55 protein-coding genes and 1 tRNA gene (2 of these 56 running past the window's edge) are annotated in these 57,671 nt (G+C 37.1%); 18 read left to right on the top strand and 38 right to left on the bottom strand.

The window, feature by feature from the left end; translation table 11 throughout:
- Positions 1-519, bottom strand: the beginning of a protein-coding gene (locus ACE3RB_RS03630; protein ID WP_374462942.1) for an LTA synthase family protein. It extends 1,410 nt beyond the left edge of the window; 519 of the gene's 1,929 nt are visible here — the first part of the coding sequence; the start codon lies at positions 517-519; its stop codon lies off the left edge, out of view.
- A gap of 89 nt (positions 520-608) precedes the next feature.
- On the opposite strand from ACE3RB_RS03630, the gene ACE3RB_RS03625 reads away from it, so the two are divergent.
- From ACE3RB_RS03625 to ACE3RB_RS03605, 5 genes are all read left to right on the top strand, one after another.
- Positions 609-1,322, top strand: a complete 714-nt coding sequence (locus ACE3RB_RS03625) for a phosphatidylcholine/phosphatidylserine synthase (protein WP_374462941.1) — start codon at positions 609-611, stop codon at positions 1,320-1,322.
- Positions 1,323-1,363: 41 nt separating this feature from the next.
- On the top strand, positions 1,364-2,128 hold the full coding sequence (locus tag ACE3RB_RS03620; RefSeq protein ID WP_374462940.1) for an exonuclease domain-containing protein: 765 nt from the start codon (positions 1,364-1,366) through the stop codon (positions 2,126-2,128).
- A gap of 2 nt (positions 2,129-2,130) precedes the next feature.
- The gene (locus ACE3RB_RS03615) at positions 2,131-2,529 is read left to right on the top strand and encodes a DUF2007 domain-containing protein (RefSeq protein WP_374462939.1); all 399 of its coding nucleotides are present in this window, start codon (positions 2,131-2,133) and stop codon (positions 2,527-2,529) included.
- A gap of 89 nt (positions 2,530-2,618) precedes the next feature.
- A complete protein-coding gene (locus ACE3RB_RS03610; protein WP_374462938.1) occupies positions 2,619-3,224 on the top strand; it encodes a fumarylacetoacetate hydrolase family protein in 606 nt (201 codons plus the stop codon).
- 59 nt (positions 3,225-3,283) lie between these two features.
- Complete coding sequence (locus tag ACE3RB_RS03605; protein WP_332385014.1) at positions 3,284-3,721, top strand: universal stress protein; 438 nt, start codon at positions 3,284-3,286, stop codon at positions 3,719-3,721.
- Positions 3,722-3,805: 84 nt separating this feature from the next.
- Here the strand turns inward: ACE3RB_RS03605 and ACE3RB_RS03600 are convergent, their stop codons facing one another.
- Complete coding sequence (locus tag ACE3RB_RS03600; RefSeq protein WP_002976854.1) at positions 3,806-4,039, bottom strand: hypothetical protein; 234 nt, start codon at positions 4,037-4,039, stop codon at positions 3,806-3,808.
- Between the two features lie 42 nt (positions 4,040-4,081).
- Between ACE3RB_RS03600 and ACE3RB_RS03595 the strand changes: the two genes are divergently transcribed.
- Entirely contained in the window at positions 4,082-4,990 is a 909-nt protein-coding gene (locus tag ACE3RB_RS03595) for a DUF6427 family protein (RefSeq protein ID WP_374462937.1), read from the top strand.
- Positions 4,991-4,996: 6 nt separating this feature from the next.
- A complete protein-coding gene (locus tag ACE3RB_RS03590) occupies positions 4,997-5,581 on the top strand; it encodes a DUF3109 family protein (protein WP_374462936.1) in 585 nt (194 codons plus the stop codon).
- 73 nt (positions 5,582-5,654) lie between these two features.
- On the opposite strand, the gene ACE3RB_RS03585 is transcribed toward ACE3RB_RS03590, so the two are convergent.
- The 13 genes from ACE3RB_RS03585 to ACE3RB_RS03525 form a co-directional block, all read right to left on the bottom strand.
- Positions 5,655-8,513 (bottom strand): M16 family metallopeptidase, encoded by a 2,859-nt coding sequence (locus ACE3RB_RS03585; protein WP_374462935.1) that lies wholly within the window; start codon positions 8,511-8,513, stop codon positions 5,655-5,657.
- 153 nt (positions 8,514-8,666) lie between these two features.
- On the bottom strand, positions 8,667-9,353 hold the full coding sequence (locus ACE3RB_RS03580) for a hypothetical protein (RefSeq protein WP_374462934.1): 687 nt from the start codon (positions 9,351-9,353) through the stop codon (positions 8,667-8,669).
- Positions 9,354-9,533: 180 nt separating this feature from the next.
- The gene (locus ACE3RB_RS03575; RefSeq protein ID WP_002976846.1) at positions 9,534-10,868 is read right to left on the bottom strand and encodes a trigger factor; all 1,335 of its coding nucleotides are present in this window, start codon (positions 10,866-10,868) and stop codon (positions 9,534-9,536) included.
- A 138-nt stretch (positions 10,869-11,006) separates the two neighbouring features.
- Positions 11,007-11,594, bottom strand: a complete 588-nt coding sequence (locus tag ACE3RB_RS03570) for a hypothetical protein (RefSeq protein WP_374462933.1) — start codon at positions 11,592-11,594, stop codon at positions 11,007-11,009.
- 19 nt (positions 11,595-11,613) lie between these two features.
- Complete coding sequence (locus tag ACE3RB_RS03565) at positions 11,614-14,007, bottom strand: TonB-dependent receptor (RefSeq protein ID WP_374462932.1); 2,394 nt, start codon at positions 14,005-14,007, stop codon at positions 11,614-11,616.
- A 248-nt stretch (positions 14,008-14,255) separates the two neighbouring features.
- The gene (locus ACE3RB_RS03560) at positions 14,256-14,609 is read right to left on the bottom strand and encodes a hypothetical protein (protein ID WP_374462931.1); all 354 of its coding nucleotides are present in this window, start codon (positions 14,607-14,609) and stop codon (positions 14,256-14,258) included.
- 158 nt (positions 14,610-14,767) lie between these two features.
- Positions 14,768-16,693, bottom strand: a complete 1,926-nt coding sequence (locus tag ACE3RB_RS03555; protein ID WP_374462930.1) for an ABC-F family ATP-binding cassette domain-containing protein — start codon at positions 16,691-16,693, stop codon at positions 14,768-14,770.
- 188 nt (positions 16,694-16,881) lie between these two features.
- Positions 16,882-18,225, bottom strand: coding sequence for a DUF2235 domain-containing protein (locus ACE3RB_RS03550; protein WP_374462929.1), 1,344 nt, complete (start codon positions 18,223-18,225; stop codon positions 16,882-16,884).
- Between the two features lie 148 nt (positions 18,226-18,373).
- Positions 18,374-19,051 carry a response regulator gene (locus ACE3RB_RS03545; RefSeq protein ID WP_374462928.1) on the bottom strand — a complete coding sequence of 226 codons (678 nt, stop codon included), beginning with the start codon at positions 19,049-19,051 and terminating at the stop codon, positions 18,374-18,376.
- Complete coding sequence (locus ACE3RB_RS03540) at positions 19,020-19,706, bottom strand: sensor histidine kinase (RefSeq protein WP_374462927.1); 687 nt, start codon at positions 19,704-19,706, stop codon at positions 19,020-19,022. Before ACE3RB_RS03540 ends, ACE3RB_RS03545 begins: the two co-directional genes overlap by 32 nt.
- 95 nt (positions 19,707-19,801) lie before the next feature.
- Positions 19,802-20,425: a hypothetical protein gene (locus tag ACE3RB_RS03535; protein WP_374462926.1), complete on the bottom strand. Its 624-nt coding sequence runs from the start codon at positions 20,423-20,425 to the stop codon at positions 19,802-19,804.
- Positions 20,426-20,440: 15 nt separating this feature from the next.
- A complete protein-coding gene (locus ACE3RB_RS03530) occupies positions 20,441-21,220 on the bottom strand; it encodes a hypothetical protein (RefSeq protein WP_374462925.1) in 780 nt (259 codons plus the stop codon).
- Between the two features lie 62 nt (positions 21,221-21,282).
- Positions 21,283-21,903, bottom strand: a complete 621-nt coding sequence (locus ACE3RB_RS03525; protein ID WP_374462924.1) for a DUF5715 family protein — start codon at positions 21,901-21,903, stop codon at positions 21,283-21,285.
- Positions 21,904-22,123: 220 nt separating this feature from the next.
- Between ACE3RB_RS03525 and aqpZ the strand changes: the two genes are divergently transcribed.
- Positions 22,124-22,840, top strand: a complete 717-nt coding sequence (gene aqpZ / locus ACE3RB_RS03520) for an aquaporin Z (protein ID WP_374462948.1) — start codon at positions 22,124-22,126, stop codon at positions 22,838-22,840.
- 48 nt (positions 22,841-22,888) lie between these two features.
- On the opposite strand, the gene ACE3RB_RS03515 is transcribed toward aqpZ, so the two are convergent.
- From ACE3RB_RS03515 to aceB, 9 genes are all read right to left on the bottom strand, one after another.
- Complete coding sequence (locus ACE3RB_RS03515) at positions 22,889-23,434, bottom strand: hypothetical protein (RefSeq protein WP_374462923.1); 546 nt, start codon at positions 23,432-23,434, stop codon at positions 22,889-22,891.
- A 171-nt stretch (positions 23,435-23,605) separates the two neighbouring features.
- Positions 23,606-24,598 (bottom strand): acyl transferase, encoded by a 993-nt coding sequence (locus tag ACE3RB_RS03510; protein ID WP_374462922.1) that lies wholly within the window; start codon positions 24,596-24,598, stop codon positions 23,606-23,608.
- Between the two features lie 193 nt (positions 24,599-24,791).
- Positions 24,792-25,562: a UDP-2,3-diacylglucosamine diphosphatase gene (locus ACE3RB_RS03505; protein ID WP_002976818.1), complete on the bottom strand. Its 771-nt coding sequence runs from the start codon at positions 25,560-25,562 to the stop codon at positions 24,792-24,794.
- A gap of 21 nt (positions 25,563-25,583) precedes the next feature.
- Positions 25,584-26,030, bottom strand: a complete 447-nt coding sequence (locus tag ACE3RB_RS03500; protein WP_002976816.1) for a 6-carboxytetrahydropterin synthase — start codon at positions 26,028-26,030, stop codon at positions 25,584-25,586.
- A 71-nt stretch (positions 26,031-26,101) separates the two neighbouring features.
- Positions 26,102-27,544 carry a serine hydrolase gene (locus ACE3RB_RS03495; RefSeq protein WP_374462921.1) on the bottom strand — a complete coding sequence of 481 codons (1,443 nt, stop codon included), beginning with the start codon at positions 27,542-27,544 and terminating at the stop codon, positions 26,102-26,104.
- 140 nt (positions 27,545-27,684) lie between these two features.
- Positions 27,685-28,071: an acyl-CoA thioesterase gene (locus tag ACE3RB_RS03490; RefSeq protein ID WP_374462920.1), complete on the bottom strand. Its 387-nt coding sequence runs from the start codon at positions 28,069-28,071 to the stop codon at positions 27,685-27,687.
- Positions 28,072-28,197: 126 nt separating this feature from the next.
- Positions 28,198-28,770 (bottom strand): OmpH family outer membrane protein, encoded by a 573-nt coding sequence (locus ACE3RB_RS03485; RefSeq protein WP_374462919.1) that lies wholly within the window; start codon positions 28,768-28,770, stop codon positions 28,198-28,200.
- Positions 28,771-28,883: 113 nt separating this feature from the next.
- Entirely contained in the window at positions 28,884-30,167 is a 1,284-nt protein-coding gene (gene aceA, locus ACE3RB_RS03480; RefSeq protein WP_374462947.1) for an isocitrate lyase, read from the bottom strand.
- Between the two features lie 93 nt (positions 30,168-30,260).
- Entirely contained in the window at positions 30,261-31,835 is a 1,575-nt protein-coding gene (aceB, locus tag ACE3RB_RS03475) for a malate synthase A (protein ID WP_374462918.1), read from the bottom strand.
- Between the two features lie 126 nt (positions 31,836-31,961).
- On the opposite strand from aceB, the gene ACE3RB_RS03470 reads away from it, so the two are divergent.
- From ACE3RB_RS03470 to ACE3RB_RS03460, 3 genes are all read left to right on the top strand, one after another.
- Entirely contained in the window at positions 31,962-33,440 is a 1,479-nt protein-coding gene (locus ACE3RB_RS03470; RefSeq protein WP_374462917.1) for a helix-turn-helix domain-containing protein, read from the top strand.
- A gap of 244 nt (positions 33,441-33,684) precedes the next feature.
- The gene (locus ACE3RB_RS03465; RefSeq protein WP_374462916.1) at positions 33,685-34,338 is read left to right on the top strand and encodes a ComF family protein; all 654 of its coding nucleotides are present in this window, start codon (positions 33,685-33,687) and stop codon (positions 34,336-34,338) included.
- Between the two features lie 133 nt (positions 34,339-34,471).
- Entirely contained in the window at positions 34,472-35,158 is a 687-nt protein-coding gene (locus ACE3RB_RS03460; RefSeq protein ID WP_374462915.1) for an alpha/beta fold hydrolase, read from the top strand.
- A 2-nt stretch (positions 35,159-35,160) separates the two neighbouring features.
- Here ACE3RB_RS03460 and upp read toward each other — a convergent pair whose 3' ends face one another.
- On the bottom strand, positions 35,161-35,811 hold the full coding sequence (gene upp / locus ACE3RB_RS03455; RefSeq protein ID WP_374462914.1) for a uracil phosphoribosyltransferase: 651 nt from the start codon (positions 35,809-35,811) through the stop codon (positions 35,161-35,163).
- A gap of 149 nt (positions 35,812-35,960) precedes the next feature.
- Entirely contained in the window at positions 35,961-37,271 is a 1,311-nt protein-coding gene (gene der, locus ACE3RB_RS03450; RefSeq protein WP_374462913.1) for a ribosome biogenesis GTPase Der, read from the bottom strand.
- Between the two features lie 376 nt (positions 37,272-37,647).
- Between der and ACE3RB_RS03445 the strand changes: the two genes are divergently transcribed.
- A tRNA-Gln gene (locus ACE3RB_RS03445) sits at positions 37,648-37,718 on the top strand.
- A gap of 684 nt (positions 37,719-38,402) precedes the next feature.
- Here ACE3RB_RS03445 and ACE3RB_RS03440 read toward each other — a convergent pair.
- The 9 genes from ACE3RB_RS03440 to katG all read right to left on the bottom strand — a co-directional run bounded on the left by ACE3RB_RS03440 (position 38,403) and on the right by katG (position 50,129).
- Positions 38,403-38,561, bottom strand: a complete 159-nt coding sequence (locus tag ACE3RB_RS03440; protein ID WP_374462912.1) for a hypothetical protein — start codon at positions 38,559-38,561, stop codon at positions 38,403-38,405.
- A 256-nt stretch (positions 38,562-38,817) separates the two neighbouring features.
- Positions 38,818-39,243, bottom strand: a complete 426-nt coding sequence (locus ACE3RB_RS03435; protein WP_374462911.1) for a hypothetical protein — start codon at positions 39,241-39,243, stop codon at positions 38,818-38,820.
- Position 39,244: 1 nt separating this feature from the next.
- Positions 39,245-41,500, bottom strand: coding sequence for an RHS repeat-associated core domain-containing protein (locus ACE3RB_RS03430; RefSeq protein ID WP_374462910.1), 2,256 nt, complete (start codon positions 41,498-41,500; stop codon positions 39,245-39,247).
- Between the two features lie 103 nt (positions 41,501-41,603).
- Positions 41,604-42,860, bottom strand: a complete 1,257-nt coding sequence (locus ACE3RB_RS03425; protein WP_374462909.1) for a DUF6443 domain-containing protein — start codon at positions 42,858-42,860, stop codon at positions 41,604-41,606.
- A 5-nt stretch (positions 42,861-42,865) separates the two neighbouring features.
- Positions 42,866-45,748 (bottom strand): hypothetical protein, encoded by a 2,883-nt coding sequence (locus ACE3RB_RS03420; RefSeq protein ID WP_374462908.1) that lies wholly within the window; start codon positions 45,746-45,748, stop codon positions 42,866-42,868.
- Between the two features lie 10 nt (positions 45,749-45,758).
- A complete protein-coding gene (locus ACE3RB_RS03415) occupies positions 45,759-46,316 on the bottom strand; it encodes a T9SS type A sorting domain-containing protein (RefSeq protein ID WP_374462906.1) in 558 nt (185 codons plus the stop codon).
- 216 nt (positions 46,317-46,532) lie between these two features.
- Positions 46,533-46,835, bottom strand: a complete 303-nt coding sequence (locus ACE3RB_RS03410) for a hypothetical protein (protein WP_374462905.1) — start codon at positions 46,833-46,835, stop codon at positions 46,533-46,535.
- Positions 46,836-47,089: 254 nt separating this feature from the next.
- Positions 47,090-47,308, bottom strand: coding sequence for a hypothetical protein (locus ACE3RB_RS03405; RefSeq protein WP_374462904.1), 219 nt, complete (start codon positions 47,306-47,308; stop codon positions 47,090-47,092).
- 541 nt (positions 47,309-47,849) lie between these two features.
- Positions 47,850-50,129, bottom strand: coding sequence for a catalase/peroxidase HPI (gene katG, locus ACE3RB_RS03400; RefSeq protein WP_374462903.1), 2,280 nt, complete (start codon positions 50,127-50,129; stop codon positions 47,850-47,852).
- Positions 50,130-50,559: 430 nt separating this feature from the next.
- Between katG and ACE3RB_RS03395 the strand changes: the two genes are divergently transcribed.
- Together ACE3RB_RS03395 and ACE3RB_RS03390 are read left to right on the top strand one after the other, a co-directional pair.
- Positions 50,560-51,027 (top strand): heme-binding domain-containing protein, encoded by a 468-nt coding sequence (locus ACE3RB_RS03395; protein ID WP_374462902.1) that lies wholly within the window; start codon positions 50,560-50,562, stop codon positions 51,025-51,027.
- Positions 51,028-51,031: 4 nt separating this feature from the next.
- Positions 51,032-51,442 carry a thiol-disulfide oxidoreductase DCC family protein gene (locus ACE3RB_RS03390; protein ID WP_374462901.1) on the top strand — a complete coding sequence of 137 codons (411 nt, stop codon included), beginning with the start codon at positions 51,032-51,034 and terminating at the stop codon, positions 51,440-51,442.
- A 152-nt stretch (positions 51,443-51,594) separates the two neighbouring features.
- Here the strand turns inward: ACE3RB_RS03390 and ACE3RB_RS03385 are convergent, their stop codons facing one another.
- Positions 51,595-53,034, bottom strand: coding sequence for an alpha-amylase (locus ACE3RB_RS03385; protein WP_131435757.1), 1,440 nt, complete (start codon positions 53,032-53,034; stop codon positions 51,595-51,597).
- A 187-nt stretch (positions 53,035-53,221) separates the two neighbouring features.
- Between ACE3RB_RS03385 and ACE3RB_RS03380 the strand changes: the two genes are divergently transcribed.
- On the top strand, positions 53,222-53,887 hold the full coding sequence (locus ACE3RB_RS03380; protein WP_002976781.1) for a DUF4290 domain-containing protein: 666 nt from the start codon (positions 53,222-53,224) through the stop codon (positions 53,885-53,887).
- Complete coding sequence (gene murA, locus ACE3RB_RS03375; RefSeq protein WP_374462900.1) at positions 53,887-55,194, top strand: UDP-N-acetylglucosamine 1-carboxyvinyltransferase; 1,308 nt, start codon at positions 53,887-53,889, stop codon at positions 55,192-55,194. The genes ACE3RB_RS03380 and murA overlap by 1 nt, the downstream gene beginning before the upstream one ends.
- Before the next feature lie 471 nt (positions 55,195-55,665).
- Here murA and ACE3RB_RS03370 read toward each other — a convergent pair whose 3' ends face one another.
- The gene (locus ACE3RB_RS03370) at positions 55,666-55,977 is read right to left on the bottom strand and encodes a hypothetical protein (protein WP_002976779.1); all 312 of its coding nucleotides are present in this window, start codon (positions 55,975-55,977) and stop codon (positions 55,666-55,668) included.
- A gap of 160 nt (positions 55,978-56,137) precedes the next feature.
- Positions 56,138-56,812: a YiiX/YebB-like N1pC/P60 family cysteine hydrolase gene (locus ACE3RB_RS03365; RefSeq protein ID WP_374462899.1), complete on the bottom strand. Its 675-nt coding sequence runs from the start codon at positions 56,810-56,812 to the stop codon at positions 56,138-56,140.
- Between the two features lie 101 nt (positions 56,813-56,913).
- On the opposite strand from ACE3RB_RS03365, the gene ACE3RB_RS03360 reads away from it, so the two are divergent.
- Both ACE3RB_RS03360 and ACE3RB_RS03355 read left to right on the top strand, forming a co-directional pair.
- Positions 56,914-57,618, top strand: coding sequence for a response regulator transcription factor (locus tag ACE3RB_RS03360; RefSeq protein ID WP_374462898.1), 705 nt, complete (start codon positions 56,914-56,916; stop codon positions 57,616-57,618).
- 27 nt (positions 57,619-57,645) lie between these two features.
- Positions 57,646-57,671 carry the 5' end (the start) of an ATP-binding protein gene (locus tag ACE3RB_RS03355; RefSeq protein WP_374462897.1) on the top strand. The gene runs 1,336 nt beyond the window's last position, so the window shows 26 of its 1,362 coding nt (coding positions 1-26); the start codon lies at positions 57,646-57,648; its stop codon lies beyond the right edge, outside the window.

The raw sequence follows: 57,671 nt of genomic DNA, 5'->3' as shown, positions 1-57,671 counted from the left end.
AGGTTTTGTCTCTTCCACTTTTATTCTTTTATAAAGGAAAACCCACAGGATCATCAGAATGACATACCAGATCAGCACGAAAGGATGTTGTCCGATAGAAATCATCAGTACCTTAGAAACATTGGATTCGTGCTCAGCTACCTGAAATACGGCTGAAGTAAGCCTTGCCTGTGAAAATTTATAGTAAATAAAATCCCCGAAATTCATCGCGTAGGCAATCCCGTTGGTAATGAAATACAGCCAGAAAAGAATTTTCTGAAAAATTTTCTTTGTGTTGATCACCAAAGGCAGTAAACTAAGGAGTATAAATAAAGCATTGACATACAGAATCGCTGTGGTATCAAAAGCCGTCCCGTGGTACGCCAGCTTTATATATTCTGAAACAGAGTCAACCTTAATCAGATCTTTATTAAAATACCAGAATAAAAGTCTGGCGATCTGGTAAAAAACGTAGGCCAGAAAAATCCGGTAAACCAATACCAGAACTTCCTGTTTTCTAAATCCTTTTAAAAATTTCATGGGGCAAATTTACATCAAAATCACTTTAATGCCTTTTTTAGTTCATATTATTTTGAGTTAGAATTTTTAAAAACTGTAATTTTGTGCTTATGGATTTTATAAAGAATAATCTGGCCAATGCTTTAACCCTGGCTAATTTATTTGCAGGCTGTATAGGTGCAATACATCTAATATTAGGAGATTATCAGACAATGGCAATCTGCCTTATTCTCTCCTCGGTTTTTGATTTTTTTGACGGCTTTGTAGCCAGAGCTTTAAAATCGAACTCCAATCTTGGTCTTCAGCTTGATTCCCTTGCGGATATGGTAAGCTTTGGAGTAGTTCCGGGACTTACGATGTATAAAGCGCTTGAACCGTTTGGTGCAGAGCTTCTCGGAATTCATTTTCCATTTGAGATCAAATACATCGGGATCATCGTTACTGTATTTTCCTGCCTGAGACTTGCCATCTTCAATCTTGATGAAGAGCAGCGCTATTATTTCAAAGGATTGAACACACCTACCAATACGGTTTTACTTTTTGGTCTTTATTATGCCTTTAAAGAAACCGGGAATTTCAGCTTTTTGTTTGAAAATGAACTGCTGTTGGTTCTGCTTACCCTTCTTACTTCATGGCTTCTGATCAGCCCGATCAAAATGATGGCAATGAAGTTCAAATCCAGACAATTAAAAGACAACTATCCTAAAGTAGTATTACTTGTAGGAGGAATTGCCATTCTTGCCCTATTTCAGGTAGTAGGAATTCCAATGCTTGTCATTTATTATATATTGGTGTCTCTTATTTTTCAGAGACAGTTAAAATAGCTTATTAAAATAAAACACATTTCAAATTATTAATCACCCACATGAATTTAAAACTCCATAAACCGCTTTGTATTTTTGACCTGGAAACTACAGGAACCAACATCGGGAAAGACAGAATTGTTGAGATCTGTATCCTAAAAGTAAACCCGGATGCTTCCAGGGAAAGCAAAACATGGAGCGTCAATCCGGAAATGCCGATTCCTAAAGAATGTAGCGAAATCCATGGTATCTATGACGAAGATGTAAAAGACGCTCCTACTTTCAGGGATATTGCCGCTAAAATTATGGAAATGATTTCTGGAAGCGACCTTGGAGGCTTCAATTCCAACAGGTTTGATGTTCCGCTTCTGGCTGAAGAGCTTTTAAGAGTAGGAATGGATTTTGATCTGAGTAAATTCAGACTGGTAGATGCACAGACTATTTTCCATAAAAAGGAACCCAGAAACTTAGGCGCAGCTTATCAGTTTTACTGTGGAAAAACATTAGAAAACGCACACTCTGCCGAAGCCGATGTAATGGCAACGTTTGAAGTTCTGGATGCTCAGGTCGGAAAATATGATGATATTCCGAATGAAATAGCGCCGTTAAGTGAATTCACATTCCATAACAAAAATGCAGATCTTGCCGGATTTATCGGATATAATGAGAAAATGGAAGAGATTTTCAACTTCGGGAAATATAAAGGCCAGGGAGTAAAAGCAGTATTCCAAAAAGATTTAGGATATTTCGGATGGCTTCAGAATGCTGATTTCCCCCTGTATACCAAGAAGATTTTTACAAAAATACAACTGTCAAGCAGGTTTTAAAAATGTCTGATCTGGTTCGTTTTAAATTTTATGAAACTGCCCTTGAAGCTAACAGGGACAAACAGATACTGGCTGAAAACGGTGTTAACAGCTTTATTGCCAATGAGCAGCTCATTCAGTCAGACTGGCTTTTGTCACAGGCGGTAGGCGGTATACAGCTTCAGGTATTTGAGGAAGATGTGGAAAAAGCCCGGCAAATTCTTCAGGATTATAAAGACAATGAACAATATTCTCTGGAAGTGGAACACACCATTGAAGATCCTGAGTTTGATTTTGTATGCCCGAAATGTGGCTCCAATCATATCTACAGGGATGACAGTGCTACCAGCTTCTTCGGAATTTCTTTTCTGACAAGTCACAAATTCAAATGTTATTATTGCGGAAATGAGTTTACCCACTAATTTATTCAGGAATCAATAGGCTTAAACCATCTAAAAAAGATTGCTTCGTCCCTCGCAATGACGAGATCAAAAAATAAAATAAAAGAATTATGAAAATAATCTGCATAGGAAGAAACTACAGTGAGCATGCGAAAGAATTAGGAAACGAAATTCCTGAAAATCCGGTTATTTTTATGAAACCGGATACAGCTGTTCTAAAGGGAAATGATTTCTACATCCCTGAATTCTCCAATGATATTCACTACGAGCTTGAAGTGGTATTAAAAATTTCAAAAGGGGGAAAATATATCCAGAAAGAAACCGCACACAAACATTATGAGGAAATTGGCCTTGGAATAGATTTCACGGCAAGAGATCTTCAGAGCGAGCTGAAATCAAAAGGGCTTCCATGGGAACTTGCCAAAGGTTTTGATGGTTCTGCTGTGGTAAGCAGCTTCTTTAAAAAAGAGAATTTCAGTCTGGAGAACCTTCAGTTTTCATTATTAAAAAACAAAGAGAAAGTACAGGATGGCAATACAAAAGATATGATGTTCAACTTTGACGACATTATTGCTTTTGCGTCCCAATACTTTACGTTAAGAGTAGGAGACCTTATTTTCACAGGAACTCCGAAAGGGGTTGGAAAGGTAGAGGAAAATGATATCCTGGAAGCTTATCTTGGAGAAGAAAAAATCCTTGATATCCGAATATTATAAGTATTTAACATCATAATCTGGCAAATTTTTCATATCTTTAGATAACAAAATTAGAGGTTATGATAAATATTGTATTACCCGTAGATTTTGGGGACAAGACAGACCAACTGGTAGACGGTGCCATAAAATTTGCAAAACAGCTTAACGGCAAAATTTACCTGATCCACGTAGCGCCATCAGATATCGGCTTTGCCATTGGTGATATGGGATTTCAATATTTTCCGGAAGTGGAAGCCAACGAGATCAGAGAAGAGCTGGTACAGCTTAATAAGATTGAGCAAAGGATCCTTGCCCATGATATCGATTGTGAACACCTTTTAAAACAGGGAATTGCCAAAGATATTATTCTGGAATATGCCAAGTCCAAAAATGCAGATTATATTGTGATGGGATCACATGGCAGAAGCGGAATATATGATGTATTCGTCGGAAGCTTAACCAAAGGAATTACAAAAAGCTCAAGTATTCCTGTTCTGGTACTTCCGATACACGACTAAGAAAAAGAAAATTTTAATCGTTAGTAATAAAAAAACCGATCAAAGCATATTGTTTGATCGGTTTTTTACTATATAACCAATTAATTAACCTTCTTTTTTGTAGATATTCGGATCGTAGTAAGGGTGCTTACCTTCCGTTGGAGAATAATAGTCTTTATCTTTGTCGCCACCAAGTGTAACCACCAGTACATAGCACCAATAAGTGAATAGTACACAGCAAACTATAAACAGAATCCAGTTTAAAACATTACCGAAAGCATCAAAGAAACCGAAAGACCATTTGAAAACTTTGCTTAAGAATAGAAAGAAAGACGTCATTATTTTCCTTTTTTAAATTAACTTTGTACAAATTTACAAAAAATGTTTAAATTACTTTCAAAAGAAAGCAATATTTTTTCAATTCCTGTTTATATTGGTTTTCTTCTTTTAGTAGTAATAATATTTAACATACTGAATTTCAACACTTACGAAGCTATTGTTGCCGGAATAACTTTTCTGGGAATTGCTTTGGGATATTTTTGTTTTCACAGTATTGCACTTAATTACCAGACCCATCTTCCATTATTCCTGTACACTTTTTTTATTTTCGGGCTGTATCCCGGAAATCTGGATATAGGAATTGCCGTTTCGCTGCTTACCAACTCTTTTCTTATCCTTCTTCTGACCAGTGCAGATGAAGATATCAGGAAGAAATCCTATGTGTTGGTGGGGGCCATTGTAGCACTGAATTTTATTTTTCTTCCCACTACCTGGCCGATGGCTGTTTTTGTGATCATCCACGTGATTGCAACTTCTGCCAAAATCGGGCTGAATCTTTTCAGATTCCTTCTGGGAATCGTTCTGATTACATTCAGCTATTTTTCTGTCATGTATTTCGTTCAGTTTACATCATGGAATATTGATTATTTTCCGTTTGGAAAAATGAGACCTGTAACAGATTACACCGAGCTTCTGCCACTTATTCCTGTGGTCCTGATGCTTATTTATGCTGTATATGACCATTTTAAAAATTATAATAAAAAAAGTCCGATAAGCAGGTACAAGTATACTTTTCTGCTGGTTTTTTCAGTGGCACAGCTTGTCACCATTATCCTGTATATGAATAAAAGCTATGAATACCTGCTGCTTCTGGCATTCCCTTCAAGTATTATTCTGAGCAGAATGATGAGATTTTTACCTAAATACTGGATGCGTGAAGCCAGTGTATGGCTTATTATTATTATTAGTTTACTGACCTTTAAAGCGGGTACAGTTTTTGATTTATTTTAAAAAATTATGATTCAGATAGACGATAAATTGATTTCAGAGGAAATTTTTTCCGAAGAATTTGTTTGCAACCTTTCGAAATGTAAAGGTGCATGTTGTGTGGAAGGAGATGTGGGAGCTCCGTTGGATAAAAACGAGCTTGAAATATTGGACAGTATTTTTGATAAAATAAAACCTTATCTTACCCAGGAGGCAATCAAAGCCCTTGAAGAGCAGGGAACATGGACTACTGATCCGCACGACGGAATGTATGTTACTCCTATGGTGGAGAACCGCGAATGTGCTTACGTAACATTCGATGAAAAAGGAATTACCAAATGTGGTATTGAAAAAGCGTATGAAGATGGTGCTGTAGACTGGCAAAAACCGATCTCCTGCCACCTATACCCGATCCGTGTTACGGAATATTCTGCTTTTACTGCATTGAATTATCATGAGTGGAATGTATGCAGTGATGCCTGTACCCTTGGAAAAGAACTTCAGGTTCCTGTATATAAGTTCTTAAAAACTCCGTTGATCAGAAAATATGGCGAAGAATTCTATACCGTTCTGAGCGAAGCTGCTGATGAATGGAAAAAAGAATATGGTTCTTAACCTGTAAGGATTGAATTAAATAACAAAAACCGCAGACTGATCTGCGGTTTTTATTATTGTAAATAGTGAAAAGTTATTGTTTTACAACAGCAGCTCCTGTAACTTCTATTTTAGTATCTTCCTTTTTTGCTTTTTCCCAGCCGTCTTCCGGCATTAGAGTCGCTATAATTCTGCCTTTTGTAAGGTATTTCCTGGCCACATCCTGAAGATCTTTTACCGTAAGTGCTTTTACTTTATCCTGATAATTTAAGATATCGTATTTATCACTTCCGTCTAACTGGTTCTTGGCAATAGCATTCATCCAGAATATATTATCTTTAAGGTCTGTTTTGTTATCGTTATATTCTCCTTCTTTGTATTTGTCAAGATCTTTTTGTTCAGGCCCGTTGTCAATCAGTTTCTGAAGCTCTGCAATCGCGCTCTTCGTCAGCTTGTCTACATTTTCCGGTCCACAAGGAAAGCTTATACTGAAGTTATAGCTGCCATAAGGAACCCTGTTCATACCTCCTCTGGCTCCTCCACCGTAAATACCGCTTTCATCTTCTCTCAGTTTTTCGATTACTTTAATAGTAGCCACTTCTCCAAGAGCTGATAAAGCCAATGCTTCTTTTTCGCTATAAGGAGCTTCTCCTGCATAAGAAATCGTTACCATACTCTTCGGATCTTTTCCTTTTTTATACACCTTGGTATAATCTCCTGTCATCGTTCTGTAACCTGTGTCCTTAAACATTGTTGTTTTTCCTGATGAAGGCAGACTCGCAATATACTGCAGGACTTCATTTTTAAACTTCGCTTCGTCAATATTTCCTACGAAATAGAACTGGAAGTTCCCCGCATTGGCAAATTTATCCTTATAGATGTCATATGCTTTTTTATAATCCGTATTCGCCCAGTCTTTTTCCATTGGAAATACTCCAATAAAGCGCGGGTTCTTCTGGTTCATAAATTTCGCGTGCTCATTAGAAAAATAAGCCTGAGGATTAGATAGCAGGTTATTCGTCATTGCAGACTGCTTTTCTTTGTACGCATTAAAGGATGCCGGGTTATAATTTAAGCTTGTAAAGTACGCATACATAAGCTCCATAGCCGTTCCCAAGTCTTTTTGGGTAGTTCTCCCGGAAACGCCTTCAAAAAGTGATGTCACCATAGGATTTACACTTACCTGTTTACCGGCAAGATAGTTGGTAAGATCCGCTTTGGAAAAACCGCCTACTCCTGCTTCCGTTAATGCAGCAAAAGCAAACTGTGTTTTGTTATAATCAGCATCCGGAACCAGAGAACTTCCTCCTAAGCTTCTTGCTGTAAACACAATTTCATCGTCTTTAAAGTCTGTTTTTTTGAAAGTTACTTTAGCACCATTACTTAACGTCCAGGTTGTTGTCCCTAATTTTGCATCCGTTTCTGTTTTCGTAATCTTTCCTTCAGATTTGAAAGGTTTTATTAAATTTTTGATCGCGGCTTTTTCTTCATAAGGTTTAAGATCAGCCATTTTCACCGCATCAAATGTATTGAGAACCATTGCTTCTGTGGGCATGGCTACATTATCTTTTTTAGGCCCGGTGATCACAATTACCCTACTGTCATCTTTCACCATTTTTTTGATGATTTCGTTGGTCTGGGCAAGAGTAACAGAAGGCAGGAAAGATTTGGTATCCTCATACTCCCAGGCAATACCAGGAATCGGTTCCTGCTCCAGGAAATTTCTTACATACTCACCAACCAGCATATCACTTTCTGTTTTATCTCTGTTGTTATAAGATCTTTCAAGGTTGGAGAGAACCTGAGATTTTGCTCTGTCAAGTTCAGACTGCGTAAATCCGAATCTTTTTGCTCTTTCCACTTCTTCCAGTAAAACTTTCAGTCCGTTAAGCTGATTTCCTTCTTTTACTATAGCAAATCCCTGAAAAGCTTCTTTGCTTCTTGCATAAGTTCCTCCATGGTATACGGATCCAAAAGTAAAAGGAGGATTTGTAGAATTGATCAGTTCTCTCAGTCTGTTGTTCAACATCGTTGTTGAAAGATTTTCTATGATACTTTGATTGTACTGTTCAACGGTTACATCCGGTTTGTAGGCATCAGCATCTTTCATGATAAACTGTACCATAGAATTGGTAGCATCAGGATCGGTTTCAATTGCTACCAGCGTTTCTTTATGGTTCGGAAGATCGAAAGATTTTCTTTCTCTGGGCTTTGAAGGATTTTTATATTTGCTGAAATTGTCTTTAATCTTTTTTTCAATTTCATCCACGTTGATATCTCCTACCACAATAATGGCCATCAGATCCGGTCTGTACCAGTCCTGGTGAAATTTCCGGATAACATCAGGCTTAAAGTTTTCCAATACTTCTTTTTTACCGATCGGAAGCCTATCCGCATATTGAGATTTGTATAAAAGCTTGGGAAGGTATTTATCCATCATTCTTTTATCCGGTCCAAGACCTAACCTTAGCTCTTCAAGAACCACTCCTCTTTCTTTATTGATCTGCTCATCAGAAAGGGTCGCATTAAATGCCCAGTCTTCCATTACTTTCAGTCCGGCATCCAGATTTCCGGGTTTATCCAACGGAACAGGAAGCATGTAAACAGTTTCATCGAAGCTGGTGTACGCATTAAGGTGCTGTCCGAATTTAACCCCGATTGACTGTAGAAAGTCAACAAGTTTATTATCTGGAAAATTTTTGGTCCCGTTGAAATTCATGTGCTCCATAAAGTGAGCCAGCCCTCTTTGATTCTCATCTTCAAGAATAGATCCGGCATTGATAGCCAGACGGAAATCTACTTTCTTCTCAGGCAGGGTGTTTTTTTTGATGTAGTACTTCATTCCGTTGGAAAGGGTACCTATTCGCACGGAAGGATCCACAGGAATATTCTGTGCAAAGGCATTCGCAGACATTAAAAAGATGACCGCAAATGAAGATAATACTTTTTTCATGGTATTTGATTTTATTTACGGCTTAAAACTACCAATTATTCACAAGGTGAAGAAATCATAAAATCCGGTTTGATAGTTAAATTTGAGTTAAAAATATTAATATATCAAAAAAGCCGGGAATTTCCCGGCTTTTATCTTTTAAAAAGTGATTTTTTATTTAAAATCAGCATCTGTAACTCCAGAGTTGATGACAACTTTTGTCGTTTTAATTGTCATTTTCTGACCTCCGCCTTCAGCTTCCAGTTCAGCAGGGAACTGTATTCCGTCCACCGTCATATAGCTCTTAATAGTTGCATTTCCTTCTCCGGCATCCGTCTTGTACAAAAGTCCGGTTCCGGCATCAAAATAAAATTTTCCTTTATCTGAAGACAATACATTATAGTCTTTTCCATTAAGTTTTTCTGTAGATACGGTCTGGAAATTAGACGCATCAAATGCTAATGCATCAATGGGTTTTCCTTTTTTCAGATCAGCGATTTTATCAGCAGGGATATCTGTTTTAGTTCCCATCTGGTCAAAATATCCTTTTTCTCCGTCAAAAAGCTGAATCATTTCTTTCCCCATGAAAGATTGCACAGATTTGAATTTATTTCCTAATTTCTTAGTTGTCATTTGAATTTCCATTCCCTGTACACCCACAGTGTTATCAGTAATGGTAGATTTCACAGCGTCCAGTTTATCTTTTCCACCTAATGCTTTGAAATAATTATCAATAACTTCTTTAGGTGTCAATTTTGATTTTACGGCTTCTGTTTTAGCAGATGCAGCCCCTTTTTTCTGAGCTGCTGCAGGCACTGAGAAAAGTACAGCGCAGAAAAACGGAATGATGATCTTTTTCATATTTATAATAAAGTTTAAAGGGTAAATATAGGAATATTGGCGGACATACAAATTAATAATGAGTAAAGAGCAATTAGTAATGCCTGATAACCGATAAATGATGGATTCATTGCAGGTATGGATATATAATAAAAAAACCGCCAAAAATTGACGGTTTCCAAATATTTATATCTGATATAATTATTTCTTAAGTTCTTCTAAAAATTCGTCATGAGAAATTTTAGTTTCTTTTTTGCTTGCTTTTTCAAGAATTACATCTTTTAATTTAGCCATAGCTACTTCAGAAGAAATTTGTCTTACCTGCTCCTGATCTTTCAACATTTCAACAGCATACTTCTGGATTTCTTCATCACCTAAGTGGTGGATTCCGTAGATTGCCAATTGATTTTTTACTAACTGTTCAGCCTGAGCCAATACATCAGCATAGTCAAGGTTGATTTCGTTCTCAGTCATCAGTTTACCTTCGATAATCTGATATTTCAACTGGTTTTTCTCAGCTTCAAGAATTTCTTTAGCCTGCTCTTCAGACTGGATGTTCTGGTTAGAGAATAGTAACCACTTCACAAGGAATGATTCAGGAAGTTTTACCTCTTCTTTCTCAGTTACCTGCTCCAATACTTTATTCACGAAGTGAACATCAGCATTCTGCTGGAAATACTCATCCAATTCAGCTTTTACTTTCTCTTTAAGCTCTTCTTCAGATTTGATGTTTCCTTCTCCGTATACTTTGTCGAATAAGTCCTGATTAAGTTCAGCTAAATTTAATGAATAGAAGTCTTTTACTTTTACTTCTACTTCATTGTGGTGTAAATGCTCTACTTCTTCTTTGCTGAATCCTAATTCTTTAGCTAATTCTTCATCACCTGCAAGTGTTTCTTTAGTAACTTTTACAGACCCATCCATTTTCAAACCTTTTACCAATTTGAAAGCTTCTTTGTTTTCAGCAGTAATAGTAAGGTTTTTTGGGTGGTGGTGGTGCTCTCCTTCAGCATCTTCTTCCACAACCTGAGAAACTTCTAAAGCAATGTAAGAATCTTTAGTGATTTTATCTTGAGGAACCTGCTCAGCAAAACGCTTCTGCATGTTTTCAATACTCTTACCGATTTCTTTGTCAGAAGCTTCTACTTTGTAGTGAGGTGCTTCATATTTAGCTAAATCTATAGTGAATTCAGGCTCAAATCCTACTTCGAAAGCAACTTCCAATTGATCAGCATTGTAATCGAATTCGTTTACTGGCTGAGGAATAGGCTGACCAACTAATCTTAATTTGTTTTCATTAACATAGTTGTTCAATGCATCAGAAACCTGTCTGTTGATTTCTTCAAATGCAATACCTGCTTCATATTGTTTTTTAACCATACTCAAAGGCACTTTCCCTTTTCTGAATCCAGGAACTTGCGCATTTTTAGCATAATTAATCAACTGCTTCTCTACTTTTTCTTTGTAGTCAGATTTTTCCAATGTTACTGTAAGCAATGCACTTACGTCATCATGGTTTTGTGCGGTAACCTTCATTATTGATTAAAATTTTAGGTTGCAAAAATAGGAATTTTTTATGAAAATCACCCATTTAAAATCAACTTATAACGCCAAATATTGTTAAATAAAAAACCACCGGAGAATTCCGATGGTCCAAACAAGATTAAAGGTATATTAATTAATAATATTATAGTTGGCCTGTGCGTCTGTTTCACCTCCGGTATGTGTTCCATAAATAACCCCGTTTCCACTTACGGCAGAAGCTTCAGAAACTGTTACCGGTTCATGGAATAATGTAAGAACCAGCTGACTAGGTGCAGAAGCATTTTTTACTGCAGTATTAACAACCCATTTTGTTTTCAATCCTACTCGGCTTCCGTCTCCTCTTGTAGAGCTGGCATCATCTGTACGTGTTAAAGTAATATCAGAATTGGGAAAATTATATACTAAGAAATGTTCATCTTTTGCATCCTTAATTTCCTGAGTGGCATCTTCATCGCCATTTTTGAAAATTACTTCCACATTATAAGTATGACCATTAATTAACTTAACATTCGGATTAGTAGTACTATTCACCTGATAGTCGTATACAACCGGAGTTCCTGTAGCAACATCTGTTACTCTCAATAGAACATCTGAAAGTTCTTCCTGAGGAAGATCATCTGCTTCATCATCACTTCTGTTACACGATGTTAAGCTTAAAGAAACGGCTAAGAATAAAAGTCCTAAGATAAGAGTTGTATTTTTAAAAATATTTTTCATTTTTTTTGATTTTAAGTAATTAAAATTGATATTTAAGAGTTAAAATAAAGTTCCTTCCCATTTCGTTGGAAAAGAAACGAAGTCTGTTCAGATAATCTCTGTAAGACTTATCGAATACATTTCGAACTGAAAAATCAATTCCGAAATTTTTAGACAGATTTACCCCCGTCTGAAGGTTCCAAAGGGAATATCCACTTGGAGGTGTAGAGATGTCCACTTCTTCATTGTAAGGATTTCCGTCCGAATCAAATAATCTGATCGGAACGTTATAAACCGGAAACCTCGTCTGCTTAAGATAGGTATTGTTGCTTACTGTAAAATAGAAGCCTTTCCATTCTTTTTTATTGAATTCCAATGAATTATTAAAATTAGGAGGCATCATCAAAATAAGTGGCACATCATGGGTCGTATCCTGCCCATACACATAAGAACCACTTCCTTTGTAGGTAAGATTATCTGTAATTTTAAGCTGAGCATCAATATCCAATCCATACATTTTCGCATTGATCTGCTGATAGCTGTACACTACAAAAGCTCCTCCCCACTGGGTATTCTGATATCCTGTAGGAATCTGGTTGATGAAATTCTGAGTGTAAAAGAAGTATGGATTTACTGAGATATTCAGTCCTTTTAAAACATTTGCTTTTACATCTGCCACCAGATTAAACTGATTCCCTGTTTCACTTTTCATCCTCATATCTCCTCTTTCAATGATGGCAGCAGAATGGTGAAGTCCATCTGCAAAGAGTTCTGCGATATTCGGAGACCTTGAGACTCTTGCATAATTAAATTTCAGATCAAAATATTCAGAGGGGTGATAAACAATTCCTCCGTTTACCGAAATGTTATTATAGCTTAAAGATGGTTTGGTAAGAATTCTGTTTTGGTTTATTCTTACTACAAAATCTGAATAATCTGCTGCATAGGTTTTGTTCCAGTCACTCAGATCATACCATTTTGTTACCTCATAGTGATCATAATCGTATCTGCCTCCAAGTTCAAAATCCAGCTCAGGTGCGATTTTATATTTCAATACAGAATAAATTCCTGCATAATATCTGTCATAGTTCGGGACAAGACGTCTTGCTTCAGTCTGAGTATTGGAGTAGTTGTTTTGATAACCAGCATTAATCCCTGTTTCAAGATTCCACTTTCCTCTTTCTATAAGATGATTCACATTCAGGTCATTGGTGATCAGTTCAAGATCCAATGCCGGTTTTTTGCTCAAAGCTTCCGTACGTCTGATATCATATTCTTTTCTATGATTGTACTGAAAACTGTAAGTAGCTGTAATTTTTCCAAAATTTTCAAACCTTTTGTAGGCAGAAACTTTAGCAATATGATGCTCGATTTCCTGTCTAGGATTATCAATATCATAACTGAAATCCCTCTGATAGATTGGTTGTGCTGATGTAAGAGCATTGCGAAGATCTTCTGAGTTTCCTACATGAGAACTTCTAAGAATTCCTACTGTGCTTTTGGTCAGGTAATAATCAAATGAAAAACCTTTTTCAAAAGTCATCTTCTGAACTCCAAAGTTAAACCCTGAACTCTCCATCCCGGTATTCATCAAACCATAATCCGGAGCTTCAAGGTCTCCCAGCTTTTTATAGCTTCCATTTGTTTTTATGGCCCAGCCATTCTCCCAGGTTTTTGCTAATTTTACATTAAGATCGGCTCCTCTTCCGTTTGAAATTCCGGAAAGAGAAACATTCCCTATGATTGTATCTTTTTTAGGCAGAACCTGGGGTTGCAAAACCACTACTCCACCTACAGCCCCACTTCCGTACTTTAAGGCAGATGCTCCTTTTATCACATCAATATGTTCAAAATTATTGACATCTACATTGGGGGCATGCTCTACTCCCCATTCCTGTTCAGCAAGCTTCACTCCATCATTAAGAATGGAAACCCTGCTTCCATAAAGCCCATGGATAATAGGTTTTGCAATATTATTTCCCGTTTTAAGAACATTAACACCAGAAATATTTGTCAATAAATTCCCTAAATTTTCGGTAACATTTCTTGAAAGCATTGCCTTATCAATAGTCTTCACTACCAATGAACCGTTATTTTTATGACTTCCATGGATGGTAACGGTTTCAATATCTTTGACATGATGTTCCAGTGTAATCACCAGCTGAACATCCCGATCAACTCCTATATTTTCAGTATAATCATTACAATCAGGATGTTGTGCAATGAGTGTATACTTTCCTGCAGGAATTTTGTCAAAAGAAAATTGACCTTTCTTATTTGTTTTGGCTGTAAAGTTCCCGATTTTGATCACCGCATTTTCCAGCAATGTTTTATCATGGAAATCCTGAACGGTTCCCTCTACAGTATAGGTTTTTTGTGCGCTTGTAAATACTGATCCGCAAAAGATCAGCAGCAGGCAATATATCAATTTCATTGTAAATAGATTGATTGCGTACCTTTTCTAGTTTCAATAAGGTACATTTTTTGTTAAAAATTGTGGGAAGGGTTAGTTTTGTAAACTGTACATTGTAAAAAGTAAAATGTATTAATGATGAGAAATTAAAAGTTAGTCACTGAAATCATTAATAATAACCGTTATCAAATGATTTCCAACAGCTTTAAACTTTGAACATCAAACATTGAACTTTAAAGTAAAAACTTTAAACCCTATAGAATCTATGATTATGCAAGTGCGGGCGGTCCCCGAAGCTGAAAGGTAAATTTGGTCTGAGACCAGATTTTCTCCTGGATGGCGATGATCTGTTTTACTTCATGGCTGTAATGCTCAAAAGTAAAGCTGAATTCTTCAGGAGCCAATGTATGTCCGGTAACCAAAAAGTGGCAGGCCAGACAGTCGCCAGCTTTCTCTTTAGTAACGGCTTTCGTCACCGAATTCTCGACTTTTTTAAAATGAAAAGCTTTAAAATAATCTACAGAATCATGATGGTGAAAGCTTTGAGAAAGCAGCGCGAGGAAATATATCCCAAACAATAGCCTGGAGATAAAATTCTTTAAATTTCTGCTTTCTTTAATCATGGTTCAAAATTATGAAAATAATTTAATTGTTCCCTTAAACTTTTATTAAATTACTTAATGACTATGGATAATAAGTTGTATTGAAGAGAATTCTGTTACAAAAAAATGCTTCATCCTTTTAAATTGATGAAGCATTTTTTATTTTATTTCTATTTTATTTAATCCAGTTGGGTTCCTAAGTATTCCCACTCCTGTAGAGCGTTGTCCAGCTCTTCTTTAGCCTTGTTGTATTTTTCTAAAGTTTCATCTGAAGGGTTTTCTTTGGCAAATGAAGCTTCCATTTCTTCAATTTTGGTTTCAAGCTCAGAAATTCTTTCTTCTACTTTCTTGATTTTATTCTGAATATTTTTCTGTTCCTTGCTGACAATATTTGAACTCTGGCTGACTACAACAGGTTTTTCCTCAACTTTCTTAGGCTCTTCCTTCACTTCATTATGAAGTTTGGCTTTTTCTGCAGAAATTTCCCTGATGGTTTCCTTTTGTCTGTACTCAAGGTATTCGTTGATATCTCCAAGGAATTCTTTCATCTTCCCGTCACGGAATTCGTAGATCTTATCACAAAGTCCCTGCAGGAATTCCCTGTCGTGCGAAATCACAATCAGTGTTCCTTCAAAGTTCTGCAATGCCAGCTTGATAATTTCCTTAGACTGGATATCAAGGTGGTTGGTAGGTTCGTCCATGATCAGTGTATTGAAAGGACGAAGCAACAGCTTACAAAGTGCCAGACGGTTTCTCTCTCCTCCGGAAAGTACTTTTGTTTTCTTGGTAACAGCATCTCCCTGGAATAAGAAAGATCCTAATAAATCTCTTACTCTTGGTCTTGTTTCTTCCGTTGCTGCATCTTCAGCTTCTTCCAGAACCGTTTTATTAGGTGTTAATACCTCTTCCTGATTCTGTGCGAAATATCCTATATTGACATTGTGCCCAAGATTCCATGTTCCTGAATAATCTTTGATATCTCCAGCCAGAATTTTAGCCAGTGTAGTTTTCCCTTGTCCGTTCTGTCCTAAAAGAGCAATCCTGTCTCCCCTCTGAACGATGAAATCTACATTGTCAAAAATCTGTTTGTTACCGTAAGCCTTACCAAGGTTTACTGCTTCGAAGATTACTTTCCCCGGAACCATAGACTGTACGAAGCGGATATTGAATTTTGAAACGTCTTCGTTATCAACTTCAATACGTTCTATTTTATCCAACTTTTTAATAAGCGACTGTGCAAAGGATGCTTTTGTAGCACTTGCACGGAACTTATTAATATTGTCTTCCATCTGCTTGATCTCCGCATCCTGATTCTTTTTAGCCTGAATCAGTTTCTCACGGCGGTCTTCTCTCATGATGAGATATTTGGAATAGTTGGCTTTATAATCGTCAACCTTTTTATTATTGATATCGAAAGTACGGTTACAAACCGCTGTCATAAACTGCTTATCGTGACTTACCAGAACAATAGCCCCAGGATAGTCTTTAAGGAAGTTTTCAAGCCAGATGATGGATTCCATATCGAGGTGGTTCGTAGGCTCATCGAGAAGCATGATATCATTCTTCTGAAGCAGCAGTTTTGCCAGTTCTATTCTCATTCTCCATCCTCCGGAAAATTCATCAGTAATCTTTTGGAAATCATCTGCTTTAAATCCTAGACCAAACAACACTTTTTCCATATCACCTTCAAGATTGTAGGCATCATGGTTCATCAAAAGATCATTCAGCTCGGTCATTTTATTAATCAGGTCCGTATAAGAATCACTTTCGTAGTCTGTTCTGACTGCCATCTGGTGGTTCACTTCTTCAAGCTCGTTTTTCCAGGCATTAATCTGTTCAAAAGCCTGCATGGTTTCATCCCAAACCGTTCTTCCTTTTACGAAGTCAAGATCCTGCTTCAGGAAACCAATGGTAATACTTCCTTCCGTCACCACTTCTCCTTCGTAGAAATTAATTTCTCCGGAAAGCATTTTCAATAAAGTGGATTTCCCCGCTCCATTTTTACCTACCAGACCCACTTTATCATCCTTTTTAATGGTGAAATTGACATTTTGAAATAAATAATTTCCTGAATGATGTAATCCTAAACTCTGAACCGAAAGCATCTTAATTATAATTAGTAATGAATAATGAATTTTCGCCGGCAAAAATACGGAAAAAGAAATGAATAGCCCAGAAATAAAAAAATGGTCCGTTGTGAAGTGCTTCTCTATACAGATGAGACTTAAAAAAGGAGACACCATCAGATGTCTCCTAACCTAAATTTAAAACTGAGAAGCGTTGGCACTACTTTTTATTTCATTGAATGCGATCTTTCCGGTGCTTTTAAAATGGAACGTATCCAGATATCATTATTCGGGACGCTGGTTCCATAAAGAAAGTCAGCCACAAAACTGTCTTCCGGCAGGTGAAGCTCTGCAGAAAGCTTTGTACAGTTCGTCTGATCAACAGAGGTACCGCTTGAAACGTTTAATCCGTTATTGATCAGCTCAATATTAATTTCACGTTGAGTTCTATACCGGAAACTATCACTGTACAGCCCAAAGTTTGATGAAATATGGATATAATCTGCAAATTTTCCAAAATCATAAACCGGCTTTTTGTTTACAGAGAGATCTTTGATATATTCCTTCATTTTGATATAAAACCGATCAAGAAAAGAATGCCTGTTATAGTCTGTTCCGAAATAAGGTTCATTCCCGGTACTAAACACTGCTGATACTGTATTGGTTTCATCCATCATGAGCTTTCCATACATTTTTGACAGCTCATTGTACACTTTATCACGGCAAACATAAGCTTTTGAAAGGCCATTGACTGTCTCAACTTCATATCCTGAGAGCAATGCATCCCAGATCTTATTTCCATCCGTATCCGTTTTGGTATTTCTGATTTCTGAAATATAGCTGTGCAGATCATCAGTATTGATAAACTCTGTAGAAATATATACAGATTGTGGCCCTTCCAGATATCCGCCTCCTATATCAGCATGGTCTCCCGGTACAAAGATTTCTTTCCAGACAGATGATCTGTTTTGTAATTTCTGATCCTGCATCGCTCTTGAGTTTTCAAAAAAACCGGTAAGCGGAAAGAAAAACCGGCTCTCATTGACCGCACAGATGTGTAAAGCATTTTCTACCCGGCCCGGAATACTCATATTATATGTATTAAAAGGTTTTGACTCCACAGTATCAAAAGCACCTAAGAATTTTATTCTGCAATTTTGTGAATAATCCATCAAAAGCCTGTTGCAGAAGGTTCTGGCCAGCATTCCTCCTCTCCCGAATCCATATAGGTAAAAATGATATTCTGCAGCTGCATCCTCATTTTCAACTATCTTTTGTACAAAATCACCGGCTTTCCGAAGTTTATCATCTGAAGAATACCCGTTTCCATAAGGTGGATTCGCGCAGGTTGCCATCGCAAAATTATTATCTTCACTACCTGTTACGGTACCAATTCCTTCAATATATATTTTCTCTTCTCCAAGGAATAAACTGTATAATTTATAGATATTGGTGAAGGTGCCATAATAGCTTTCATTATTGTTCAGCGGTTTATCCGGTGAAAGAATATTTGCCCCATTGTTTCCTGTACCGTCAAAGAAAATCCCGACGGAAATCACTCTGCCATTCATGCTTTACTTTAATTTTTTATTACAGATCGTGTTGTGTTTTTTTCAACTAAAATCCCTGAAAGAGACATTTCAAAATAACAGAAGAAAAACAAAGCTAGATAGAGTGAAAAGTACCAAATAAAAAATTCCGTATTTCTACGGAATCAAATTATATTTTTTCAAGAGAGTAAATATTGTTGACAATGGCATAGATGACTATTCCTACTGTATTTTTAGCTCCTATCTTTTCCAGAATACGCTGCCTGTGGCTTTCCACGGTTCTTGGGCTGATGAATAGTTTTTCTCCGATTTCGTTATTGGTCAATTCCTGGCAGATCAGCTTTACAACATCTTTTTCTCTTTCAGAAAGCTCATCTTCTGTTTCAAAAAGAGATTTTTTTTTGGAAGAACTGTTCATGTAGGTAAACAGCATCTGATGGTCTTCAGCAGTGAAGAAAACACCATTTTTATCCACCATTGTAATGGCTTCAATAAATGTTTTTTTATTTGAGTTTTTAGGAAGAAATGCCGACACACCCAGCTTAACCATATAGCCCAGAATAGAGGTTTTATAATGGGAAGACAGAATAATAATTTTAAGGTCCGGATATTTTTCTTTAAGGATTTCTACCAGCTCAAAGCCGTTCATAGGTTTCATCTGAACGTCTATAAGGGCAATATCAGGAAAATCATCTTTTGAAAGTTTTCCAAGGTCCTCTATAAAATCGGGGCCGTTATCAGCGGTAAGACTTACCGATATATTTTTTTCATTGGACAGCAACATTTTTACCCCTTCGAGGATCAGCTGTTCATCATCAATCAGTGCTAGTTTGATTTGGGAACTCATGATATTTTGGAATTTTTATGATTAAACGACTTCCTTTATTCGAAAAAGTTTTTTTCCATTTGTGCGTGGCATTCATTGATTTGATACGGGATTCTATATTTTTGATTCCCATTCCTTTCTTCACTTCCTCATATTCAAACCCCTGTCCGTTATCAGAAATGACCACCGCTGTATCTTCCGGATAATCTTTAATATAAATCCAAAGATCCGTTGCATCCGAATGTTTGATCACATTGGTAGTAAACTCCTGAATAATCCTGTACAGCTGTACTTCTGCAAAAAGGTCTTTCTTCTGATATCCCGGCATTACCTGCAATGAGATATTAATCTTATGGGAAAGATTCGCAATCAGTTCTTCCACATATAAAACCAGTCCTACCGACTCCAGATTAACAGGATATAATGAATGGGAAATACTTCTGGCAGCATCAATCAGGGAAGACATCTGGCCGTAAATATTTTTTTTGATCTGCTCATCCCCCTGCGTGTCAAGGTTATTCAGCCATAAAGAAAGAATATTGAGACGGTTTCCGATATCATCATGAATCATGACCGCAATTCTTTTTCTTTCTTCTTCCTGGGCTTTGATATTTTCCAGCACCAGTTTTTTCTGGTGAAGAACTTCCGCCTCGTGCTGTGCATTCTTTTCCTTCATAATCCTGGTTATAAAAGTTCTGTAAGCCAGCAGAATAAAGGATAATATAACTGTTATGGTAACAATTATAAGGATCAGCAGGTTGATATTTAAAGTTACTTCTTTAATCTGAAAAAAGTATATAAAAATGAACAGTACAAAATACCCGAAAGAATATTATTGGCACTGAGAATAGTATAATAATCGTTTTCCGACAGATTGGCGATCTGGTGCTGGATGATAAAAATAAATACCGAAACGGAATAGTAGAAAAAAATACTGGCATCTGCAAGAAGGAAACGGTTCTGTAAGGAAGTATTTTTAATTTCCCGGATCAGGGTAAAACCTGAAAGACAAATGATTGTGATATTGGAAACTACTTTTGCGATATCAGCATTTGCAGGATAATCAAATCCGTATTTTGAGATCATAAAACCCGTTGCAAGTATACCTACAACTCCAGGAACAGATTTTGACCAATCCAGCTTTCTGACGAATAAACCGGCCAGCAGAAAAAATTCTCCTGCGATATATAAAGGATAGAGGAATGAGGTATCATTAAGACTGAAGATATAAGGCAGTGCCAGATTCAGAAGCTCAATAAAAAAAAGAAAAACAATATAATGAAAATACTGCTTTTCTTTAGCGCTTAATATGCGGTACTTTACTGCTCCCAGCAGTATAACAGACAGAAGCAGTGCATAATTCAGGAATAAAATTATCTTATAAAGTTCAGCCATTCCTCAGCGTATCATTTAAAATTCGCATCCTACATCTACATCCGGTATACGGCAGATAGGCGGGCATGGCTTGGCCCAGTCATAGGTATTGGAGATGGTATCTACACCCAGTTCTGCATTTCTAAGATTCTCACGGAAAGAAATAAAGATAAGCGTTACGAGCATTTTCCCATAAATATCATTATATCTGATCCCGAAAGAACAGGTAATACCTGCCAGTCCTTCATCTGAAAGGCAAAGGTCTGCTGTAGGAACATAGAATTTTCTGAAGATTCCGCTTCCTTCGTTTTCTCTGCTCTCTTTATAAAACCAGTCCATTCCTTCGTTTCTCCAACGTTGAATCGCTTCTACAGCTATATCCTGTTCAAGAATAGGTGTACTGGTTACCGGGAATCCCATATTCATATTTTTCTCGGTGCTTTCAAGATTTTTAGAAAGAACCGCATTTCTAATAACTGTATATTCCTGAATCTCCTGTAATTTCAGGTCTCTGTCAAGCTCAGTAAGGAAACTGTATGGATATTCTTTCAGGTCTATTTTTCCTCCATCGTTATCCATGGGATAAAAAATAAGGATCAGGCGGTCCCTGTAAATCCCGACTGCCGCACAAAAGTCTTTATAGTCACTGAACCCTTTCATCCACTCAAGGTGGTCTCTGGAAATATTAAAAACGTAATTGGCAGGAATAAGTTTTTGAAGTTTTGAAAAGTCAGAAAAGGATGCTTTCCACTCATTTGATGCTGCTCTGCATTCTTCTACAGGCAGCATATAATCTACAATGTTTAATGTTGACATAAGCATAGTTTTTAGTCGTATAAAAATAGATAAACTAAATATGCTATGCAAGAGTGTTCTGATTAATAATTTTTCACAGTAATATGATAACAGCTCTGCTGTTTCTCCTTAATATAATATATTCTGCCGGCCTTTTCATAATATTTTAAAACTTTCTCCAGAGCTATTTCCATCTTCGGATTGTACTTCAGAACGTTGTTGAATCTTATGTAAGAAATATCAAAGGAATTACCGTAATTATGAGAACTAATCCCTAGTGAGGCGTTAGAGTTCACTCTTCTCAGCCTACATTGGTCTTCAAGAGTCCTTGTAATGGATGAAACAGTAAATGTACCGCCTTTCGTATCCTTGCTGAACTTGGATCCTATTTTTTCCAATGTGGTCTTTGCTTTGGATACCATATAGGCCCTGCTGTAATCAAGTCTCTGAACCTGATACCCTTTTCCGGATTTCTTTATTTTGTGGAATTTACCGTTATTGATGTATTTCTGTACTGTTTTCGAGTCTTTCAGCAGCTTTAGCCCAAAACTCTTAGAAGCATCAAGGTGAGATTTATAAAGCGGTGTAGGTTCAACCTTCAATACAGTGGCAAGATCATAGCAGGGAAAAGCCTTTTTTGCGGCCTGCGAATAATGTAAACTATAAATAAAAGGTACAAAGACCACACATAAGAACTTTCTCATTCACCAACCTTTAAAATTACAAATGAAAGATAAAACATTTATGTTATATCTTTCAAAACTGACCATAGTACTCTACAAATAAATCCCAAACAAACTTTACACCAAATTATATATTTTATAATTTTTGTTCCCTTTTTTTTGAAATATTTTTTCAGTTTTAACTTTTTACTTTAAGATTTAAATTTTACATTTGAGATACATTTAAACAATAAACAATATGATAAAAAAACTTTTCGCTGAATTTTTCGGCACATTTTGGCTTGTTTTCGGAGGTTGTGGAAGCGCTGTTTTTGCAGCCGGTGTTCCAGATATCGGCATCGGACTTCTAGGAGTTGCTTTAGCCTTCGGCCTTACGGTTCTTACAATGGCTTACGCTGTAGGTCATATTTCAGGGGGGCATTTTAATCCGGCAGTTTCTTTCGGACTTTTAGCGGGCGGAAGATTTTCTGCAAAAGACCTTATTCCTTACATTGTAGCACAATGTCTGGGAGCAATTGTGGCAGCAGGCTGCCTGTATACGATCCTTAACGGCGCCGGAGCGGTAGAATTCTCAAAACCCGGAGATTTTGCCACGAATTTTTACGGTGAAGCTGTTTACAATGGAAAAGCTTTCAGCATGGGGGCTGCTTTCCTGGCTGAGTTTTTATTAACAGCATTTTTCCTTATCGTGATCATGGGAGCTACAGACAAATGGGCTAACGGTAAATTTGCCGGTCTTGCCATTGGTCTTGCCCTTACTCTGATCCACCTGATCTCTATCCCGATTACAAACACCTCTGTAAACCCTGCAAGATCACTTTCTCAGGCAGTTTTTGTGGGAGGAACTGCTATGTCACAGCTTTGGTTGTTTTGGGTAGCTCCTATTTTGGGAGGAGTTGTGGGAGGATTGATCTATAAGTTCTTACTTCAGAGAGACACTGCTGAAATTACAGATTAATTTTAAATAACATTCAATGATAAAATCCTGTCAGGCGGCAGGATTTTTTTATTTCAGCTTTTTGATTTCAAAAGGATTCTTAAAGATCAGTTCTTCATGCTTTCCTTTGATTTCCATTTTGCGCTGAAGAAGATTGAGGGCCATTTTTCTGATAAAAAGATCTTTATCATTCAGCTTCCAGTAAGAATCCTCATGAAGCTTTCTGGGCTGGCGGATCAGGTAAAATTCGGTTTCCCACGTATCCACATTATGATAGAATTCAATAATCCCGCAATGCTCCGGAATAAGCTCAGCATCTACCATTCCCATCGGAAGCAGAAAACTAAAAGAATTACACATATAATCTCCGCAGGAAATTTTATCATGTTTCAGAAATTTTTCTCCGGTATCTTTATTCAGGTATGATTTTTTGAAATCATTTTTAAAATCACTTTTTGAAAGTTTGATTTCAATTTCATGGCTGCCACCGTCTGCATCAATAATCAGTATATCTGCTTCCCAGTCTGCCTGAAAATAATTAGTCAGTACAATTTCTTTTTCAAAATCGCAGTGGGTGTGGATATATGCGTGTATGAGTTCTTCTATTTTGATCATGGATAATATTGTAAACACAAAGTTCACAAAGTTTTTATTTACTTGCTGTTTACTGTTCGCAAAGGTGTTTCACTCAGCTAAAGTCACAACCTATTTTATTTATTGTGATCATACAAAAATTGACAAGCGAAGCGAACTGACAATTCACAATAGCCTTTTATTTTCCACATTTTAGCTAACCAGCAGGCTGCAGCCTCTGATATCTGAATGGTCTATTCTTCCTAACACCTGAAATTTATCTCCGGTTATTTTTCCAAGATCTTGTGTTGCTATAAATGAGCAGGAATGGGTATTGGCAAGGTCAATAATATTAATAGCGCCTGTTCTTCCTTCTTTTTCATAAGCTAAAGGATCTTCTGCATTGCGGACCATAATTCTCATCCAGCTTGGGCATTCATACTCGTTATTCCCAAGGGAATATGCTTGTGAAAGCAGTTCCGTCATGGAATATTCAGAGTATATTTTATCTGTTTTAAGACCTTCCTGCAAAATCTTCAGCAATTCATCTTTTGTCATTTCTTCCTTTCTGCCTTTCATTCCTCCGGTTTCGATCACTATCAGATTTTCAGGAAAATTGAGAGATTTTTCGCTTTGCCCGGAATGGCAATAATCCAGAAAATCAAGAAGAGCAAATGAAACTCCGAAAAGAATAACTTTTTTATCCTGAAGCTTATTCAACAGGTCAAAGAGTTCAGCATGATTGTAAAGGAAATATCCGTTTTCCGGCCTACCGGATTTTTTCATCAGATAGTCTACCATATAGATCAGTGATGAATGCTGTTTCTCAAGATAACTTGGCAGCAGGCCTAAGAAGATAAAATCTTCCGGTTTTCCTATAAACCGTTCAAAGCTTTTATAAATACTTTCTTCATATAATTCCGGATCTGCAATGAAATGTCTGGAAAGATTCATCTGAGTGGTCCCTGAACTTTGAAAATACAGATCTGCTGTTACATTTTTATCCAGAATCTGATGGTTTTTAAACATTTCGATAGGTAAAAACGGAATTTTTGCCAGGCTGTCTACCTCATCGGGATTCACATTCAGAAAGTCAACAAATTTCCTGTATATTTCAACATTTTCATATTGATAACGAAATGTTTTCAATGATGCATTCAGGAAATCCTGTTCAGTCTGTATGTTGAATATATTTTTCAGTTCCATAATTTTTAAATTCCTTAATCCCTCACTACAAGGCAATTACAGCGATAAAATATTGTTATTTAATAATTTTTTAATGTACAAAACCTATTTTGGTAAACTTATTGCAATCATTTATCCGGAATATGGATTAAAAACAAGAGTGGGTTTTCCACCCGTTCGAAAGTTACCTCTTTTTAGGGGTAATTTTTTTGTTTTATTTTTCAAAAGTCTTCAGTTCAAAATCCTTTTCGAATACTCCATAGGTAAAATAGGAAATCCAGTCCCCGAGATTGATATATTTTGCACCCGGTTCCAGATCCAGCACCATAGGCAGATGTCTGTGCCCGTAGATAAAATAATCAATCTTCTGCGTTTTCAGCTTTTCTTTGGAATAAATAATCAGAAACTCTTTATCTTCTCCAAGAAATGCTTTGTCTTCTTCTCCTGAGATCATTTTATTTTTTTGGGAAAGGTATAATGCAATTTTCATGGCAATATCCGGATGAAGCCATTTAAAAAACCATTGTGCTACAGGATTCGTGAAAAGTTTTTTCATTCTTTTGTATCCTTTATCACCCGGTCCCAAACCATCTCCATGAGCCAGCAGAAACTGCTTTCCTCCCATTTCAAAATATTGTTTCTGATAGAATACGGTACAACCAATCTCTTCTTCCAGATAATCTTTCATCCACAGATCATGGTTCCCGACAAAGAAATAAATATGAATTCCCCTGTCTTTAAGTTCTGCAATTTTACCAAGCACCCTGACGTATCCTTTGGGAATGACATGCTTCCATTCATGCCAGAAATCAAAAAGGTCACCCATTAAAAACAAAACCTGAGCATCTTCTTTGATCTCGTCCATCCAACGTATAAACCTCTCCTCGCGCAACTTACTTTCCTTTGGCGTAGGAGCACCAAAATGCTGATCTGAAGCGAAATATACTTTTTTTCCAGGTTCTAAATTAATTGTTGTTTTTAACACCTTCTGAGTTTTGTGGGTAAATTATTGATTATCTTCAGCAAACCATTCTCCATAAGAGTTTTCTGTCTCATGAAGTTTAAGATAAGCTAAAGAAATTCCTTCAGGAAGTTTTGATTTGATTTTAGCGGCGATCGCGTATAACATATTCTCACAGGTTGGCTGGAAACTGCAATAGATGACTTTATGACCTTTCTGCTCCAGATCATCTCCCAATTCTTTGTGTGGAGACAGTGCATTGACAAGAACTGCGTGGTCCCATACATCTACGATCTCAGATTTTACGATACTTTTGATATCTCCGAAATCAACTACCATCCCGTTTTTAGGGTTATCAATATCATTAATCGGTTTTCCTTTCACTGTAACAAACAGTTTATAGGAATGTCCATGCATATTTTTACACTTCCCATCGTAGTTGTAAAGTACGTGAGCCGTTTCGAATGTAAAAATTTTTGTAATACGTATCATACTGCAAAGATATGACAAAACCGCTTAACACAGAAAAGACTGTTTCTATTAGAGTGATATTAAAATATTCTTTAATCCAGTTTAAAAGTCAGATTATTATCTCTGGTTCCATCAACATTCATTGCATTGTAAGGTACAGAAAGCCAGCCTTTTTTATTCATGACAAATTTAAACTGATAAGTTTTTCCTTTTTCAAACTGAGATTTTGGCAGTACCAGTTCAAAAGTATTATCCTTTTTCAGGCTCATATAATATGCGTGGTCATCAGGATTCCAGTTATTAAAAGAGCCGGCAACTGATACATTTCTGATATATTCTACACTTTGTTTGTCCGGAAATGCGTAAGAAAAAATAATATTATCTTTTTCAGTCCGGTAGCCATAAACTTCTTTTTTAAGATCAGGATGAACAACAGGTTCAGACCTTGTATATTCTTCTGCCACCATGTAGGGATTCAGCATTCGTTTATCCATCATACCGGCAATCTGATTGATCACCGGATAAAAAACAGCAAAGTTTTTATATCCGCTGGACATCACTATAATTGCTAAATTCCTGTCAGGAAAAATTCTGTAGGCACTCACATTTCCACCCGAAAAATTATAGGATCTTATATTATTAAAAGTATCTGTATCCCAGCCATGAGTGAAAGTAATCTCTTTATTTTTGTATTCGAATGGCTTCCACATTAACTCCCGGGTGGCAGGTTTTAGAAAATCATTCTTACTAAGATGAATGCTCCACTGTAAAAAAGCAGGCAATGAGATGGCCAGACCGTTGGCAGCATGTGCTCTTCTCCCTTCCACAAATGTAGATTTATCATATTGATGTGTATTCTTGTTGTAGATATATTTTACAATTCTGTTAGGGATTTTTTCAATAGAATTGGATGAAAACACCACCTGATTTCCGGAATCTGAGAACTGATTCTTCAGAATATAATCTTCAAATTTCTCTCCGGTTACTTTTTCAATAATCATCGCAATCAGCATATAGTTCGTCTGATTGTATCTATAATCAGTTCCGGTTTCAAATTCCATTTTTTCTTTTGACAGGCGGTTAATAACCTCAGCATTGGGTGCATATGTTGCAATATCACTGAAGTTAATCCAGTCAGGTAACCCTGAAGAATGAGACAAAAGATTTTTCACCTTAACATTCTGCCATTCTGCCGGTATATTGTCAATATATTTTGAAATTTTATCTTCCAGAGATACTTTTCCCTTCTCAATAAGCTGGAAAAGTCCAACATTGGACATCAGTTTTGTAGTAGAATACACCCTGAACATAGAATTGGAATCTACTTTCTTATCGTTTTCCAAAGTCTCTGTTCCGTAGTACTTCTGAAAAGTTACTTTATTATCGGTTACAATTCCTACAGCCATTCCCGGTATCTCATTGATTTGAATAACCTTTTTGATATAGTCATCGATGGCTTTTGATTGTTCTGTAGTCTGGCTGTACGCGGTAAAGAAAAAACCTGAAAACAGCATTGGTAAAATAGATAGTTTCATGGAAATGTTTGTTTGATGTTTCCTTATTAAAAACAGCTGTGGGCTATATTGTATTACATCAGAAAAAAATGATCTTTTGGTTCAGGCATTATTTATCATTTTTTCAAATCTGTTAATGATTTTGTCTTCCCTGTCTCTGATCACAAAAACTTTTCCAACCAGTTGCTTTCCAAACGCTTGATCTTTTTAGTTTCAGGATCAAATAAAATCCAAAGTGTACTTGAATCTACCACAAGCTCATCATTACAGTAAAATTCCACCTTCCTTGGCTGTCTGGCGCCTTCAGGGAGCAGAGGATAGGTTCTTACCGTAATCACATCATTCAGATAAACCTGTTTTTTATATTGGATATGATGATCCAGAAGCATCCAGACATCATTTGCATACTCTGTTTTATGCTTTAACAGATCCCAGTGCTCTGCAGCTGCTTCTTCCACCCAGTGCACATACTGTACATTATTGACATGATTATTCTGATCAATATGTTCTTCTGTTACTCTTATCTGTTTTTCGTACATTAAATTCATTCTCCTGAAAGTTTACTCAAATTTATTATTTTAAAACAGAACTTCCCCATCTTATCTCATACTTTTGTCCATAAAAAACGGAATCAGGTCCTCTGATTCCGTTCCTATATTCGGTATATAAAATTCTTATTTTGATTTCCCAGCCGGCTTAGCAGTTGTTGCTGAAGCTCCCAATTTACTTTTTACAAGCGCCGTGATATCTTCACTTCCGTCGTTATAAACAAGGTTATTGGTTTCCTGAGATGCAATATCGAAAACATAATTGATGCCTCTTTCTTTAGCGGCAGCAGCAATAGCAGCTTTTACTTTTTGCTGCAATGGTGTAAACAATTCGTTTTGTTTTGCAGAAATATCTTTGGCAGCCTGGGCTCTTGATTCTTCTATTTTTTTACCAAGACCCTGTAATTCTGTCTGTGCAGCGATCAGTTCTTTAGTAACAGCTTCTTTGTTGGCTTCGCTAAGAGTTTTTTCTTTATCCTGTGCTGCTTTCAGCTTAGTCTGATAATCTCCGATCAATTTTTCAATTTCAGTCTGCTTGGTTTTTGTCAGATTATCCACAGTTGCACTTATTGTTTTTACTTCGGATAAACTTGCAAAAATGTCATCAGTATTCACGCTTCCGATTTTCTGTTGTGCTTTTGCAGCATTTGCAGTAAGTGTTAATCCTAATGTAATAAAAAGTACTTTGATTAAATTCATTTTTAATAATTTTTTCGTCCCCAAATATAACTCAATTTTTGATTATTTATGATGCAGAAAAACCTTCCCAGAACAGAGAAGGTTTAACATCAAAAAAATATGGAAAAAAATGACTAATGGAATTGTGCGGTTTCTGTAGAATCCTTCATCGCTACCGTAGCTGAAGAGCCGTTTGTAACAATATTCTGTACTTCATCGAAATATCCGGTTCCTACAAAAGACTGATGTTTCACTGCTCGGAATCCTTTCTGCTGTAAGGCAAACTCACGTTCCTGAAGTTCTGAATATCCTGCCATTCCTCTTTCTTTATAAGCCAGAGCCAGTTCAAACATCGCAGTATTCAAAGCATGGAATCCTGCCAGAGTAATAAACTGGAATTTATACCCCATCTTGGCAAGCTCTTCCCGGAAGGTAGACATTTCTTCTACACTCAGCTTTGCTGCCCAGTTGAATGAAGGAGAACAGTTATAAGCAAGCATCTTTCCAGGGAATTTTGCATGAATTCCTTCGGCAAACCTTCTTGCCTGTTTCAGATCAGGATTTGAAGTTTCCATCCAGATCAGGTCTGCATAAGGTGCATAGGACAAACCTCTGTCAATCCCCTGCTCTACTCCGTTTCTTACTACATAAAACCCTTCTGAAGTTCTTTCTCCTGTTACAAATTTTTTATCTCTGTCATCAATATCTGAAGTCAGTAAATCCGCAGCATCAGCATCTGTTCTTGCAATAATAAGGCTTGGAACTCCCAATACATCGGCAGCCAGACGTGCTGCAATAAGTTTATTGACAGCTTCCTGAGTAGGAACCAGTACTTTTCCACCCAGGTGTCCGCATTTTTTTGCAGAAGAAAGCTGGTCTTCAAAATGTACGGCTGCTGCTCCTGCTTCAATCATTTGTTTCATCAGCTCAAAAGCATTCAGATTACCTCCAAAACCTGCTTCTGCATCTGCAATGATGGGCACTAAGTATTCTTTATTACCGGTTCCGTTTACAGACTGCACCTGATCTGCTCTCAACAGAGCATTATTAATTTTCTTTACTACAGCAGGTACTGAGTTAGCCGGGTATAGTGACTGATCCGGATACATTTCTCCTGATAAATTGGCATCTGCCGCCACCTGCCATCCTGAAAGATATATTGCTTCCAGGCCGGCATCCACTTCCTGCACTGCCTGATTACCGGTCAATGCACCAAGACCTGCTACATAATCCTGGTTATTTAACTTATCCCAGAATTTTTTTGACATTTCTGTCGCTATTGTATAATCTATGGTATAAGAACCGCGAAGTTTCAGAACTTCTTCTGCTGTATATGGCCTCTTAATGCCGTTCCAGCGTGGATTTGTCAGCCAATCTTGCTCAATGGCCCGGATTTGTTCTTGTCTTGTTTTCATAATATTTGGATTTTGTTTGATTTAAGGTTTTGATACGAGTTTCGAGTTACGGGATAAAAGCTTTAAGCTTTCGATATTCCTGCTTTTACACTCATACTAGATAAAAGGATATGCTTTAAGCGTCAGGAATTCTTCAAAATTCTCACAGAAGATCAGCTCGTTGAAAAGCTCTTTGGCAAGGTTAAATTTTCCGTTTCTGAAACGGGTTTCTCCTACATATTTTTCAATATGATCCATTTCTTCTTTTTCCCACTGTAAAACCATATTTCGGGTCAACGTTCTGTCATCGCTTAAAACGGCTTCATTTTTCAGCCATTGCCAGATCTGTGTTCTTGAAATTTCTGCAGTAGCCGCATCTTCCATCAGATTGTAAATGGCGGCAGCACCGGTTCCCATCAGCCAGCTTTCAAGGTAAAGAATTCCTACATTGATATTTTTCCGAACCCCTTTTTCCGTAATATCACCTTTGGGAATTTCCAGCAGATTGCTTTCTGTAATATGATATTCAAATTTTTTATCGATCTGGTTTTTGGAAGGCATATATTGGTCAAAAACTTCTTTAGCTACAGCAACTAATGCAGGATGTGCCACCCATGTGCCGTCATGACCGTTTTTCACTTCTCTTTCCTTATCGTTTTTTACTTTTTCAAAAGCCTGTTTATTCGCTTCATCATCATCTTTTACAGGGATTTGAGCGGCCATCCCGCCAATCGCATGTACATTTCTTTTATGACAAACTTCAATGACTCTTTTTGAGTAAGCGCTCATGAAAGGAGAAGTCATCGTCACCTGATCTCTGTCCGGTACAATAAATTCAGGAAGATTTCTGAACTTTTTGATATAGGAGAAAATATAATCCCATCTGCCACAGTTAAGGCCGGCACTGTGTTCTTTCAATTCAAATAAAATTTCATCAATCTGAAATGAAGCGGTAATGGTTTCTATTAAAACCGTAGCTTTGATTGTTCCTTCCTGAATACCCAGATAATTTTGGGCAAAAACAAAAACATCATTCCACCAGCGGGCTTCTTTATAATGTTCCAGCTTTGGAAGATAGAAATAAGGACCGCTTCCTTTTTCTATAAGCGTCCTGGCATTTCTGAAAAAGTACATTCCAAAATCAATCAGCGAACCGGAAGCTTTCTCACCATTAATTTCAATATGTTTCTCCGGAAGATGAAGACCACGGGGACGAACCTGCAAAACAGCAGTCTTCTCATTAAGAGTATAAGCTTTGCCTTTTTCGTTGACAAAATCAATGGTTCTGTTAATAGCATCGGAAAGATTAATCTGTCCCTGAATGCAGTTTCCCCATACCGGCGAGCTACTGTCTTCAAAATCAGCCATAAATGTGGAGGCTCCGGAATTCAACGCATTAATAATCATCTTACGGTCAACGGGTCCGGTAATTTCCACTCTCCTGTCCAGCAAGTCTTCCGGCAGTGGTGCACATACCCAGTTTCCGTTCCGGATAGCTTCTGTTTCTTTTAAAAATACGGGCAGCTTTCCCTGGTCAAATTTCTGCTGTGTTTTTTTTCTTTCTTCTAAAAGCTCAAGTCTTTTATGATTGAAATTCTGATGAAGGGCAATCAGAAAATCTACCAGATCCGGAGTAAAAACTGCTTCAAACTGCTTCTGAGCCTTTATTTCTAATTGAGTCTTGGTTTCCATAACATATTGATTTTGTGATTTGATGTTACAAACATAAATAAAAATTTTCACAAACAGCGAACATTCGCTAAATTTATCTAAAAATTATTATGCGAATAATCGCATCTATTTATTTATATTTGGGTAATGAATTCAGAAAGCGACTTTATCAAAACAGTTTTCGGACTAAAACTGAAACAGCAGAGACAAAAAAAAAACTGGTCTCTGCAGGATCTTGCTGTAAAGACAGGATTATCAAAATCTTATCTTAATGAAATCGAGAATGGTAAGAAATATCCAAAGCACGATAAGATCATCCAACTTTCTGAAGCGCTGAACTGCACATTTGATGACCTGGTTTCTACCAAGCTTGATAAAAGCCTGGCTCCTTTCAATGAAATTCTGCAATCTGATTTCTTCAAGGAAGTTCCGCTGGAACTGTTCGGGATCAACAAAAATAACCTCATCAGTATTATCAGTGATGCGCCCAAAAAAGTAACTGCTTTTATCAATGCGCTGATTGAAATTTCACAGAATTATAACCTTGGAAAAGAAAGGTTTTATTTTGCCGTGTTAAGATCGTTTCAGGAATTGTATGATAATTATTTTCCGGAAATTGAAGAAAAAGTAAGCTTATTCACGAAGGAAAACAAGCTGGAGGCCGGGAAAAATTTAAAGCCTGACATTCTGGAAAAAATTCTTGGAGAAAAGTTTGGTTACAAAATTCAATCTGAAGATTTTGAAAAATATGGCACTTTGGATAATCTTCGTTCACTTTTTATTCCTGAGAAAAAACTTTTACTACTGAATCAAAAACTGGAAAAAGATCAGAAAACATTCATTCTTGCTAAAGAAATCGGATTTAATGTACTGGAATTAAAAAACCGCCCTAATACGTATTCATGGCTTGATTTCGGGAGTTTTGAAGAAATTCTGAATAATTTTTATGCGTCTTATTTTGCAGGCGCCTTATTAATTTCTAAAGAGCCTGTTATCGAAAAAACCTCTGAGTTTTTCCAGCAAAGCAAATGGGAGCCGGAAAATTTTGAAAATCTCATCAACAACTTCACCCACTCTCCCGAAACATTCTATTACCGGCTGACGAATATTCTTTCAGCTGAAATGGGTATTAAAGACCTGTTTTATTTATGCCTGGTAAAAAAGAAAAATTCTGATAAAATCCAGATTTTAAAGGAACTTCACCTTAACCACCAGCAGGTTCCTCACGCCAATGCCACCAATGAACATTACTGCAGAAGATGGATTGCCGTGAAAAACCTTGATCATTTAAAGGAAAATGAAACTTTGACTGACGCTCAGATTTCTCATTATAAAGATCAGGGAATAAGCTATCTGGTGATTTCCACTTCACAAAAAAATCCTTTTTCAGATGGAAGCAACAGAAGTTATTGCCTCGGCATTTTACTGAATTCTCAAACGATCAAAAAAATAGGTTTTATCAAGTCTCCTTCTTTAAAAACCATCAATGTAGGTGTTACCTGTGAATCCTGCAGCATTGCAGACTGTGAAGTAAGACAAGCGTCGCCGGTAAGGCTGGAAAAGGAGCATTTTAACATGAGCATGAAGAGTTCTGTGGAGAAAATCAGAAAGAGATTTGAGAATTGATGGGTGAATAGTGAATCGTCAATGCGCTTCGCTTGTGAATTTTATGTGTGGTACGGGCTTCGAGATGCGTGATCCGGGTTATATCTACAGATAACTTATTTTTCCTTTATCAGATAAAATATCTTTGCTGACAATATATGAAATTAGCTAACAAAACTTGCGAATATTAACGGTAATAATTATTCACCATTGACTTTGCGAAGCAAAAATTGACAATAATTTCATATCTTAGTAAAAACACACTATGATATTAGATATATTGTTTCCCAACCGCTGCATTCACTGCAACAGAATCATCGATCCTGAACTTCTGGTTTGTGATCTTTGCTTCAGCCAGATTCATTTTACCCATTACAATTATTTTGAAAATAATCCGATAAAGGAAAAATGCAGTTTATTTTTTCCCGTTGAGAACACATTTGCACTGATACAGTTTGAGGAAGAAGGCTTAAGCCGCAAAATTATTCATGAACTAAAATACAGAAGCCGGGAAAAAACAGGAAGAAATCTGGCAGATTGGACAACAGAGCGCCTGGATTTTCAAGACGATAATCCTGATCTATTGGTAAGTGTACCGCTTCATCCAAAGAAACTGAAAGAACGGGGATACAATCAGCTTCATTTATATACTGAAACTTTGTCTAAATTTTATCACATACCTTTTGATCATGAATTAATCAGGAGAAATCATTATTCCAAAGCACAGGCCTTAAAAGATAAGAAGCACAGACTGGAAACGGTCAATACTTTTTCCGTCACCCGGCCTGTTACCGGAAAGCATATTCTTCTGATTGATGATGTTTTCACCACAGGTAATACAGTTTCATCGGTAGCATGGGAGATTCTAAATGCCGGTGCCAATAAGGTCAGTGTTTTAGTGATTGCTGAAGATGTTTGATACGAGGTTCGGGATACGGGGTTATATTCAAAAATATTTTCAAACCCTACAACACTCAAACCCTCTCACACTTCTGCTTAATCCATTTTCGCCATTCAATTCTTTTTCCTAATTTTCAGAAAATTAAATAGCTATGCCAAATCTGCTTTTATTACATGGAGCCCTGGGACACAGTGATATTTTCGCGCCTTATCTGAACGTACTTTCTCAGTATTTTACAGTACACACCCCTTTATTTTCAGGTCATGGAAATAGCAAACTACCAACAGAAGGTATCAGTATTGAAAAATACACGCAGGAATTATCGGAATATTGTAAAGTGAATAGTCTGGCGGATGTATCAATTTTCGGACACAGTATGGGAGGTTATGTAGCACTTTGCTATGCTATGAAAAATCCGGAAAATGTAAATTCTGTCATGACTCTGGGAACTAAGTTTGAATGGACTGAAGAGCAGGCTTTAAAAGAAAGTAAAATGCTTAATCCTGATGTCATTCTTGAGAAAATTACTCAGTATGCCCAACTTTTAGAATCACAACATGGGTCAAAATGGAAAGAACTTCTTCCGGCTATTTCTTCATTAATGATTGATCTGGGCAAAAACCCTCCTTTAGAAAATAATTTTGCTACGATAAATATCCCAGTTCAGGTTATGGTGGGAGATAAAGACAATATGGTTACTATTGAGGAAAGCGCACATGTTTACCGAAGCCTTCCTGATGCAAAATTTGCCGTACTCCCGGATACCAAGCATCCCATGGATAAAGTACGGCCCGATTTATTGTTAAACTTAATGAAAGATTTCTGGAACCTTTCTTAAAATTATCGCTGAAGTTTTTCTCCGTAGCTCAAATCTCCGGCATCCCCCAGCCCCGGAGTGATATATCCTTTAGAAGTTAAATGCTCATCGATAGCTCCTACCCAAATCTGCGCTTCAGGATAGGCATTCTGAATGGTTTCAACCCCCTGCCTTGAAGCAATAGCTGCTACAATGTGAAGCTGAGTTGGATTTCCGTGAGTCAGCAAATCTTTAATGGCTTCGATTAGAGAGGCTCCTGTCGCCAGCATTGGATCTGCAACAATCAAAGGTCTGTTTTCAATACTTGGACAAGTAAGATAATCCTGCTTGATTGAAAAGTAATCGTTGGCATCATGTTTTCTGTAAGCTGCCACAAAACCACAGTCTGCTCTGTCCAGATAATTAAGGATTCCTTCAAATAACGGAACACCAGCTCTTAAAATAGTTGTAATAACAGGCTGTACAGCAATTTCCCTGCTTTTTATCGTATCTAAAGGAGTTTGAATTTCAATTTCCCTGTACTCCAGTCCTTTACTGATTTCAAAAGCGGCAATCTCCCCGATTCTCTCCATATTCCTTCTGAATCTCATCCGGTCATGCTGGATATTAACGTTTCTAAGTTCGTTGATCCATTCGTCGACAAGAGAAAAATGTTGCGATAAAATAGTAAGCATGAAAATTATATTTTTAATTTCAGTTGATTGAATTAATTCCTGCAAAATTACAACTAAAAAACGAATTGAAAGATCAGGGCAAGTCTGTTATTAAATAAAAACTCCGGCAAGCTTCGCTTGCCGGAGTTTTTGATGAACATTTGTTCTTATTATTTTTGTCTGAAATATACTTCGATCGGAACTCCGGTAAACCCGAATTCTTTTCTCAACTGATTTTCAGTAAATCTTTTATACGGTTCTTTCACATATTGCGGAAGGTTGCAGAAAAATACAAACTGCGGTGACGGCGTAGGAAGCTGAACGCAATATTTAATTTTAATATACTTTCCTTTCAAAGCCGGCGGCGGTGTATTTTCAAAAATCGGAAGCATTACTTCATTCAGTTTTGAAGTTTTAATTTTCTTCTTACGATCTTCATAAACCTGCATAGCTACATCTACAGCCTTTAGAATTCTTTGCTTCGTTAAAGCTGAAACGAATAAGATCGGAATATCCTGAAACTGACCGATTTTATCTTTGATTGATTTTTCAAAATCACGCATTGTATTGGTCTGCTTGTCCTCAATCAAATCCCATTTATTAACAAGAATTACGATTCCTTTTCTGTTTTTCTGAGCCAGTCCGAAGATGTTCATATCCTGAGATTCCCATCCCTGTGTAGCATCTACCATAATGATCACTACATCAGAATACTCGATAGAACGGATAGATCTCATTACGGAATAGAACTCAAGGTCTTCATTTACCTTGGATTTTCTTCTCATCCCTGCTGTATCTACCAATACAAACTCGTGTCCGAATTTGTTATACAAAGTCTGGATACTATCTCTTGTGGTTCCTGCAATATCTGTTACGATATTTCTTTCAACATCCAGTAAAGCGTTTGTCAAGGTAGATTTCCCTACATTCGGACGACCAGCAATGGTAATTTTAGGAAGTCCTTCAAACGGATCTTTATATTCTGTGGTTGGGAAATCTCTAACGATATCATCCAACAGATCTCCTGTTCCGGAACCTGTGGCTGAAGAAAGTGTATAGTATTTATCGATTCCTAACTGATAAAATTCAGTAGCAGGAAGTTCTTCTTTCGCAGAATCCACTTTATTGATAACAATATAAATCGGTTTGTTGGATCTTCTGAGAAGTCTGTAAATTTCGTGGTCCGTATCAGTAAGCCCTTCCTCTACGTTCATCATAAAGATAATAGAAGTAGCTTCATCTACTGCTAACTGTACCTGCTTACGGATTTCTTCTTCAAAGATATCATCTGTACCTACATCGTACCCTCCGGTATCAATTACGGTAAAGTCTACTCCGTTCCAGTCTGATTTTCCGTAGTGGCGGTCTCTGGTAACGCCAGCTGTAGAATCTACAATGGCTTCTCTTCTTTCTAATAAACGGTTAAAAAGCGTGGATTTTCCTACGTTGGGACGTCCAACGATTGCAACAATATTTGACATAAAAAAATGTTTAATACTCCTTTGCTGTGCTCAGGATATGTTATTAATGGGTTACTCCAACTTTTGGAGCCCAATTTTTTTTTGCAAAGATAAGGTTTTATTATTTAACTGAACTTTGAAGGATGGAAGTGGGAAGAAGGAAGCGGGAAGTTATTATTCCTCGGATAAATTAATGTAAACCCTACTCATCCAATTGAGCAAGTAATATCCATAAATCTAATGTTTATGGGTAGAAGCAGTTTTTTTCTAAAATTTATTAAAAAATAATTCTTTGGATATCAATACATAAAGTTGTCATCTTAGTAATTCTGTTAATGAATCTTTAATTTTGATTTTCATATTTAAAATAAATTCTATAATTTCGCGGCATAGAAACAGACCCATGGTGTAGCGGTAACACTACTGATTTTGGTTCAGTCATCTGGGGTTCGAATCCCTGTGGGTCTACATAACAGGAGAAATGATTATAATTATCGTTTCTCCTGTTTTTATTTTGTGATAATCCATTGTTAATCTGAAAGATATAATATTGAAGAATTTCTTTATTTTTAAGTAGTTCAGTATTATATGATTTAAAAACTCTTTCATAGTTTTCAATCGTTTTATCTGTTTTGATCCTGCTAAAACCTAAAAAGTCACTTTCTTTGACAATAAGATCTGCAAACTTTTTAGATTTGAGTTCTTCCTTTATTTGAGCTATCTTATTATTTAGTAAAACAAGCTCATCTTCCTTTTTTTGAATTTTAAATTCAATGGCTTCCAGTCTTCCTTTAGAACCTGAAATACCTCTCTCCATTTCCAAGCATTCAGCAGTAATATCCTGCATTTTTGAATAATGGAAGGATTGATGTTTCAAGGTTTTCCCCGTTTCCAAATTCTGCCAGTCTGCTACCAAATGGGCATGATAATTAGGTTTCCATTCTCTAGAATCCTTATCATAATGACCTTCATCTTTATGAATGGCAATTTGAAAGATTCTTATTCTTAGTTCTTCTTCAAGCCTTTTAGAGAGCCTATTAAGATCCTGCATCGTTGTATTTTCTTTAATAACAACTACAGCTTCACGAATCGGTATTGCATTTTTCTGTAATTTCCTTCCGGATTTTTCCTTACAATATGCTTCTATTGATTTTAGCCTATCTGAAATCTTATTTTCTGCCCAATACTCATTTTTCCGGTAAGATCCGTTTTAATATAATCGAAGGTTTTTCTTCTGAAATTGTGAGCTTCAGAACCTGTTTTGACTGCCTTAAAATTGATAGATGTTTTCACAGCAATAAAATAGTCCACACTATCACTATCTTTACATAATAAGACTTATTGGGCTTCGATTTTCACTCATTGACTTAATAAAATAATCCGCATCGGTTAGATACGGATTTATTTATTAAATTCTGAAACTCCAAGTATGATCTTCAATATTTTAGACAGCCTTTTTTCTCTTTTTCTGTATCAGCTATTCACAATATCATTTTAAATTGAGATTCTACTAATATTTTTAAATTAGAGTATTGATTTTCAATACTCTAATTTATTACCAATCATTTTACTTTTCCATTTCAACACACGTCTTCTGAATTTCTCTTTGCTTAAAAATTCTTTCACGATTAATACTTCCAGAATAAAAAGCTAAAGATAAAGCAAAGCCTGCAATAATAAAAAAGTATAAATAATACTTTATATGGTAATCTCTGAAGGAATCAAATTTTTTAAAATCTTCATTATAAATATATATTCCAACAAAAAAACCTACAATAAAATATAAAAATACATACTGCCAGTAAGGAGTATCGAATATAATAGTTTTATCAAATGATATATAAATAAGTTCAAATGCAAAATATAAGATTATACCAAATAATAATGTGAAAACTAACCAAGTAGCAACTTTTGCAGATATTCTGCTTTCTTTATCAACTTTATAATAATACCAATATATATGGTAAAATAATAACTTTATAAATCTAATCATTTTAAAATAGGGGTTTACCATCGTTACCATATGTTTCATAAAATGCCATTCCTGCAAAATAAACTACCGATACCCAGGCTGTGGCAGGAAAAAAGCCTGCAACTCCCATCACTCCATCAACAATGGCTCTAGTACCTGATATGTTGCCTTTTCCATACTGATATAATGTGTTAGCAAGACCCACAGCACCAACTACTCTTCCTCCCCATTTCAAAGCTGTTGAAGTGGTCTCCAAAGCTTTAGCAGAAATAGGTAATCTTGTACTTATAATTTCTGCAAAAATACGGCTTTTTGCTATATTAGAAGGGGCACTCCAATTTGCCAGTCCTTTTTCAGCAATTGTAGACCCAGACTGTATAATACCTGCAAAAGCTGATACTTCTCTTGGATGGTTTTGAATCCAATTAAAGCCTCTGTCTGCTAACTCTCCATATGCTATAGGGTTATAATTAGCAATCCTTGCTTTATGGATTATCCCAAGTTTTATGTCTGAGAAGATGTCATCACCCATTCTATAAGCTTCTTGAGTAGCAGTACCCGTATACCATGTTATTTCAGTATCACCGAAGCTAAGTCCAGACATAGACCCTCCATTTTTAAAGTAATTGAACATACTTACGGCATCTTTTCCAATAAAGTCATAACTGTTACCAAGATACCCACTACCTCCGCCGCCACTTTCACTGTTATAGCTCATCCCAGTAGACGCGCTGAATGAATACATAGGTTTGTATGAACCCGGCATATAATCAAACGTTGTGGAAGCGCGTATACTTCCATCTTCATTAATCCATCTTCCATCCGGGTCTGTATTAGAAACAGGATTATTGGCTACATACGCATAAGGACTGGTAGAAAGATAGCTTTCTGCCAGCTGGTCTATCCCGTTCCATCTTCCCAGATCAGGCAGATACTGTCTCCAGCCATAATCAAACAATCCTGTCTCCTGAAGCTCTTTCCCATTGTATTTATAACTGTAAAAACTTCCGAAGCCTGAAGTACTGTACGATCCTGAGATATGGTTCAGCCCAAAAGGATAGTAATTGTTAGTATCGATAATTTCAGGAACGCCAGTGCTGTTTTTGGCAAAGGTTACCCTAGCGTTTCCAAGGTGGTCTCTGTACTGGTAAATATAGCGGTTTTCTGTGAAACTGTAATACCCCGCAGCCGTGGAAACAAAATCCAGTTTCCACTCTGGGGTGAGTGTTCCCGGAAAGACAAGAGATGCATTTTTATAAGCCTGCTGTTCATAGGCACTTTCTGTTCTGCACTCAAGGCAGATACCGCCTCCTTCCGTATAGCTGTACTGGAAGCCATCCAGATAGTCTGTGATACGAGTAGTAACAGATCCTCTTGGTGGCGCACTGGAATAGGTTTTACGCAGCTTTGTTCCGTCAGCACGGTAAAGATAGCTCATCGTACTGTTCAGCTTTAGCCCAAATTCGTCTGACTGCTGAGCGCTGTACCCATTGGAAAGATTCAGAAAATTGTATTGAACAGACTGAATTCCTTTATCCAGTATATCTTTCATATTTCCGTTCTGATCATAGGAAATAATGTTATTTCCTCCTTCGTACCCGGTATCATTCAGTGCATTTTCTGTAACTTTCGTTAAACGGTTTCCGGTATAATTGTAAACCATGTCATCTACCTGGGTAGATGTTGTACTGCCGCTTGCAGGGAAGGCATTCCTTTTTAGGCTTTTAATATTTCCATTCAGGTCATAGGTCACGTGTTCATTATAATTATTATTAAAAGGAACAGTGGCATTGGGTTCAGAATAGACCGCGTCCTTTAATCTGCCCAACCCGTCATAGGCATAATTATACCTTTTCAGTACATCCTCGGAAGCATTTTTCCAGTCTACTTCTGTGATGGTTCCAGAAAATTTCCCAGGGGCCACATTAGAATTTACCGGATTGGTATATTTCATTTCATACCCGAACAGCTTCCCGTTCAAATTGGAAGGATCATTGATTTTGGTAAGCCATCCCCTGATATTGTACGTATAATCAATATTCTGTAATGGCTGGGCAGGATTGGTTCCTCCTAATTTTCTGTTTTTCAACTGTGAAATCTCATTATACTCATTCTGTACCAGAATTTCTTCAGGATTAGTATCCACCTGATGTTTATGAACCAATAATCTGTTTTGGTGATCATAGATGAAAGTCTGGGTAATTACTTTTTCGGGATCTGCCGGCAGCCTTCTGTGATACACCTTGCTCTGTTTGGTAACTCCTACAAAATCAAGCAATGATTCCGTTTTAGTATAACCTCCGAGATGATTGATACTGTAAGAACCTACCGTTCTTCCTTTCTGGTCATAATAAACATAGTTTTTGGTCCAGTTATCATCCTCAAATATTTTTCACAAAGTTCATCACAGGGAGACCTTTGGTGCTTTTACCATCAACGGGAGTATCTTTTAAAACGGCTGTCCCCTGGATCAACTGTGGAAAAGCAGGATTAAAACTATAATTGGGGTAAGTATCATAATAATTAACGGATAACAAAGTGACCCATTTAGAAGCAGCAGGATACGAAGCAGCAGGATCATAAAAGATATCCATTCCCTGTCTGTTAAAAATAATTGAACTGCTCATTTTCACATTGTTGTTGGTAATTCCGTCAGCCAGTCCCTGTTCTGTTTTTCTATCTCCACCGGTAGCTATTCCGGTAAAAGCAGCTCTTCCAAACTGATCGTATGTGGTATACATCCACTGTCCTTTTTCTTTAAGATTGACGTCCTGTGAAGCTACCAACCTATTCTGGTTATCGTACACCAGGTACTGCCAGCCTTTTCCCGGAATCTTTTTTTCTGCCAGACGTCCCCAGGTGTCATACCGATAGCGGTAGCACAGATTGTTCAGAAGATCATTTGTAATCGCCTTGTGAGCTACCTCCGGAGGAATTACAAATACCAGCTGTCCATATTTATTGTAAACATAATAGGTATTATTACCCATTTTTCTGACAAGGATGGTTTGTCCCTTTTTGTTTTTAAATTCTACGATTTTGTTTCCATCTTCATCCGTTACTGTACTTTTGTATAACTGATTGGCCGGATAGGTCTGATTGGAGGATATGCTGAGGGTATCTTTGGTGATTCCATTTTCCCATGTAGTGGAAACAACATATTGGTAAACCTCACCCGTCGTATTGGTGTTGTATTCAAACTGTACAGGATGGGTATTCCACTCATTACCAACATTTTTTTGCTGCTGTATTCTTCCCAGCGGAGAAGGTTCCAATGCTTTTTCAGTATAGATTTTTTCACTGCCATATTGCGAAGACGCATTAGAAAGAGGATTAGTATATAAAGCACCATTTTGTGTCCTTGATTGCGGAACGGGAAGGTAGCTTTTTACCTGTCTTCCATACGCATCATATTCTACGGGAACCACAATGTCTTTTCCGGAGGGCGTTGCTTTTATCGATATATTCTGTTTTGCCCTTCCAAGCCCGTCAAAGTATTGCACGGATTCTGTTTTTTTGGAACAGTCTTCTGTTAAACAGTTTTTCTCATATACATAGTTCTCTGTCGAAGTAAGGCTAGTTTGTGCATAGGAAAAACCAACCACAAACAAATTGAGGAGTAGTATTATTTTTTTCATTGTGTTTAGTTTTTGTAGTTGTATTGATATTCTTTCAGGGTTACTCCATTCATATCTGTAATTTTCTGTAGCCTGTTCTGATCATCATACTTATAAATTGCTCTGATTCCATTGGGTGGGGTTGTTGTTGTCATTCCTATGAGTGGATCATAGGTATAAGTTGTAACCTGAAAATTCTGCAATGCAGATAATTTTCTGAAATTATCCAATGCTGTAAGGAGCGCCGGTTCATTGGCAGGGTTTTGAGCATCTGCATTGGAAGCATCTGTAATAGCCTGAACGTAAGGAGAAACCTGGGCATACGTTGCTCCTTCTATCTTAGCGATAGGTTGTGTTTTATCATAGCCATATATCACGGTTGTTGATATTCCTGCAGGAGAAGTAAACTGAATGGCATTTCCTTTTTCATCATACAAATCTATGGTGGCTGTTTTTTGCACAGTATTCCCGATATTGGAAGTCATTACGGCAATAGGACGAGTGGAGGCCGGGTTGGTAAACTTAGTTTCTGTACGTGAAACGAGTTGACCATCTGTCTTTTCCTCTATAATAACAGGAACATTGAGGATATGGGCTGCTGCAAGATTAGCAAACCCTGCCTCAGGATAGGTATAGAATTGTTCTATGGTATTTCCATCCACTACTTTTTTAGTAGAGGATACATCAAAATTGAACACGTTAAAATTGGTTTCAGACTGTTCTTCTATACTTTGGTTGTTGCCAAAATAGCTGGTGGAGGTAACTGATGATCTTTTGAGCCATGCTGCTTTACTATAAACACTGGCACCGTTTCCGAAAAGCTGATAATCATGAGCATCGGGAATAGCCTCAAAAGTGTAATCAAACTGTTCTCCGGTAAGTAGGCTGTTTTGAGCATTATATACCTCTTCTTTTTCTAAAACACCACCTTTCACCATACCATAATACGGCTGGTAAGACGCTGTAATACCATTAACGATATAAGGCTCAGCAGGATAGTCATTGGGAGTCTTATAATAATACTTTATATATCCGTTTCCATCATCAGTATTGGAAACTTTTACATTTCGATATAAAACATAGCTTTGTCCCTCTTCATGACCTTCTACTTCAGGATAAAAGGTATAGCCGCTGGAACTTCTGCTATCTGTAAAACTATCATATTTAAAATTTGTGATCTTCACAGGAGTCGTTTCATTAATACTATTGTAATATTTGATGTTTCCAATCCGTAAACTGTTGATATAGCTTTTATTGGTAAAAGGCTGTGGTTTATGCTTTAGATCATAAAACTGTATACTTCCCCTGCCTCCCGAGCCGGTAAATTGAATCGTATAGATTCCTGGCATTAAATTAAAAGCTTTCACATAATAATCTTCATTATAGCCGACAGCACTGCAATAACCGCCGTCATAATAATTATTACCCGGATTAGCTATGTTCCATGCTACATAGGTAGGAGAATCATCCCAATAGATTGGAGGTGGGAATTTTTCTTCCAGATGATAAAGTATATATACCTTTTTTGCTTTACCCGCTGTCCCGGAAACTGTAAAGCTATAATTGTTGCTTTGATTCGTATTAAAATTAATTTCTTTGAATATTTCAGGATATTGAAGTTCAGGATCTACAAAGTTTTCTCCGTTTAAGATGGGAGACAGGTAATCTGCATTACTTTTATCAACATAGATCTCATTAGGTTCAAAATTATATTCTGTTACTCCTCCTGTCGGATTTATTATTTTTTTTAAAGAGCCTAAAACTGCCCTGTGAGGATTATTAGTCAGATCTGGATCATGACAAAGAAATGTTCCATTATATCCTGTATTGATATCAGGTAAATTAGGATCAGGATTTGCATACCTAAACTCTGTCGTTTCTGAGATGACATTATTTTTATTGAGCTTTTTAAGTTTTGTTAATGTCCTTTTATTTATATTTTCAGATGTCGATCCATTAAAATAAACGAATGGGTAAGTGGAATACTCAAATGAGTACCCCGAAACCATTGCATCGTATTTGGTTTTGAGAACAATACTATTGATACTATAAGGGTCATTTAATGTTTGCTCTAAACTGGCATCATAAGTATAATTGATCTCAATTTTTCCAATGTCAGCCGAAGTAATGGTTTTCAGCTTGCAGGTCTGATAAAGCAAGGTGGTGCCGTCAGGCTTATATTTTATATCTTTTTGATATGTAAAGTTAGCCAGTTCAACGTTGTTGGCATCTTTAATCTGTGATAAGAAAAATGCGGATTTGTATATTTTGTTAGAAATTCCATATAGATCCTGTTGCTGGTTACTTCTGCTATAATCATTAAAAATATATTTAATTCCTTTGGTGTCGGTAATGGTAAAAGAATTAAAAATGAGAGTGGCGGTATTGCTATCTCTTGTGTATTCGATCTTGATCCTATTTGAAGAAAGGTTGATGAGCTCAAAAGTATTAGCTGTGATATTTCTTATTATTTTGAACTTACCTGATATACCGGGAAGATTATAGTAATATACATCATCGAAATTATTTTTTATATAGTTGCCTGTGCTTGTATCATCAAATTTTTCATCGAACTCATTGACAATACTTCTGGAAATTACCCCTCCTGCAAAAAGTGACCATCCTGTTCCTACTTCACTCGCTGGCTCCGTAGCTGCTATATTCAGGGGGTTGTAAGATAATGAAAAGTTAAGGCTGACTGCCTTATTATGCGTGGGTAATCCTAATAACGGCAAAGAAATATCCGGTAGGCCTGTGGCATTGGAAACAGGAGTATTGGAATAAGTCGCCAAAGAAGAAACGGAAGGTACAGGCCTGGAAAAATCCCCAAAATTAACCTGCTGTTGCTGGGCATAAAGCTGCCCTATACCGGCAACAAGGATTGCCAGTGAAAAGATTGTTTTTTTCATTATCTCGTGTTTATTTCTTAATTAATTTAGCATTCGCCGTTTTATTGGTGTCAGTTTTTACAGTCACCAGATAAGCTCCCTGTACCAAAGCCTGGGTATTAATCTTAGTCACCTTATTCTTAGTCTTCAAACTCTGAAGCTGTCTTCCACTCATATCATATAACAGAATGTCAGCATCTTTAAAATCAAAGCCAATTTCTACATAAGCATAATCTGATACTGGATTTGGATAGATTTTGATATCGTATTTTTCAATTAACTGATCAACCTGCTTGTCTCCCAACTTTACGATCTTCCAGTTTTCTTTTCCTAGTTCTTCTGCACTCGTTCCTGCCATTACAATTGAACCGTCTCTGTTCAATTTTAAATCAGAAAGCCTTTCTTCCTTCTTTTTGGATTCTCCTTTTACATGTTTTCTCCACTGCTCATTTCCGTTTTGGTCAAGATAAAGCATCCAGAAGGTTTCATCATCAGTTTCTATTCTTCCTTCAGCCTGCGTATAACCTCCCAGCAGAATGCCTTTAGACTTCCCGCTTCCATCTTCCTGCTTCCCATTTATTACACTCATTCCCATCAGGATATCTCTATTTTTAAAATTGTAAGACTTCTGCCACTGCTCATCACCTCTTTCATTTAAAGCAATCAGCCAAAGGTCTGTTCCTTCTTCCAGGCCGACAGTTTTATTACCTGATCTTTCTGATCTGGATTCTCCGCCAATGATAAAGCCAGTTGAAGTTAATGCCAGAGTTCTTAAATGATCATCACCTTTTCCTCCAAAGTTCTTTTACCATTCTACTTTCCCATTTTTATCCAGCTTTACAATCCAGTAATCACCTTCGCCAAAGTTTTCTGTTTTCTTTGTCCCACTTACAGAGCTTCTGGAATATATTCCAAGTAGTGTTCCTCTATCACGAGTAGGGATCATCTTCTCTACTTCATCAAGTCCACGTCCTCCCAATGTTTGCTCAGACAGAACCTTCCCGTCCTTATCTAACCTAATGATCAGAACATCTTTTGAACCATAACCTTTAGAGGAATTTTGTACACTTCCAGCAACAAAGAATCCCTGATCTGTAGACTGAATCACAGCTCTTGCTTCTTCATCTGATGAGCTTCCTAAAGTTTTCTGCCATAATTCATCACCAAACTCATTGATTCTAATTAACCAAATGTCTGAGCCACCTTTAGAATCTTCCTTTTTATCAAGTCCCTTTCCTGAATACGATGAGCCAGTGATCAGAAAACCACCGTCCTGAGTAGTAATCGTTGAAGATAAATAGTCGTGATTGTTTCCTGAAAAATATTTTTCAAAAACCTGTTCTCCCTGCTGGTTTAATTTAATCAGATGGAATCGTAACCGTTGTTTTGTTTACTGTTCTGCCTAAGCTTATCGGTCTGAATACTGCTTCCTGTGATCAAATACTGCTGATCAATAGTTGTTGTGATCTGGCTTAAAAAATCCTGGGCTGAGGACTTTATATCTTTCTGCCACACCACTTCCTGGGCAGATATGCCTGTAATAGTGCATAGAGATAATGCACACATGTAGAATTTTTTCATACTTGTGTTGTATTAATTGTTAAATAAATAATGATTTAATTATAGTGTATATGAGAAATACACAAATTGAGTAAAATTATTGTTTCATAGTTATGTTTTTAATGCGTGCAAAATTAGAATTTTTTAGTCTTTATCCAAAAAGAAATTAATTAACTTTCTTTAACAAAACAAAGATACGTCTGCAGTGCGACGAAACTTGTCGTATTATATTTTATATTGTCAGTTTGGAATATCCATCAACCATTTTATATCTGATTGCAATGACGAAAGTAAGATAGTTTCTGATCAACTACAATTTTTTAGTTATGATTTTTTTACATCACTTAAACATCTCATTTCTAACACTTAATAGATTTAAATTATTCTCAATTGAATCCATGTTCTATAATATTTTTCAGCCAAATATTTTGATTATCATTTGTATTAGTACTGATTATTAGTCGCTTATCAGAATATTTTAAAACAACAGAACTTATTAATACTAATAAATCAAAATCGGCTGCCTTTCGGCAGCCGATCCTATTATCTAAAAAATTATTTTCTATATATCAAACCTATCCAGATTCATCACCTTCGTCCATGCAGCAACAAAATCTTTTACAAATTTGCTTTGTGCATCGGAGCTTCCGTACACCTCAGCGATTGCTCTCAATTCAGAATTGGATCCAAAGACAAGATCAGCACGGGTTGCAGTCCATTTTGGCTGGCCGGTTGAACGGTCACTTCCTATATACAGTTCTTTATCATCCGACATTGCTTTCCACTGAGTACTCATGTCTAAAAGATTTACAAAGAAATCATTGGTAAGAATACCCGGACGATTTGTGAAGATCCCATGTTTAGAACCGTCAAAATTTGTATCCAACGCACGCATTCCTCCGATCAATACAGTAAGTTCCGGTGCCGTAAGCGTTAATAATTGTGCCTTATCAATCAGTAAGGATTCTGTAGATACTGCGTATTTTCTTTTCAGATAATTACGGAATCCGTCAGCAGCAGGTTCAAGATAGTTCATAGATTCTACATCAGTCTGCTCCTGCAAAGCGTCCATTCTTCCGGGAACAAAAGGAACTTTCACATCCTGGCCTGCGTTTCTTGCTGCCGCTTCAACAGCAGCATTACCTGCTAAAACGATTAGATCGGCTAATGATATTTTCTTACCTCCGCTTTGAGAATCATTGAACTCTTCTTGAATTCCTTTCAGAACACCTAATACTTTATTTAATTGTGAAGGATTGTTGACCTCCCAGTTTCTCTGAGGTTCAAGTCTGATTCTGGCTCCGTTGGCACCACCACGCTTGTCACTTCCTCTGAAAGTAGAAGCTGAAGCCCACGCTGTAGATACCAGTTCGGAAATACTCAATCCGGAGTTCAGTATTTTTGATTTTAATGCTTCTGCATCATTTTCATCAATCAGTTCGTGGTCCACTTTAGGGATAGGATCCTGCCAGATAAGTTCTTCCTGTGGAACATCCGGCCCCAGATAACGAGCGCGTGGTCCCATGTCTCTGTGGGTAAGCTTGAACCATGCCCTTGCGAATGCATCAGCAAACGCATCAGGGTTTTCATAAAAATGTCTTGAAATTTTTTCGTAAACAGGATCAAATCTTAAAGAAAGATCTGTTGTAAGCATTGTCGGCCTATGCTTTTTAGAAGAATCAAATGCATCAGGAATGATTTCAGCACCATCTTTGGCTACCCATTGGTGAGCGCCTGCAGGGCTTTTTGTCAGTTCCCATTCATTTTCAAAAAGATTTTTAAAGAAATAATTACTCCATTGAGTCGGAGTTTCTGTCCAGGTTACTTCCAGACCGCTGGAAATGGCATCTCTTCCGCTTCCTGATTTATAAGTACTTGCCCATCCGAGTCCCTGCAGCTCTATTCCTGCACCTTCCGGTTCTTTACCTACATGATCTGCAGGACCCGCTCCATGTGTTTTACCAAAAGTATGTCCTCCGGCAATTAAGGCAACAGTTTCTTCATCATTCATCGCCATACGTCCAAAAGTATCACGGATATCTTTAGCTGCTGCAATCGGGTCCGGGTTTCCGTCCGGTCCTTCCGGGTTTACATAAATAAGTCCCATCTGTACGGCAGCTAATGGGTTTTCAAGATTTCTTGAATGAATATCCCCATCTGCATCATCATCTGTAGGAAGAACAGCTGATTTTCCTTCTACTACTCCTTCTGAGCCATGAGCATAACGTAAATCACCTCCAAGCCATGTTTTTTCTGATCCCCAATATACATCGGAATCCGGTTCCCATACGTCTGTACGTCCTCCTGCAAATCCGAATGTTTTAAAGCCCATCGATTCAAGAGCAACGTTTCCGGTAAGAATTAAAAGGTCGGCCCAGGAAATGTTCCTGCCATATTTCTGCTTGATCGGCCAAAGTAATCTTCTGGCTTTATCAAGGCTCACGTTATCCGGCCAGCTGTTTAACGGTGCAAAGCGTTGCTGCCCTGCTCCTGCTCCCCCTCTTCCGTCACCTACACGATACGTTCCCGCACTGTGCCATGCCATACGGATAAAAAGCGGACCATAATGTCCAAAATCTGCCGGCCACCAATCCTGTGAATCTGTCATCAATGCGTGAAGGTCTTTTTTTACAGCCTCCAGATCAAGGCTTTCAAATGCTTTGGCATAGTCAAAATCCTTATCCATAGGATCAGAGAGGGAAGAATGCTGACGAAGCAGATCCACTCTAAGCTGATCAGGCCACCAATCAGAATTTTTGGTTCCGCCGCCGGCGACATTATTCTTCTTCATGGTTCCGTTATGAAACGGGCATTTGCTGATGTCATTCAAATCTTTTTCCATTGTCGTTTATTTTATGTTGATTAATTCAGTTACATTCTCTGTTGTAAGAACATCACAAACCTACAACGTTTAAATAATAAATACAATCTATTAATTTTTATTTAAATGATAGTTAAAAACTATAAATAAATTCTTCTGACCACATTAAACCTAAGACATAATTGTGGTATTAAGTTAATCATTTTTTAAATTCACTGGGTTGGCTTTGCTCTATTTAGAATAACTCAATGTAAGGGAAAAAGCGGGAAGAAGGAAGGAGGAAGCTGGAAGTTATGGCAGACAAAAAATATCTTCAAGACATTTGTATAAATGAATAGGAAATTAGTAGTTAAATAAAAACTGACCCGGTAAGTTTTCTCTGCTCACACTTCCAGCCAAAGACATAAAAAAAATTAACTACCTTTATATTTATCAAAATATGAACACTGCTATGAAAAAAATAATTGTAGTCATTCTCGTTGCTTTTATCATCATTCAATTCTTCCCTATTGATAAGACCAATCCGCCGCTCACACCCGGCATGGATTTTCTGAAAATAAAAAATACTCCGGAAAAAATTACCCGTACCATCAGGACTTCATGTTATGACTGCCATTCCAACGAAACAACATATCCATGGTATGCCAATATTTCCCCTGCATCATGGTGGGTAAAAAATCACATTAATGAAGGCAGAAAAAGCCTTAATTTTTCTACCTTTGCAGTCTATGAGCCTCAAAGACAGCTTCATAAACTGGATGAATGTATAGAAATGGTTGAAAAGAAAGAAATGCCGCTTGAATCTTATTATATAGGGCATCAGAATGCCAAACTTTCGGATGAACAGCGTACAGATCTTATTCAATATTTCAAAAAGGTAAAAGAAGATACTGAGAGAGGAATCATGTTTAATAAATAAAGTTGTGGAAAACTGGGAAAATAAACATATTGTTTTTTTTGACGGAGACTGTGGTGTCTGTAATTTCTGGGTGCAGTGGATTCTGGAGCGGGACAGGAAAGACCAGTTCATGTTTGCTTCTCTTCAGTCTGAATTCGGACAGCAGTTTTTATCCGAAAGGGGGCTAGATACTCATGTATTCAATACCATGTATCTTTGGAAACCGGGAAAATATTATCTGATTAAATCAAGAGCAATATTCCAGATTGCCAAACTTTTAGGAGGAATATACTCCCTCGCTTTTTTAGGTAAAATTATTCCTAAGTTTCTGAGTGACAAAATCTACGATCTTGTTTCGAAAAACAGAATGAAGCTGGCCAATCAGAAGTGTTATCTGCCGGATCAGCACCAGAGAAAGAAGTTTATTCAGGTGTAATTTTTCTTACAGAAAAATATCATTCCATAAGAACTTCTTGCAACACATTAAAATAGGTTGTAGAGATTCCTACGGAATGACAAGCTTAGTGGATAATAACAAGCTGGGATTAGTGATAAAAACTAATTTTCACCACATTCATTACTTATTACTTATAAATTAAGCGACCAAACAGAATAAGAATTTGGTGGGCACTGGATTTTCACCCATTTATCTCCCTGAGTCGTTGGATACCAGCTTGAATTCCCTGTAAAATCTTTAATCTGCTGACTGCTCCAGTTGGTTTCCACCCATCTTTCCTGCCAGCTTGATGAAGTATTGATATAAACAACAAGCCCCGGATTACCATTATACCCGTTTCTTCTTGCTATATATTCATCATTGTCGGTATACAGAATAGAAGTTGTGCCGGTAGCTTTATTATTGTGAATCCAGATCAGGTTGTTAAGTCTTTCTTTGTTCAGCCATTCTTCATAATCCCTGTAAAAAATAGTCGGATATCCTTCATGGGTCAGAATGTAAGCATATGCCGGCATTTTATTGTAGATGATATCTGTATCATGATTGGCTACGAAAGTGACTGCTTTGTAAGGGTTTCTTTTCCACATCATATCATCATTCAGAACATTTAAATTTCCATTGTCAAACGCTTCATCCATTTTATAATAAGCTGCAAAATCAAATACAGAACTGTTGGCATTACTGGACCACCAGTCCAATGTATTCACGTTGGAATCCCATAGCTCTCCCACAGAGAATCCTCCAACCTTAGAATTCCATGTATTGACAACCCACGGGCCAAAACCTTTGACGTAATCAAACCTCCAGCCATCAAATTTCATCACGTTTTTATAATATTTAGCAACAGAATCGTCCCTTCCCCAGAGCCAGTCCTGCACATGAGGATTGGCATGGCACAGATCCGGGAAACCTCCAAAAGCTCCTTCATCATTATTTCCGTAGGCATTCTTATAAAAATCATTATAGTTTCTCTGGAACTTTCCTGAAGCTACTCCCGAAAAATCCGTCCAGGTATTGGTTCCGGTAAAAGGATTGGCTTCGGATTGCCCGCCGCTGTTATGGTTAATCACAATATCTGCATACACCTGCATATTTTCATCATGCGCTTTGGTAATTAATGCCTCCAGCTCGGCCCTTGACCCAAAACGGGTTTCCACACTCCCATTCTGATTAAAGTTTCCAAAATCATAATAATCTGTAGGGTCATATCCCATAGAGTATGCTCCGTTTTGTGCTTTTGATGCGGGAGGCAGCCATACAGCACCAATTCCTGCATTGGACCACGCTGTCAGCTTATCTTTAACAGTATTCCACCAGTTGCCGCCATCAGGAACATCCCAGTAGAAACCCTGCATCAATACGCCACCGCCGGGTCCGGCAATAAATTTACTTTGTGCAGAGCCTGAACCGCTTCCTGTACTGAAAGGCCGCCCGTCATGATTCGTTACATTCACCGTTTTATTGTGGACCTCTTCCTTTTTGGAAGGTTCCATTGTTAATTCATCACTGTTCCGGCATGAGTGAGCAAACGCTAAAGCCAGCAGGGAAAGAAAAAAATATGTTTTTTTCATCGCAATAATTAATTATGAATCTATTAAACAAGATACAATTTTATTAAAAACAAATTCAAATGAATGGGAAATATTTTAATTTTCAATAATAAATCAGGAAGAAAGACATTTAAATTTTTCATTAAAAAATCATAAAATTTTAAGATTCTCGAAACAATTTTTCTTTTAATCCATATATTTGCATACTATGGAATATAACACCCAAAAAACTCAGCTTCATATGCCGGAATACGGCAGAATTATACAACAGTTGGTTGAGCGCTGTAAAGAACTTCCTACCAAAGAGGAAAGGAATGAAATGGCTATGGCAATCATCGATTTTATGGGTCAGAGAAACCCGCAACTTCGCGACGAAGAAAATTATAAACATAAACTTTGGGATCATCTTTTTATTCTTGCAGATTATGATCTGGATGTAGAATCTCCCTATCCGTTTCCTACCAGGGAACAATTGGCTGAAAGACCTAAAAGAATGGAATATCCAAAACTTCAGGGTGACTTTAAGTTTTACGGAAAAAGTATTCTTCAACTGATAGAAAAAGCAATTGAACTAGAAACAGGAGAAGAAAAAGAAGCTCTTATTGAAGTGATTGCCAACAACATGAAGAAGTCTTACAATGTCTATAATAAAGAACATGTGACGGATGATGTGATTTTCCGCCACCTGAAAGAACTGTCTGAAAACAGGTTGGATCTTACCGGAATAGATTCTCTTGAAAAAAGTAAAATCTATTACACCAATAATAACAACAACCGAAATAATAACAATAACAACAGGAACAACAGCAATAATAAGAACAATAACCAGCCCAACAAAAGAAGGCATAATAACAATCATAAAAACAGAAAATAATGAGTGGAACATTTCAAATAAGAGGAGGAAAAAGACTGCAGGGTGAAATAACTCCACAAGGAGCCAAAAATGAGGCTCTACAAATTTTATGTGCGGTTCTCCTGACGGACGAAGAAGTAAGAATCAAAAACATTCCGGATATTCATGATGTGAACAGACTGATTGAAATTCTTGGAGATTTTGGGGTAAAAGTTACGAAAAACGGACAGGGAGATTATACTTTCAAAGCGGATCAGGTAAATTTTGATTATATAAAATCCAGCGAATTCAAAAAAGACGGAGCAAAATTACGTGGATCGATTATGCTGATGGGGCCAATGCTTGCCCGTTATGGAGAAGCTTATATGCCGACTCCGGGAGGTGATAAAATCGGAAGAAGAAGACTGGACACCCACTTCCAGGGACTTGTTGAATTAGGTGCTGAATTTAATTACGATGAAGAAGAATATTTCTACTCTTTAAAAGCTAAAGAATTAAGAGGAAAATTTATCTTACTTGAAGAAGCTTCTGTAACCGGAACTGCCAATATTGTAATGGCAGCTGCTTTGGCAAAAGGTAAAACAAGAATCTACAATGCTGCCTGCGAACCTTATCTTCAGCAATTGTGTAAAATGCTGAACAGAATGGGAGCCAATATCTCAGGAATCGGGTCTAACCTTCTTACCATTGAAGGAGTAGATTATCTGAGAGGAACTGAGCATACGATGCTTCCGGATATGGTTGAAATCGGATCCTGGATTGGTCTTGCAGCGATGACAAAGTCTGAAATCACCATCAAAAATGTAAACTGGAACCAGCTTGGTGTTATCCCTAACACATTCAGAAAATTAGGGATCCAGCTTGAGCAGAGCAATGATGATATTTATATTCCTGCTCAGGAACATTATAAAATCCAGAAATTTATTGACGGATCTATCCTGACTATTTCGGATGCTCCATGGCCAGGATTTACACCGGATTTATTATCTATCATTTTAGTAGTGGCTACTCAGGCAAAAGGAAGTATTCTGGTTCATCAGAAAATGTTTGAATCCAGGTTATTCTTTGTTGATAAATTAATCGACATGGGGGCTCAGATCATTTTATGTGACCCGCACAGAGCTACCGTAATCGGATTGAACCAGGAAGCGCCGTTAAGAGGAACCACAATGGTTTCCCCGGACATCAGAGCCGGAAATGCACTTCTTATTGCTGCGCTTTCAGCAGAAGGAAAATCAATTATCCACAACATCGAGCAAATCGACAGAGGATACGAAAATATCGATGGCAGGCTAAGGGCTATTGGTGCTGACATCGAGAGAATTTAAAATTATTTATTTAAAACAAAAGCGTTCGGAATATTCTGAACGCTTTTTTGTTTGACTACTTTCTTTTTTACCACTGAAATTGTTTTACACTTTATAAAACCACAAAAGTCACAAAAGGGCTCATTTTAAAAGTTCACTTAAGTAAGTTTAAAATACTGTAGAAAAGTTCACATAAGATGAAAATCAAAGATTCACAAACTTAGGTGTGCTTATTACGCAGAAGGTTTGGTTCTGAAAAAAATTACGTGTTTAAACTTTTGTACCTTTTGTGGTTAAAATAATGAATATAAAAGTTTAAACAACCTCCCTGTTAACAATTCTTTGAATTTTCGACACCCCTCCAGAGAAGAGGAATACTCACCCGTCAAATAGCGACCATCAACTCTATATTGGTTTTCAAATAACTTTAAATAAAAAGTGCCCGGTAAAAGAACCGGACACTTTGGGTAATTAAAACTATATGAATCTCACTTAAAAATATGTTCTGCAGGTGTATTCTACCGTCGTATTGATAAGTTTATTTTTATTCAGATAGACCTCAAGCAGCTGAAAGTCTTCTGAATTGACATTAATATATAACTGTACGGAACCAAAACTATATCCGTTCACATACTCTACATTAGCAGATAACACTCTATGACAGATGCCTAATTGATTATAGATAGTGTTCATCAAATGTTCAAATTTCATTTTGCCATTCAACTCTATTTCCAGTAACAATTCTTTTTTAGGCAGGTTTATTTTGTTTTGTAAAACCTGCAGGCCGGGATTAGGTGTAACCATCGCTAAACATTTTTGGGTTAAACATTATCAGATCATATCGCGCTCTGCATTTAAATCTGTGACAAAAATATAAAAAAATATTAGTCCACCAAATTAGTGGACTAATATTTTTAAAAATTTAACATAAAAAAAAGAAGCCTCTTCAGCTTCTCTATATTTTTTAAAGGGTTCCTACTCTTTCAAGTTTCTCTGAACCTGCCAGCCCATTAGGGTTACAACCAGGTTCTCCTTCAGGAACTTTCAGGTTTTTCTTAGTATAAAATTCTTCCCAGAATGTATTCGTTTTTCCCGTTTTGGGATCAATAAAGGTCATAGGTTCCAATTTAAAAATATGATCTTCACGAAAAGCTCTTTCCACAAAATCCGAACAGTAATATGAGTTTTCATCCAGAATGTAATTAAAATTATAAGGTTTTCCCAGCATGGAGTGTGCTTTTTTAACAGCTTCAGGAATGGCTTTCCGGTATTCTTGTTTTAAACGGTAAACCATCACCTCCTGCCCTTCTTCTTTCTGATCTTTTATAAAATCCTTAAGGTTCTGTTTTTGTGAACCGCCTTTTGGAGCAGCATGCAGGACATAAAAACGGCTATCTTCTTTTTCAAGAATTCCTATATGGTCAAATGAAGCAGACTTTTGCTTTTGAGTGACGTTATTGATGGCTCCGGATAGCCCGGATTCTTTTGCCGTAACAAAAAGCAGATCTCCGTTTTTGAGCTGTACCGTTCCGGGAGAATTACTGTTACATTGAGCCAATATGACCAATAAACAGAACCAAAATCCTGTAACTGTAATTCCTTTAATTTTTTTTCTGAAAGACATTGTAAATTCTGACATCTGATTATACTTCCGGAATCAAAATTACAAAATAGAATTCATTACATTTGTGGGAATATTGATGTATTCTTCCTATCAACCCAAACATTTTCAACATTCTCATGCCACATATTTTATTAGTTGAAGACGACGACAGACTTTCAAAATTGATTGCAAAAGGATTCCAGGAAGCTCAGTTTGAGGTTACTGTGGCTTACGATGGAATTTCAGGGATGAAACTGGCCCTGCAGAATCATTTTGATCTGATTGTAACGGATATTGTACTGCCCAAAAAAGATGGACTTGAATTTTGCAGTGAGATCAAAACTCTAAAACCTGATCTTCCTGTCATTATGCTTACCGCACTGGGAACTACTGATGATAAACTGGAAGGGTTTGATGCCGGAGCGGATGATTACCTCACCAAACCTTTTGAAATGCGGGAACTGGTGGCAAGAATCAAAGTACTTCTGAAACGCTTTTCACAACAGAGACACCAGAAGGTTTTTGTACTGAGATATGATGGAATTGAAATGAATCTGGAACAGAAAACAGTAATCAGAGATCATATCCCGATCAAGTTAACGCCCAAAGAGTTTAATCTTCTGAAATTTATGCTTGAAAATTCAGAAAGAGTTCTTTCCCGAAGTGAAATTGCAGAGAAAGTATGGGAAACCCATTTTGATACCGGAACCAATTTTATTGATGTCTATATTAATTACCTCCGGAAGAAAATTGACAAAGATTTTGAAACCAAGCTTATTCACACCAAGGCCGGCATGGGATTTATTCTGAAGAAAAATTACGAGTCAGGCATTGTGCAATAATGATGGAAATAAATTAAAAATATTCGGATGAAAATCAGGACCCGGCTAACACT

Origin of the sequence: Chryseobacterium sp. (assembly GCF_041914225.1) — a bacterium.
In the GTDB taxonomy this organism is placed as follows: domain Bacteria; phylum Bacteroidota; class Bacteroidia; order Flavobacteriales; family Weeksellaceae; genus Chryseobacterium.
The sequence above is the reverse complement of the archived record's forward strand: the minus strand, read 5'-3'. Positions and strand labels throughout refer to the sequence as shown.

Excerpts from the sequence above, each read along its gene's own strand:
- ACE3RB_RS03380 (WP_002976781.1), top strand. The coding sequence starts at position 53,222 with ATGGAATATAACACCCAAAAAACTCAGCTTCATATGCCGGAATACGGC.
- ACE3RB_RS03485 (WP_374462919.1), bottom strand. The coding sequence starts at position 28,770 with ATGAATTTAATCAAAGTACTTTTTATTACATTAGGATTAACACTTACT.
- ACE3RB_RS03510 (WP_374462922.1), bottom strand. The coding sequence starts at position 24,598 with ATGGAACTGAAAAATATATTCAACATACAGACTGAACAGGATTTCCTG.
- ACE3RB_RS03605 (WP_332385014.1), top strand. The coding sequence starts at position 3,284 with ATGATAAATATTGTATTACCCGTAGATTTTGGGGACAAGACAGACCAA.
- ACE3RB_RS03395 (WP_374462902.1), top strand. The coding sequence starts at position 50,560 with ATGAAAAAAATAATTGTAGTCATTCTCGTTGCTTTTATCATCATTCAA.
- ACE3RB_RS03530 (WP_374462925.1), bottom strand. The coding sequence starts at position 21,220 with ATGTCAACATTAAACATTGTAGATTATATGCTGCCTGTAGAAGAATGC.
- ACE3RB_RS03545 (WP_374462928.1), bottom strand. The coding sequence starts at position 19,051 with ATGAGTTCCCAAATCAAACTAGCACTGATTGATGATGAACAGCTGATC.
- ACE3RB_RS03500 (WP_002976816.1), bottom strand. The coding sequence starts at position 26,030 with ATGATACGTATTACAAAAATTTTTACATTCGAAACGGCTCACGTACTT.
- ACE3RB_RS03470 (WP_374462917.1), top strand. The coding sequence starts at position 31,962 with ATGAATTCAGAAAGCGACTTTATCAAAACAGTTTTCGGACTAAAACTG.
- ACE3RB_RS03590 (WP_374462936.1), top strand. The coding sequence starts at position 4,997 with ATGATTCAGATAGACGATAAATTGATTTCAGAGGAAATTTTTTCCGAA.
- upp (WP_374462914.1), bottom strand. The coding sequence starts at position 35,811 with ATGCTTACTATTTTATCGCAACATTTTTCTCTTGTCGACGAATGGATC.
- ACE3RB_RS03620 (WP_374462940.1), top strand. The coding sequence starts at position 1,364 with ATGAATTTAAAACTCCATAAACCGCTTTGTATTTTTGACCTGGAAACT.
- ACE3RB_RS03560 (WP_374462931.1), bottom strand. The coding sequence starts at position 14,609 with ATGATTAAAGAAAGCAGAAATTTAAAGAATTTTATCTCCAGGCTATTG.
- ACE3RB_RS03435 (WP_374462911.1), bottom strand. The coding sequence starts at position 39,243 with ATGATTAGATTTATAAAGTTATTATTTTACCATATATATTGGTATTAT.
- ACE3RB_RS03585 (WP_374462935.1), bottom strand. The coding sequence starts at position 8,513 with ATGAAAAAAGTATTATCTTCATTTGCGGTCATCTTTTTAATGTCTGCG.
- ACE3RB_RS03600 (WP_002976854.1), bottom strand. The coding sequence starts at position 4,039 with ATGACGTCTTTCTTTCTATTCTTAAGCAAAGTTTTCAAATGGTCTTTC.
- ACE3RB_RS03570 (WP_374462933.1), bottom strand. The coding sequence starts at position 11,594 with ATGAAAAATATTTTTAAAAATACAACTCTTATCTTAGGACTTTTATTC.
- ACE3RB_RS03550 (WP_374462929.1), bottom strand. The coding sequence starts at position 18,225 with ATGAATGGCAGAGTGATTTCCGTCGGGATTTTCTTTGACGGTACAGGA.
- ACE3RB_RS03405 (WP_374462904.1), bottom strand. The coding sequence starts at position 47,308 with ATGAAAAAATTCTACATGTGTGCATTATCTCTATGCACTATTACAGGC.
- ACE3RB_RS03515 (WP_374462923.1), bottom strand. The coding sequence starts at position 23,434 with ATGATCAAAATAGAAGAACTCATACACGCATATATCCACACCCACTGC.
- ACE3RB_RS03465 (WP_374462916.1), top strand. The coding sequence starts at position 33,685 with ATGATATTAGATATATTGTTTCCCAACCGCTGCATTCACTGCAACAGA.
- ACE3RB_RS03425 (WP_374462909.1), bottom strand. The coding sequence starts at position 42,860 with ATGAAAAAAATAATACTACTCCTCAATTTGTTTGTGGTTGGTTTTTCC.
- ACE3RB_RS03495 (WP_374462921.1), bottom strand. The coding sequence starts at position 27,544 with ATGAAACTATCTATTTTACCAATGCTGTTTTCAGGTTTTTTCTTTACC.
- ACE3RB_RS03385 (WP_131435757.1), bottom strand. The coding sequence starts at position 53,034 with ATGAAAAAAACATATTTTTTTCTTTCCCTGCTGGCTTTAGCGTTTGCT.
- ACE3RB_RS03535 (WP_374462926.1), bottom strand. The coding sequence starts at position 20,425 with ATGGCTGAACTTTATAAGATAATTTTATTCCTGAATTATGCACTGCTT.
- ACE3RB_RS03490 (WP_374462920.1), bottom strand. The coding sequence starts at position 28,071 with ATGAATTTAATGTACGAAAAACAGATAAGAGTAACAGAAGAACATATT.
- ACE3RB_RS03525 (WP_374462924.1), bottom strand. The coding sequence starts at position 21,903 with ATGAGAAAGTTCTTATGTGTGGTCTTTGTACCTTTTATTTATAGTTTA.
- aceB (WP_374462918.1), bottom strand. The coding sequence starts at position 31,835 with ATGGAAACCAAGACTCAATTAGAAATAAAGGCTCAGAAGCAGTTTGAA.
- ACE3RB_RS03540 (WP_374462927.1), bottom strand. The coding sequence starts at position 19,706 with ATGAAGGAAAAGAATGCACAGCACGAGGCGGAAGTTCTTCACCAGAAA.
- ACE3RB_RS03365 (WP_374462899.1), bottom strand. The coding sequence starts at position 56,812 with ATGTCAGAATTTACAATGTCTTTCAGAAAAAAAATTAAAGGAATTACA.
- ACE3RB_RS03610 (WP_374462938.1), top strand. The coding sequence starts at position 2,619 with ATGAAAATAATCTGCATAGGAAGAAACTACAGTGAGCATGCGAAAGAA.
- ACE3RB_RS03360 (WP_374462898.1), top strand. The coding sequence starts at position 56,914 with ATGCCACATATTTTATTAGTTGAAGACGACGACAGACTTTCAAAATTG.
- ACE3RB_RS03415 (WP_374462906.1), bottom strand. The coding sequence starts at position 46,316 with ATGAGTGTAATAAATGGGAAGCAGGAAGATGGAAGCGGGAAGTCTAAA.
- murA (WP_374462900.1), top strand. The coding sequence starts at position 53,887 with ATGAGTGGAACATTTCAAATAAGAGGAGGAAAAAGACTGCAGGGTGAA.
- ACE3RB_RS03615 (WP_374462939.1), top strand. The coding sequence starts at position 2,131 with ATGTCTGATCTGGTTCGTTTTAAATTTTATGAAACTGCCCTTGAAGCT.
- ACE3RB_RS03565 (WP_374462932.1), bottom strand. The coding sequence starts at position 14,007 with ATGAAATTGATATATTGCCTGCTGCTGATCTTTTGCGGATCAGTATTT.
- der (WP_374462913.1), bottom strand. The coding sequence starts at position 37,271 with ATGTCAAATATTGTTGCAATCGTTGGACGTCCCAACGTAGGAAAATCC.
- ACE3RB_RS03555 (WP_374462930.1), bottom strand. The coding sequence starts at position 16,693 with ATGCTTTCGGTTCAGAGTTTAGGATTACATCATTCAGGAAATTATTTA.
- ACE3RB_RS03575 (WP_002976846.1), bottom strand. The coding sequence starts at position 10,868 with ATGAAGGTTACCGCACAAAACCATGATGACGTAAGTGCATTGCTTACA.
- ACE3RB_RS03580 (WP_374462934.1), bottom strand. The coding sequence starts at position 9,353 with ATGAAAAAGATCATCATTCCGTTTTTCTGCGCTGTACTTTTCTCAGTG.
- ACE3RB_RS03595 (WP_374462937.1), top strand. The coding sequence starts at position 4,082 with ATGTTTAAATTACTTTCAAAAGAAAGCAATATTTTTTCAATTCCTGTT.
- ACE3RB_RS03625 (WP_374462941.1), top strand. The coding sequence starts at position 609 with ATGGATTTTATAAAGAATAATCTGGCCAATGCTTTAACCCTGGCTAAT.
- ACE3RB_RS03370 (WP_002976779.1), bottom strand. The coding sequence starts at position 55,977 with ATGGTTACACCTAATCCCGGCCTGCAGGTTTTACAAAACAAAATAAAC.
- ACE3RB_RS03420 (WP_374462908.1), bottom strand. The coding sequence starts at position 45,748 with ATGAAAAAAACAATCTTTTCACTGGCAATCCTTGTTGCCGGTATAGGG.
- katG (WP_374462903.1), bottom strand. The coding sequence starts at position 50,129 with ATGGAAAAAGATTTGAATGACATCAGCAAATGCCCGTTTCATAACGGA.
- ACE3RB_RS03460 (WP_374462915.1), top strand. The coding sequence starts at position 34,472 with ATGCCAAATCTGCTTTTATTACATGGAGCCCTGGGACACAGTGATATT.